The organism is Brachybacterium sp. AOP25-B2-12 (assembly GCF_052378625.1).
Classification (GTDB): domain Bacteria; phylum Actinomycetota; class Actinomycetes; order Actinomycetales; family Dermabacteraceae; genus Brachybacterium.
This window is the reverse complement of sequence record NZ_JBQSXW010000004.1, coordinates 167,596-225,266: the sequence shown is the minus strand read 5'-3', so window position 1 is coordinate 225,266 and position 57,671 is coordinate 167,596. Positions and strand designations below refer to the sequence as shown.

At 72.5% G+C, this 57,671-nt stretch carries 45 protein-coding genes and 3 tRNA genes (2 of these 48 only partly in view); 37 read left to right on the top strand and 11 right to left on the bottom strand.

Going from position 1 to position 57,671, the window contains the following annotated elements; translation table 11 throughout:
- From ACT3TZ_RS04960 to htpX, 15 genes are all read left to right on the top strand, one after another.
- Nucleotides 1–3,984, top strand: the 3' portion of a protein-coding gene (locus ACT3TZ_RS04960) for an Ig-like domain-containing protein (protein ID WP_444582281.1). The gene continues 2,169 nt to the left of window position 1, outside the view; only the last 3,984 of its 6,153 coding nucleotides appear in the window; its start codon lies off the left edge, out of view; it ends in the stop codon at nucleotides 3,982–3,984.
- Nucleotides 3,985–4,014: 30 nt separating this feature from the next.
- Nucleotides 4,015–4,989, top strand: a complete 975-nt coding sequence (locus tag ACT3TZ_RS04955; protein ID WP_444582280.1) for an AAA family ATPase — start codon at nucleotides 4,015–4,017, stop codon at nucleotides 4,987–4,989.
- Entirely contained in the window at nucleotides 4,986–6,275 is a 1,290-nt protein-coding gene (locus tag ACT3TZ_RS04950) for a DUF58 domain-containing protein (RefSeq protein ID WP_444582279.1), read from the top strand. The genes ACT3TZ_RS04955 and ACT3TZ_RS04950 overlap by 4 nt, the downstream gene beginning before the upstream one ends.
- Nucleotides 6,272–8,686: a transglutaminaseTgpA domain-containing protein gene (locus ACT3TZ_RS04945; RefSeq protein ID WP_444582278.1), complete on the top strand. Its 2,415-nt coding sequence runs from the start codon at nucleotides 6,272–6,274 to the stop codon at nucleotides 8,684–8,686. Before ACT3TZ_RS04950 ends, ACT3TZ_RS04945 begins: the two co-directional genes overlap by 4 nt.
- Complete coding sequence (locus ACT3TZ_RS04940) at nucleotides 8,683–10,836, top strand: RDD family protein (protein ID WP_444582277.1); 2,154 nt, start codon at nucleotides 8,683–8,685, stop codon at nucleotides 10,834–10,836. Before ACT3TZ_RS04945 ends, ACT3TZ_RS04940 begins: the two co-directional genes overlap by 4 nt.
- Nucleotides 10,833–11,699, top strand: a complete 867-nt coding sequence (locus ACT3TZ_RS04935) for a PP2C family protein-serine/threonine phosphatase (RefSeq protein ID WP_444582276.1) — start codon at nucleotides 10,833–10,835, stop codon at nucleotides 11,697–11,699. Before ACT3TZ_RS04940 ends, ACT3TZ_RS04935 begins: the two co-directional genes overlap by 4 nt.
- Nucleotides 11,696–14,407, top strand: coding sequence for an FHA domain-containing protein (locus ACT3TZ_RS04930; RefSeq protein ID WP_444582275.1), 2,712 nt, complete (start codon nucleotides 11,696–11,698; stop codon nucleotides 14,405–14,407). Before ACT3TZ_RS04935 ends, ACT3TZ_RS04930 begins: the two co-directional genes overlap by 4 nt.
- Entirely contained in the window at nucleotides 14,404–16,008 is a 1,605-nt protein-coding gene (locus ACT3TZ_RS04925) for a serine/threonine-protein kinase (RefSeq protein WP_444582274.1), read from the top strand. Before ACT3TZ_RS04930 ends, ACT3TZ_RS04925 begins: the two co-directional genes overlap by 4 nt.
- A 104-nt stretch (nucleotides 16,009–16,112) precedes the next feature.
- Entirely contained in the window at nucleotides 16,113–16,817 is a 705-nt protein-coding gene (locus tag ACT3TZ_RS04920) for a hypothetical protein (RefSeq protein ID WP_444582273.1), read from the top strand.
- An 81-nt stretch (nucleotides 16,818–16,898) separates the two neighbouring features.
- Nucleotides 16,899–21,362 carry an FtsK/SpoIIIE domain-containing protein gene (locus tag ACT3TZ_RS04915; RefSeq protein WP_444582272.1) on the top strand — a complete coding sequence of 1,488 codons (4,464 nt, stop codon included), beginning with the start codon at nucleotides 16,899–16,901 and terminating at the stop codon, nucleotides 21,360–21,362.
- A gap of 171 nt (nucleotides 21,363–21,533) precedes the next feature.
- Nucleotides 21,534–21,800 (top strand): WXG100 family type VII secretion target, encoded by a 267-nt coding sequence (locus tag ACT3TZ_RS04910; RefSeq protein ID WP_444582271.1) that lies wholly within the window; start codon nucleotides 21,534–21,536, stop codon nucleotides 21,798–21,800.
- A gap of 131 nt (nucleotides 21,801–21,931) precedes the next feature.
- A complete protein-coding gene (locus ACT3TZ_RS04905; RefSeq protein WP_444582270.1) occupies nucleotides 21,932–22,411 on the top strand; it encodes a hypothetical protein in 480 nt (159 codons plus the stop codon).
- Nucleotides 22,412–22,674: 263 nt separating this feature from the next.
- Nucleotides 22,675–22,935: a WXG100 family type VII secretion target gene (locus ACT3TZ_RS04900; protein WP_444582269.1), complete on the top strand. Its 261-nt coding sequence runs from the start codon at nucleotides 22,675–22,677 to the stop codon at nucleotides 22,933–22,935.
- A gap of 45 nt (nucleotides 22,936–22,980) precedes the next feature.
- Entirely contained in the window at nucleotides 22,981–23,250 is a 270-nt protein-coding gene (locus ACT3TZ_RS04895) for a WXG100 family type VII secretion target (RefSeq protein WP_444582268.1), read from the top strand.
- 266 nt (nucleotides 23,251–23,516) lie between these two features.
- Complete coding sequence (gene htpX, locus ACT3TZ_RS04890; RefSeq protein WP_444582267.1) at nucleotides 23,517–24,389, top strand: zinc metalloprotease HtpX; 873 nt, start codon at nucleotides 23,517–23,519, stop codon at nucleotides 24,387–24,389.
- 43 nt (nucleotides 24,390–24,432) lie between these two features.
- Here htpX and ACT3TZ_RS04885 read toward each other — a convergent pair whose 3' ends face one another.
- Together ACT3TZ_RS04885 and ACT3TZ_RS04880 are read right to left on the bottom strand one after the other, a co-directional pair.
- On the bottom strand, nucleotides 24,433–25,005 hold the full coding sequence (locus ACT3TZ_RS04885; RefSeq protein ID WP_444582266.1) for an HdeD family acid-resistance protein: 573 nt from the start codon (nucleotides 25,003–25,005) through the stop codon (nucleotides 24,433–24,435).
- 136 nt (nucleotides 25,006–25,141) lie between these two features.
- Complete coding sequence (locus ACT3TZ_RS04880; protein ID WP_444582265.1) at nucleotides 25,142–25,630, bottom strand: YajQ family cyclic di-GMP-binding protein; 489 nt, start codon at nucleotides 25,628–25,630, stop codon at nucleotides 25,142–25,144.
- 235 nt (nucleotides 25,631–25,865) lie between these two features.
- On the opposite strand from ACT3TZ_RS04880, the gene ACT3TZ_RS04875 reads away from it, so the two are divergent.
- The 11 genes from ACT3TZ_RS04875 to ACT3TZ_RS04825 all read left to right on the top strand — a co-directional run bounded on the left by ACT3TZ_RS04875 (nucleotide 25,866) and on the right by ACT3TZ_RS04825 (nucleotide 33,073).
- A tRNA-Tyr gene (locus ACT3TZ_RS04875) sits at nucleotides 25,866–25,947 on the top strand.
- A gap of 90 nt (nucleotides 25,948–26,037) precedes the next feature.
- A tRNA-Thr gene (locus ACT3TZ_RS04870) sits at nucleotides 26,038–26,110 on the top strand.
- A gap of 54 nt (nucleotides 26,111–26,164) precedes the next feature.
- A tRNA-Met gene (locus tag ACT3TZ_RS04865) sits at nucleotides 26,165–26,241 on the top strand.
- A 110-nt stretch (nucleotides 26,242–26,351) separates the two neighbouring features.
- Nucleotides 26,352–26,522, top strand: coding sequence for a 50S ribosomal protein L33 (gene rpmG / locus ACT3TZ_RS04860; protein ID WP_444582264.1), 171 nt, complete (start codon nucleotides 26,352–26,354; stop codon nucleotides 26,520–26,522).
- Between the two features lie 91 nt (nucleotides 26,523–26,613).
- A complete protein-coding gene (locus tag ACT3TZ_RS04855; RefSeq protein ID WP_444582263.1) occupies nucleotides 26,614–27,114 on the top strand; it encodes an FAS1-like dehydratase domain-containing protein in 501 nt (166 codons plus the stop codon).
- 29 nt (nucleotides 27,115–27,143) lie between these two features.
- Complete coding sequence (locus tag ACT3TZ_RS04850; protein WP_444582262.1) at nucleotides 27,144–27,632, top strand: MaoC/PaaZ C-terminal domain-containing protein; 489 nt, start codon at nucleotides 27,144–27,146, stop codon at nucleotides 27,630–27,632.
- A complete protein-coding gene (locus ACT3TZ_RS04845; protein ID WP_444582261.1) occupies nucleotides 27,629–28,741 on the top strand; it encodes a UDP-N-acetylmuramate dehydrogenase in 1,113 nt (370 codons plus the stop codon). Before ACT3TZ_RS04850 ends, ACT3TZ_RS04845 begins: the two co-directional genes overlap by 4 nt.
- Before the next feature lie 180 nt (nucleotides 28,742–28,921).
- Nucleotides 28,922–30,190 (top strand): serine hydroxymethyltransferase, encoded by a 1,269-nt coding sequence (gene glyA, locus ACT3TZ_RS04840; protein WP_444582260.1) that lies wholly within the window; start codon nucleotides 28,922–28,924, stop codon nucleotides 30,188–30,190.
- A gap of 66 nt (nucleotides 30,191–30,256) precedes the next feature.
- Nucleotides 30,257–31,147 (top strand): bifunctional methylenetetrahydrofolate dehydrogenase/methenyltetrahydrofolate cyclohydrolase, encoded by an 891-nt coding sequence (locus tag ACT3TZ_RS04835; protein ID WP_444582259.1) that lies wholly within the window; start codon nucleotides 30,257–30,259, stop codon nucleotides 31,145–31,147.
- A 134-nt stretch (nucleotides 31,148–31,281) separates the two neighbouring features.
- Nucleotides 31,282–32,199, top strand: a complete 918-nt coding sequence (locus ACT3TZ_RS04830; protein WP_444582258.1) for a hypothetical protein — start codon at nucleotides 31,282–31,284, stop codon at nucleotides 32,197–32,199.
- 61 nt (nucleotides 32,200–32,260) lie between these two features.
- Nucleotides 32,261–33,073: an exodeoxyribonuclease III gene (locus ACT3TZ_RS04825; RefSeq protein WP_444582257.1), complete on the top strand. Its 813-nt coding sequence runs from the start codon at nucleotides 32,261–32,263 to the stop codon at nucleotides 33,071–33,073.
- Between the two features lie 70 nt (nucleotides 33,074–33,143).
- Here ACT3TZ_RS04825 and ACT3TZ_RS04820 read toward each other — a convergent pair whose 3' ends face one another.
- The 4 genes from ACT3TZ_RS04820 to sdhC are packed head-to-tail and all read right to left on the bottom strand — an operon-like array spanning nucleotide 33,144 to nucleotide 36,554.
- On the bottom strand, nucleotides 33,144–33,923 hold the full coding sequence (locus ACT3TZ_RS04820; protein ID WP_444582256.1) for a succinate dehydrogenase iron-sulfur subunit: 780 nt from the start codon (nucleotides 33,921–33,923) through the stop codon (nucleotides 33,144–33,146).
- On the bottom strand, nucleotides 33,923–35,695 hold the full coding sequence (gene sdhA / locus ACT3TZ_RS04815) for a succinate dehydrogenase flavoprotein subunit (protein ID WP_444582255.1): 1,773 nt from the start codon (nucleotides 35,693–35,695) through the stop codon (nucleotides 33,923–33,925). The genes ACT3TZ_RS04820 and sdhA overlap by 1 nt, the downstream gene beginning before the upstream one ends.
- Nucleotides 35,696–35,715: 20 nt before the next feature.
- A complete protein-coding gene (locus ACT3TZ_RS04810) occupies nucleotides 35,716–36,174 on the bottom strand; it encodes a succinate dehydrogenase hydrophobic membrane anchor subunit (RefSeq protein WP_444582254.1) in 459 nt (152 codons plus the stop codon).
- Nucleotides 36,175–36,176: 2 nt separating this feature from the next.
- Nucleotides 36,177–36,554, bottom strand: a complete 378-nt coding sequence (gene sdhC / locus ACT3TZ_RS04805; RefSeq protein ID WP_444582253.1) for a succinate dehydrogenase, cytochrome b556 subunit — start codon at nucleotides 36,552–36,554, stop codon at nucleotides 36,177–36,179.
- Between the two features lie 200 nt (nucleotides 36,555–36,754).
- Between sdhC and ACT3TZ_RS04800 the strand changes: the two genes are divergently transcribed.
- From ACT3TZ_RS04800 to ACT3TZ_RS04765, 8 genes are all read left to right on the top strand, one after another.
- The gene (locus tag ACT3TZ_RS04800; protein ID WP_444582252.1) at nucleotides 36,755–37,960 is read left to right on the top strand and encodes a mannose-1-phosphate guanylyltransferase; all 1,206 of its coding nucleotides are present in this window, start codon (nucleotides 36,755–36,757) and stop codon (nucleotides 37,958–37,960) included.
- 43 nt (nucleotides 37,961–38,003) lie between these two features.
- A complete protein-coding gene (locus ACT3TZ_RS04795) occupies nucleotides 38,004–39,227 on the top strand; it encodes an amidohydrolase (protein ID WP_444582251.1) in 1,224 nt (407 codons plus the stop codon).
- Between the two features lie 222 nt (nucleotides 39,228–39,449).
- Complete coding sequence (locus tag ACT3TZ_RS04790; protein ID WP_444582250.1) at nucleotides 39,450–40,553, top strand: BMP family lipoprotein; 1,104 nt, start codon at nucleotides 39,450–39,452, stop codon at nucleotides 40,551–40,553.
- A 177-nt stretch (nucleotides 40,554–40,730) separates the two neighbouring features.
- Complete coding sequence (locus ACT3TZ_RS04785) at nucleotides 40,731–42,302, top strand: ABC transporter ATP-binding protein (protein ID WP_444582249.1); 1,572 nt, start codon at nucleotides 40,731–40,733, stop codon at nucleotides 42,300–42,302.
- Nucleotides 42,299–43,738: an ABC transporter permease gene (locus ACT3TZ_RS04780; RefSeq protein WP_444582248.1), complete on the top strand. Its 1,440-nt coding sequence runs from the start codon at nucleotides 42,299–42,301 to the stop codon at nucleotides 43,736–43,738. The genes ACT3TZ_RS04785 and ACT3TZ_RS04780 overlap by 4 nt, the downstream gene beginning before the upstream one ends.
- Nucleotides 43,735–45,078, top strand: a complete 1,344-nt coding sequence (locus ACT3TZ_RS04775; RefSeq protein ID WP_444582247.1) for an ABC transporter permease — start codon at nucleotides 43,735–43,737, stop codon at nucleotides 45,076–45,078. The genes ACT3TZ_RS04780 and ACT3TZ_RS04775 overlap by 4 nt, the downstream gene beginning before the upstream one ends.
- 13 nt (nucleotides 45,079–45,091) lie before the next feature.
- A complete protein-coding gene (locus ACT3TZ_RS04770) occupies nucleotides 45,092–45,538 on the top strand; it encodes a cytidine deaminase (protein WP_444582246.1) in 447 nt (148 codons plus the stop codon).
- 67 nt (nucleotides 45,539–45,605) lie between these two features.
- Entirely contained in the window at nucleotides 45,606–46,901 is a 1,296-nt protein-coding gene (locus ACT3TZ_RS04765; RefSeq protein WP_444582245.1) for a thymidine phosphorylase, read from the top strand.
- A gap of 67 nt (nucleotides 46,902–46,968) precedes the next feature.
- On the opposite strand, the gene ACT3TZ_RS04760 is transcribed toward ACT3TZ_RS04765, so the two are convergent.
- Entirely contained in the window at nucleotides 46,969–48,039 is a 1,071-nt protein-coding gene (locus ACT3TZ_RS04760) for an NUDIX domain-containing protein (protein ID WP_444582244.1), read from the bottom strand.
- 449 nt (nucleotides 48,040–48,488) lie between these two features.
- Here ACT3TZ_RS04760 and ACT3TZ_RS04755 point away from each other — a divergent pair, with 449 nt between their 5' ends.
- Nucleotides 48,489–50,519 carry a DUF222 domain-containing protein gene (locus ACT3TZ_RS04755; protein WP_444582243.1) on the top strand — a complete coding sequence of 677 codons (2,031 nt, stop codon included), beginning with the start codon at nucleotides 48,489–48,491 and terminating at the stop codon, nucleotides 50,517–50,519.
- A gap of 207 nt (nucleotides 50,520–50,726) precedes the next feature.
- Nucleotides 50,727–51,374 (top strand): deoxyribose-phosphate aldolase, encoded by a 648-nt coding sequence (gene deoC / locus ACT3TZ_RS04750; RefSeq protein ID WP_444582242.1) that lies wholly within the window; start codon nucleotides 50,727–50,729, stop codon nucleotides 51,372–51,374.
- A gap of 112 nt (nucleotides 51,375–51,486) precedes the next feature.
- Here the strand turns inward: deoC and ACT3TZ_RS04745 are convergent, their stop codons facing one another.
- Both ACT3TZ_RS04745 and ACT3TZ_RS04740 read right to left on the bottom strand, forming a co-directional pair.
- Nucleotides 51,487–53,244 (bottom strand): phospho-sugar mutase, encoded by a 1,758-nt coding sequence (locus tag ACT3TZ_RS04745; RefSeq protein WP_444582241.1) that lies wholly within the window; start codon nucleotides 53,242–53,244, stop codon nucleotides 51,487–51,489.
- Nucleotides 53,241–54,170 carry a purine-nucleoside phosphorylase gene (locus ACT3TZ_RS04740; protein WP_444582240.1) on the bottom strand — a complete coding sequence of 310 codons (930 nt, stop codon included), beginning with the start codon at nucleotides 54,168–54,170 and terminating at the stop codon, nucleotides 53,241–53,243. The genes ACT3TZ_RS04745 and ACT3TZ_RS04740 overlap by 4 nt, the downstream gene beginning before the upstream one ends.
- An 89-nt stretch (nucleotides 54,171–54,259) precedes the next feature.
- Between ACT3TZ_RS04740 and ACT3TZ_RS04735 the strand changes: the two genes are divergently transcribed.
- A complete protein-coding gene (locus ACT3TZ_RS04735) occupies nucleotides 54,260–55,717 on the top strand; it encodes an NAD(P)H-quinone dehydrogenase (RefSeq protein WP_444582239.1) in 1,458 nt (485 codons plus the stop codon).
- 64 nt (nucleotides 55,718–55,781) lie between these two features.
- Here the strand turns inward: ACT3TZ_RS04735 and ACT3TZ_RS04730 are convergent, their stop codons facing one another.
- Together ACT3TZ_RS04730 and ACT3TZ_RS04725 are read right to left on the bottom strand one after the other, a co-directional pair.
- A complete protein-coding gene (locus ACT3TZ_RS04730; RefSeq protein ID WP_444582238.1) occupies nucleotides 55,782–57,557 on the bottom strand; it encodes an acetyl/propionyl/methylcrotonyl-CoA carboxylase subunit alpha in 1,776 nt (591 codons plus the stop codon).
- A gap of 59 nt (nucleotides 57,558–57,616) precedes the next feature.
- Nucleotides 57,617–57,671: the 3' end of a Maf family protein gene (locus ACT3TZ_RS04725; RefSeq protein ID WP_444582237.1), read on the bottom strand. It continues 665 nt past the right edge of the window; only the last 55 of its 720 coding nucleotides appear in the window; its start codon lies off the right edge, out of view; the stop codon is at nucleotides 57,617–57,619.

Below are 57,671 nucleotides of genomic sequence, written 5' to 3'. Positions count from 1 at the left end.
CTCGTCGTGAACTCGGCGCAGGCGGACCCCGCCACCGGGCTGATCGTCACGGTGCTGGACCATCACCTGCTGCGGGTCGAGGCCGCCCCCGACGCCCCCATCGGGGATGCCCCGATCGTCGTCCCGTACCAGATCTCGAACGCGACGGGCACGGCGACGGGGACGTTGCGGGTGATGGTGGTGCCGCCGGATACGCAGTTCGCGAATCCGGTGGCGGTGCCGGATCGGTCGACGGTGCGGGCCGGTGATGTGGTGAAGATCCCCGTGCTGGACAACGACCGGTCTCCGAGTGCTTCGCAGCTGACCCTCACCTCGGTCGACCAGAGCGGCCTGGCGGGTCGTGGTGAGGTGGAGATCGTCGAGGACCAGGCGCGGTTCCGTGCCGCCCCCGGCACCTCGGGGGAGGTGACGTTCGGGTATGTCGCGACGGATGAGACCGGCCGGACGGGGTCCAGCACGGTGACGTTGCAGATCGTCCCGGAGAGCGACCCCAACGATGCGCCGGTCCCGGAGAACTCCGAGGCCCGCACCCTTGCCGGGACCACCGCACGGATCCCTGTGCGGACCTCCGGCATCGACCCCGACGGCGACTCGACGTTGCTGACGGGTCTCACCGGGGATCCGCCGACCCTGGGGCGCGTGGTCCGCGCGACCGGGGAGTACATCGAGTACCAGGCGTACGAGACCTCGAGCGGGACGGACACGATCACCTATCAGGTGATGGATTCCCAGGGGGCCGTGGGCACCGCCCAGATCACGGTCGGCATCGCGAAGCCGTCCGCGCAGAATCTGCCGCCGGTGACGCGGGCGGACACGATCATGGTGCGTCCGGGTCGTGCGTTGCAGATGCATTTGCTGGCCAACGACACGGATCCCGAGGGGGAGCCGTTGCAGATCGACCGGTCGCTGACGACGCCGGGACCGGGGATCGTGCTGGCGCCGCCGGTGGACGAGAAGCGGATCCCGTCGCTGGACACGACCGCGCCGATGGAGCCGGGCAGCTATTCGGTGCCCTACGGGGCCACGGACGGGCAGCTGTCGGCGCCGGGGGCGGCCACGGTGATCGTGGACGAGGACGCGGAGCTGCAGGCTCCGATCGCCCGGGACGATTACGTCGATGCCACGGAGGTCACCGATCAGTCCTCGGACACGGTGCCGGTGGACGTGCTGGCCAATGATCAGGATCCGGATGGGTCGGTGGAGGGTCTGGTCCCGGTGCTGGAGGATGGTGGCCCCGAGGGTGCCGAGGTCCTGCCGACGGGGATCGTGCATGTTCCCAAGGCCGATGAGCAGCAGCGGATCCGGTACACGATCACGGATCAGGACGGGAAGTCGTCCTCGGCGTTCATCTGGGTGCCGGGTCGTAACTCCCAGATCCCGCGGTGGGTCGGGGGTCCGGTGCAGGCCCGTGCGGGTCAGCCGGTGGACATCGACCTCCGCGACCCCGAGAACGTCCGCGTCCGCGCCGGGGCGGCAGGCACCACCATCACGGACCTCACCGCCGCCAAGGCCGCGCACAACGACGGCGGCGACCTGGTGGTCGATCCGCACACCCTCCGCTACACGGCGGCCGCGGACTACGCGGGCGAGGACACCATCACCGTCCCGGTCACCGACAGCGATGATCCGGCGGATCCCGCGGGCGCCCAGGGCACGCTGCAGGTGCCGATCGTCGTGACGTCGGAGCAGAATCTCCCGCCGACCGTGCGCGGTGCGGCGTTCGACGTCCCCAAGGGGGAGGCCGCCGTCGCGGTCGACCTGGCCGCCGGCGCCGAGGACCCCGAGGGTGATCCGCTGACGTTCACGATCGGCGAGCACGCGCAGCCGCCGGGGGTGACCGTCGCCCAGCAGGGAGGTTCGGTCATCACCGTCCAGGCCGCCCCCGACGCCGAGATCGGGACCGTGCTGGAGATCCCCTTCACCGCGTCCGACGGCACCAACGAGCCGCAGTCCGCGACCGCACGGATCACCGTCACGGGATCCGAGCGTCTGAAGCCGCAGACGGCCGCCGACACGGTCACCGTCGACGTCGGGACGGATGCGACCGTCCCGGTGATCGACAACGACTTCAACCCGTTCCCGGAGAAGGACCTCGAGGTGGTCGACGCGACCACCGTCGCCGGTGACGTGTCCGCCCACGTCCAGGACAACCAGGTCGTGCTGTCCGCCCAGCCCGGCTTCCACGGCGTCGCGACCGTGACCTACCGGGTCAAGGACGCGACGGGCGAAGAGGCGCGGATGGCCACGGGCACCATCACCGCGAACGTGCGGGACGTGCCGGAGGCGCCGTCGGCACCGCGGATCCTGCAGGAGGGTGATGGCACGGTCGAGCTGACGTTCGTGGCGGGCCGGGACAACGGCGCACCCATCACCGGATATATCGTGCGGCAGGCCTCGGGGCCCGCGGTCTCGGCGGAGTGCGGCTCGACGACGTGCGGCCTGACGGGGCTGACCAACGGTGCGGAGTACTCGTTCACCGTGGTCGCCGTGAACGCGGTGGGGGAGTCCCCGGCCTCGAGCGCCTCGGCCGTCGCGCGGCCGGACGTGCGTCCTGATCCGCCGGCGGCGCCGGCGACGGTCCGGCTCGACGGCGAGCTGGACGTGACGTGGTCGCCGCCGGCCAACCGGGGCAGCGCCCTGACGGGCTACGAGCTGCAGATCTCCGGACCCACCGGCGCCACTGAGACCCGGGAGTTCGGTCCCGGGACGCGGACGACCCGCTGGTCGGGCCTGACCAACGGCGTGGACTACCGGTTCCGGATCCGAGCCTCCAACGGCGCGAAGGAGCCCTCGGCGTGGTCGGCGTGGTCGGCGGCCCAGCACCCCGCAGGCCTGCCCAAGACCCCTGCGGGCACGCCGCGCGCATCGCGGGAGAACATCCGGGCCGGACGGGTCGTCACGGTCGAGTTCCCGGCCATGTCCCGGGACGAGGCCAACGGCGAACCCATCACCCAGTACGTCGTCCGGTCCTCCGGCGGTCAGGAGCGCACGGTGGACGCGGGCCAGACGTCGGTGACGTTCAACGAGCTCGATCCCAACACCAACTACACGTTCACCTACACCGGCGTGAATTCCGTGGGCCGCGGCCCCGGCGCCTCGAAGGCCTCCAACTCCGTGCTGCCCCACTCCGTGCCCGACGCGCCGCCGGCACCGACCGCGACGGTCCTCGACAGCGACCCCAGCGGCAAGGTGACCGTGAAGTGGCAAGAGGCCAACAGCAACGGCACCACGCTGAAGACCTACCGCATCACCTGGGCCGGCGGCTCACGGACGGTCGACGCGAACACGCGGGAAGTCGTCATCGACGGGCTCAGGAACGGCACCGACTACCGTTTCCGGGTCCAGGCCGACAACGGGAATCCCGATGGTCAGAGCCAGCTGTCCGCGGAATCAGCACCTGCGCGTCCCTACACCGACCCGGGCAGGCCCTCGGTCTCCGGGCAGGCAGGGCAGTGCTCGAGCCAGACCTCGTGCACCGTCGTGTTCACCGCATCGCTCAACGGCGACGGCGGGGCGCCCCCGGCCAAGCTGGAGTACAACATCGGTGGGGGGTGGCGGACCTACTCGGGACCCGTGACGGCGACCGGTGGCAGTGGCCAGGCACTGACCATGGAGGTCCGGGCGACCAACGGGAAGGAACGCACGGCCACCAACAGCGCGACCACGAATGCGCCGCGCTCCGAGCCCACGGTCCCCGGGGGGATCGTGTGGCAGGGCGGGACGGGCCCGCAGGAAGGGTGCGAGAAGGGCGGCTGCTACTACTTCACCTTCACGGTCGAGAACCTGCCGCCGGGAAGTCACACCATGACGTTCTCGCACAAGGGAGCGGAGAACTACACGACTGTGCAGATCTCGCCCGATGGAAGCGGAAAGTACACCCTTCCGGGCAATCGCTACTACTTCGGGAACCCGGCGAGTCTCAACGACCCGCTCATCGTCCGCATCGACGGGAAAGAGGTCGTTCGTGGATCCTCGCCCGGCTGACCCCTCGACACTCCGCAAAGGAATCCCCACATGTCCATGACCCCCGAACAGGCACGCTGGTTCGCCGACACCTTCGACAAGCTCGTCGCGGGTGTCGGCCGGGCCGTGATCGGCAAGAACGACGTCGTGCGCCTCGTGCTGACGTCGATGCTCGCGCCGGGCCACGTGCTGCTCGAGGACGCCCCGGGCACGGGCAAGACCTCGCTGGCCCGGGCGATCGCCGCGACCGTCAAGGGCACCAGCTCCCGCATCCAGTTCACCCCGGACCTGCTGCCCAGCGACGTCACCGGCGTGACCATCTACGACCAGGGTGCGAAGTCCTTCGACTTCCACAAGGGACCGGTGTTCGCGAACATCGTGCTGGCCGACGAGATCAACCGGGCGTCCCCGAAGACGCAGTCGGCGATGCTCGAGGTCATGGAGGAGTCCCGGGTCACGGTCGACGGCACCACGTACGACGTGCCCGCACCGTTCCTCGTCATCGCCACCCAGAACCCCATCGAGCAGGCGGGCACCTACCGCCTCCCCGAGGCGCAGCTGGACCGCTTCCTCATGAAGACGTCGCTGGGGTATCCCGATCACGCCTCGGCGGTGCAGATCCTCCAGGGCTCCTCGATCCGGGACCGCTCCGAGCAGATCACGCCGATGATCTCGCTGCAGGCCGTCGCCGACATGTCCGAGCTCGCCTCGACCGTCCACGTGGACGCCGCCGTCCTCGAGTACGTCTCGCGCCTCATGGAGGAGACCAGGCTGGCACCGGAGGTGCGCGTGGGCGTCTCGATCCGCGGGGCGCTGGCCCTCATGCGCGCGGTCAAGGTGTGGGCGGCGATGCACGGCCGCCACTACGTCGTGCCCGACGACATCAAGGAGATCGTCAAGCCCGTGTGGCTGCACCGCTTCGTGCTCGACGCCGAGGCGGAGTTCGCCGGGGCCAGCGCCGACACCGTCATGTCGAAGATCCTGAGCGAGGTGGCGCCGCCGCAGGCGCGGCAGCAGAGCGCATGACCGAGCCCCAGACCGCCCCCCGGCGCCGCCGTGCACGTCTGCGGCGACGTCCGCTCCCACGCGCCGCGAACCTTCGGGAGAAGGCCGCCCGGGTCCTGCGGCGCATCCGGATCCTGTACCGCCGCCGGATCGCCCCCGTCCTCGGCGTCGTCTCGCCGGTGGGGTGGGCCGTCGCCGGCGGGGCTCTCGTGTGCGCCATCGGCGGGGTCACGCTGAACGTCGCCGAGCTGACGATGATCGCCGTCGTGCTCGCGGTCCCGCTCCTGGTCGCCGCGGTGTTCGTCCTCGGACGGGCCTCGTACCGGGTGACGATGGACCTCTCCAGCCGCCGGGTCGTGGTGGGGGAGCGGGCGATCGGCCGCGTCGAGGTCGCCAACGCCTCGTCCCGCATGATGCTGCCCTCGCGCATCGAGCTCGCCGTGGGGACCGCGACCGCACAGTTCCTCGTGCCCCGGCTCGGACCCGATCACAGCCACGAGGAGCTGTTCGCGATCCCGACCCGGCGCCGCACCGTGCTGAAGGTCGGCCCCGTGCGCTCGGTCCGCGACGATCCGCTGGGCCTGATGCGCCGCCAGGTGACGTGGGCGCGCTCCCAGGAGGTCTTCGTGCACCCCCGCACCGTGCGCCTCGAAGGATTCGACACCGGGTACCTCCGCGACCTCGAGGGCACCCCGTCCTCCGCGCTCTCCTCCTCCGACATCGCCTTCCACGCCCTGCGCGCCTACCAGAGCGGTGACGACCTGCGCCACGTCCACTGGAAGACGACCGCCCGCACCGGCAGCCTGATGGTCCGTCAGTTCGAGGAGACCCGCCGTTCCCACATCGTGGTGGCCCTGGCCAACGACGCCACCCACTACGCCCACGAGGAGGAGTTCGAGCTCGCGGTGTCCGTCGCGGCATCCCTGTCCTCCCAGACCCTCCGCGAGGAGAAGGACCTCACCCCGCTGTCGATCGGCAACCACCTGCACGTCGACACGTACCGGCGCCTCATGGACGACTACACGGTGGTCGAGGTGGTCCGCGGTCGCGCCACCCTCCGCGACCTGGGCCGCAGCGCCGCCGACACGGCTCCGAGCGCGTCCGCCGTGATCTTCGTGGTGGGGTCCGGAGCGACGCCCGCCGAGCTGATGGCCGCCGGCACCCAGATCCCGCCGGGGGTCGGCACCGTGGCGATCCGCTGCGCCGATCAGGAGAGCGTGCGCCGCTCGGCGATCGGCACCCTGGACCTCGTGACCGTCGGACAGCTCGACCAGCTCTCCCGCGCCCTGCGGACGGTGTCCCGATGAGCACCTCGACGACGCTGCCCAGCGCCCCGGCGCCGGCCGCTCTGCCCGGGCGCCGCCCGTCGCGCGCCGTCGACCTCGTGGCGCTGTCCGTGCTGCTGGGCATCGCCCTGTTCGGCTTCCAGACGGCCTACGGCGGCATCCAGTACCTCGTCACCGGGTTCGCCGCGCTCGGATTCGCGCTGATCATCGCCCTGATCGGCGCCCGCTGGTCCTGGGGACTGCTGCGCACCTCCCTCCTCGTGATCGGGGTGCACCTGCTGCTGGGGACAGCGTTCGCGGCGCCCTCCCACGCGATCCTCGGCGTGATCCCGTCCCTCGGCTCCCTGCTCGAGCTGCTCACCGCCCCGGCCCTGGCCTGGCGGGTCATCGTCACGATGGCTCCGCCCGTGGGCGTCGCCCAGGGCGTGCTCATGGTGATCTGGCTCGCGATGCTCCTGCTGGCCCTGGGCGCCTTCACCATCGTGCTGCGCACCCGGCGCTACCTGGTGGCGTGGCTGTTCCCCCTGGCGCTGCTGGGGCTGTCCATCGTCTTCGGCACCACCGAGGCCACGGCCCCGGTGCTGCGCGGCGTGCTGTTCGCGGCCGTCTCCGTGGCCTGGGTGTGCTGGCGGTACGAGAGCGACCGCCTCGTGTCCGCGCACTCCACGATCATCTCGGACACCGTCCGCCCCGGATCGTGGAAGAACCCCGTGCTGCGACGCCGCGTCATCGGCGGGGCGCTGATCCTCGCGCTGGCCGCCGGGGTGGGCATCGGGCTGCAGCGTCAGCTGGCCCCACCGGAGGGCCAGGCCCGCTACGCGCTGCGCGACACCATCAAGCCCCCGCTGGACCTGTACGACTACACCTCGCCGCTGGCACAGTTCCGCGGCTACCTCAAGAACCAGCGCGACATCGAGCTGTTCTCCGTGACGGGAGCCCAGCGCGGGGAGCGCGTCACGCTCGCGGTCATGGACGACTACGACGGCGAAGTGTTCAACGTCGCCGGCACCGACGACAAGGACAGTGCCAGCGGGGCGTTCCTGCGCACCGCCACGGGCGTCGAGTACGAGACGCCGGGTGCGTCCACACGCACCGCGACGTTCCGGATCGGTGCGTACGACCGGGTGTGGATGCCCTCGCTCGGCAGCTCCTCGAGCCGCCTGGACCCCGTCGGGGACGGCTCCGCCGACATCGCCGAGAACTTCTACGTCAACCGTTCGACCTCGACGCTCGTGGATCGCGAGGGCCTCCGCACCGGCGACGCGTACGCGGTGCAGTACACCCCGTACGTCGAACCCACTCCTCAGCAGAAGCAGGAGCTGCGCTTCGCCCGCGTGGACCTGCCCGAGGTGCCGGACCTGGATCCCAAGGTCGCCGCCAAGGCCAGGGAGTACATGGCCGATCAGCCCAATGACTACCTGAGGATGCAGACCCTCACCCAGGCCATCAAGGACCAGGCGGCCTACACCCATGGGCTCGAGGGGGAGACGCCGTCGATGCCCGGGCACGGCGAGGCGCGCCTGCTGTCGATGCTGGAGAACATGGGGATGAACGCCGATGACCCGGCGGCGACCCCGACCGGCCTGATCGGTGACGAGGAGCAGCTCGCGGCGCTCACCGCTCTGCTCGCCCGGTCGGACGGGATCCCCGCGCGGGTGGTCATGGGCTTCACCGTGCCCGACACCGAGGAGGAGACGCGCGCGGTGACCGGCAACGCCGTCACCGCCTGGGTCGAGGTGAAGTTCGAGGGCGTCGGCTGGGTGCGTTTCGACCCCAAGCCCGACGACATCCGGACGCCGACGGAGCCCGAGAAGCAGATCGTCGACCAGCCCAAGCCCCAGGTGGCCCAGCCGCCGCCCCCGCCGATCGAGCCGCCGCGCCTGCCGCCCGTCCTGGTCGGGGACTCCGGGCCGCGCGCCGAGCCCGAGGAGGAGCCGACGCCGGGATGGGTGATCGGCCTGATCATCGCCGGGAGCGTCGTCCTGGCCGTCGTGCTGTTCCTCGCGGCGATCGTCGTCACCAAGGCGGTGCGTCGGCGACGTCGGCACTCCACGGGGCCGCCCTCGACGCGCATCCAGGGCGGGTGGCTCGAGATCCTGGACTGGTCCCGTGACCTGGGCCGACCACCGCCTCCGCGCTCGACCCGGCGCGAGGTCGCCGCGGCGCTGTCCGTGCAGTTCCCCCGCGCGGACCTCGGACGGCTCGGAGCCCTCGCGGACCTCGGCGTCTTCGGGCCCGGGCAGGCACCCGACGGGGCCGTGGAGGAATACTGGACGCAGGTCCGCAGCGCCCGCCGCACGATGGGCGCCGAGCGCGGTCCGGTCCGGCGTCTGCTGGGCCACCTCTCGCTGCGGTCCTTCCGGCCGTGGCGCAGCGAAGCCCGACGGCCGCGTCGCCCCCGGGCCGGCTCCCGGACGAGGAGGACGACATGACCCCGAGCCCACCGCGGTACTGCAGCACCTGCGGCGCGCTGCTGACCGCCGAGGCCGCGCTCTGCGGGGAGTGCGGGACGCGCCTGACGGCATCCCCGTTCGAGAAGCGGCCGACGGAGGCGCCCCAGGCGTGGTCGTCCGGACCGCCCCCGCGCCGCGCGCCGGCGAGCACCGAGAGCCCTCGCGTCGACGACGAGGACCGCATCGAGCTCGTCTCCCGCGAGTCCCTGCGGCCCCCCAGACCGGGCGCGACGACGGTGCGTCCCACGGACGACCAGTACGATCGACGGATGTCCACCACCAGCGCCTCGCCCACCCCGTCCTGGTCGGCGCCCCCCGCCTCGAACCCGGCGCCGAGCGGCCAGCTCGATCCGCCCCTCGACGGATGCGAGCCGGCCGGTCTCCTGCAGCGCCTCGGCGCCGCCCTGATCGACGGCGTCATCTCGAGCCTGCTCGCGGTCCCGCTGCTGGTGGGACTCGTCCTCATCGGCGTCAATGCCCAGGCGGACCTCCTGGCGCAGATCCTCACCGGGATCGGTGCCGCGCTCGTCCTCGCCGTCTGGCTGGTGTTCGCGTGGCTCCAGGGCCAGCGCGGATTCACGCCCGGCAAGGCGATCCTGGGGCTGCGCGCCGTCCGGATGAGCTCGGGGCGGACCATCGGCTTCCTGCGCGCGCTGGGACGGGCGATCCTCCTGGGGATCCCCGTGGTCCAGCTCGTGGCGATCGTGATGATCCTGGTCGACGCCCGGACCCGTCGCGGGCTCCATGACCGAGCCGTCGATTCGATCGTGCTCGGGATCCGCACCGGCCGCAATCCGCTGCTCGCACGGCCCGACGACTACGCCCGCCACGCCGATGCCCACTACATCCCGCAGGGCCCCTCTGCCGTCGCGGCGCACGACAACCTCATGTCGCAGCCCGGGACGCCGTGGGGGATCGGCTCCTCCGAGGCACCGGTATACGCGACGGGCTGGGAGACCTCGGGTCCCGAGGCGGTGTCCGACGGCGTGATCGAGCGCTCGCCGTGGGCGCCCTCGACCGGGGAGTCCCGCGCGGATGCCCGGCACGTCGAGGACCCCGCCGCATCCTGGCCCGCCCCTGCGGCCCAGCACCCTGGCCAGCGCCATGGTCAGGCCCAGGGACAGGGTCAGACCCGGGGGCAAGGACAGGGGCAGGGTCCTTCGGAGGTGCACGGACAGCACGCCCCGGCGGCGCCCGTTCCCGCGTCGGAGCCCGGTGCATACGGCACCCCATGGGGTTCGCCGTCGCAGCACGGTCACGAGCCCCGGCCCTCGTCGCAGCCCCCGTATCCGCCCCAGGCCCCCCAGCAGCCGCAGGCGTCCCCGCCGAGCGCGTGGGGCTCTCCGGAACCGGCGTCCGCGGATCCCGTCCCGCCGCCGTCACCCTGGGGGACCCCTGCCGCGGCCGCGGCGCCCCAGAGCTCGGCCTGGGGCTCACCGGACCCCGGTCCGGGGCAGCCGGCCTGGTCCGGATCCGCCCACGAGGAGGCGCGTCCTGCGGAGTCTGCACCGGCCGTCCCGCAGCAGCAGCTCCCGCAGGACGATGTCCCCCAGTCCCCGTTCGCCCAGTCCCCGTTCGCCGAGGATCGCTACCCGGCGGACGGCTACGTGGACCCGATCCGATCCCAGGCGCCGGAGCAGTCCGAGCCCGCACGGGACCCGTGGTCCGCCGTGCCGCCCTCCGCACCGGAGGATCTCGGCGCGGTCTCCTCGCAGGCCCACGGGCTCGACGCGACCCGCGCCGTGGAGGACCTCGAGGACCTCGAACGCACGCGGATCTCCCGTCCTCTCGTGAACCGGACACCACGGTTGCGGGTCGGCATTGACGGCGAGGATTCCCAAGAGCTGACCGCACCGGTGGTCGTCGGGCGCAATCCCACCGGTGAGTATCCCGCGACCTCGGTGCTCGCCGTCGCCGACTCGACCCGCTCGGTCTCCAAGGTGCATCTGCTGCTCGAGGTCTCCGACGATGCGATCCTCGTCAGCGATCTGGGGTCCACCAACGGCACCTCGTTGCGCCGCCCCGACGGCTCCACGGTCACCATCGAGCCCGGGAGCCCCACGCGCATCGAAACCGGCGCCGAGCTCGCGCTCGGGGACCGCACGCTCGTCGTGGAGCTCCTGCGGTGAGCGACGGACACCGCGCCGGCACGGCGGTGTCCGGGCGGATCACCGTGGAGTGGGGTTCTGCGACGCACCTGGGTCTGGTCCGCTCGATCAACGAGGACAGCTTCCTGACCACCCCGCCGCTGTTCCTCGTGGCCGACGGGATGGGTGGGCACGACGCCGGGGAGGTCGCGAGCGCGATCGCCGTCGAGGAGTTCGGTCGCCTGGTCGATGGCTCCACCCTGACGATCGAGGACCTCGGGTCCGCCCTGCACACCGCGGCTGGCCGCATCGACGACCTCAGCGATGGCGGACCGCTGTCCGCCGGGACCACGGTCGCGCTGGTCGCCACGATGGAGATCGACGAGGTGGGCTACTGGGTCGTGCTGAACCTCGGCGATTCGAGGGTCTATCGGGACTCCGAGGGGATCTTCGAGCAGATCAGCGTGGACCACAGCGTGGTCCAGGAGCTGATGGACCGCGGCGAGATCACCGAGGACGAGGCCAAGGTCCACCCCTATCGGCACATGATCACCCGCGCGCTCGGCGCCGGGCCCGAGAGCGACCCGGACTACTGGCTGATCCCCGCCGAGCCGGGCGATCGCCTGCTCGTGTGCTCGGACGGCCTGAGCGGCGAGGTCCCGGACCCCTCGATCCAGCGGGTGCTGGAGAGCGACGTCTCGCCGCAGGACGCCTGCGACGCTCTGGTCGACCTGGCCCTGGCGGGCGGCGGGCACGACAACATCACGGTCGTGGTCGTCGAGGCCCTCGCGATCGGCGACGAGGACACGGTGCCGGGCTCGGGCCCGACCGGGGCGCGACGGCACGCGGACTCCGAGGACACCTGGCCGCGCTCCCCGGCGACCCCCGAGGACGACCGGCCGTGACCGAGACGGCGCCCCTGCTGGGCCCCGGCACCCACTACCAGCCCGGTCCGGCCACGCTGGTGCGCCGTGAGCAGGGCTTCGTCGTGCTCGTGCCGGGAGTGCGCAAGACGCTCATCGACGCCGCCTGGGCCGAGCTCGCGAGCCCGCCCACGGGCGACGACTTCCTCGACCGTCTCGCGCAGGGCTGCGGGCTCGAGTCACGCGACGAGCTGCCGAGCGTCATCTGGGGCCATCTGGCGGAGGACACCACCTTCGTGGGCGTCCGGGGCACCTCGCCGATCGCCGTCTACTCCGGCGGCGCGGCCGATCTCGTGGCGGCCAAGGAGGCGGGCCAGGTCGAGACGCGCACCGCCCCCGGCGCCCTGCGGGTCGCCTTCGGCGATCTCCCGGCGGAGGAGGGACCAGGAGGGCTGCACGTCGAGACGGGGATCGTCCGGATCCGAGGATTCGTGCACATGACCGCGGCATCGGCAGACCTCGACGACGGGGCGTCGGCGGCGCTGGCGGCGGTCGTCGCCGAGGACGGGCGCTCGATCGCGGACCCCGAGACGAAGAAGCGCGAGGCGCAGAAGCCTCCGCCCGAGCGCCGACCGCGCCGGGCACCGACCCCTGCCAGGGCCGCACCGTCCGCCGGCCCGAGCACGGCCGCCGCTGCCGCACCCGCCGCACCGCGCCCTGCGGCGGCTGCGCCGGCTCCCGCGCCCGAGGCGCCCAACGTCTTCGCCGACCTCTTCGCGAGCGAGTCCGAGCCCCCCGCGCCCGCCCCGACCATCGAGTCGCCCGCCCCGACTGCCGCGCCCGCCCCGGCCCCTGAACCCGAGCGAGCCGACGTCCCAGAGCCGGCACGGGTGCCTGCCCCAGAACCCGGGCGGACCCCCGCCCCAGCGCCGGAGCGGGCCCCTGTCCCTGCCCTCGAACCCGAGAGGACCCCCGCCCCGGATTCGGAGCGGGCCCCTGCCGTCGAGCTCGCCGCGCCCGCTGCATCCGATCCTCCCGCTGCACCCGAGAACCTGCCCGGTATGGCACCTGACGTCGCGTCGGCCACCGCCGTCCCGACGACGCCCCCGCCCCCTGCCGCGGCGCCCGCCGCACCGTCACCGTCGACTGCTCCGGTCCCGTCCCCGTCGCCTGGGCCGACCCCATCTCCTGTGCCGTCCCCGGCCCCTGCTCCCTCCCCGGCGCCCCCCGCGCCGGCGAGGCATGCGGCACGGGACACCGGCCGTCGCCGTCTCGTGGCCACCTCGCTGTTCGACCGAGCGGCCTCCCCGCGAGCGGCCGAACGGCCCGCAGCTCCGTCCGAGCCTCCTCGCCCCTCGGCCCCGACACAGGACCCGGCCGACCGGCTCCGGGACCTCGACGTCACGCAGGATCCCGCGGCGCGCGCGTCCCTCGGATCCGAGCCGACCCGGGAGTTCCTCGCCGCGGAGTCCGAGGCCGAGCCTGCTCCTGCTCCTGCTCCTGTTTTGTCTCGGCCCCCGGTGCCCGTCCCGGCGGCGTCCGCCGGAGTCCCGTCCCCGGCGCAGCCGGAGCACGCCCCGACGCGTGGCGCCGCCGTGCGCCCCGCCGCGTATCGTCACGGAGAGGCGGAGGCACCCTCCGCACGGCCGGCGCTCGACGAGCCCGCGGCATCGCCCTACGACATCCTGTTCGGGGAGACCGTCCATCGCACGATCGAGGATGCCGCCGTCCGCGCCGGGGCCCCGCCCGAGGAGACCACGGAGCCTCCTGCGCCCGGGGGGCTCGTGCATCCGGCCGCGGCCGTCGCCGAGAGCCCGCCCGATATCGGTGCTGCGGACGCGGCCGGGGGGGACCCCCTCGACGAGCCCGCGCCCGAGTTCATCGACTGGGTGCCGGGAGTCGGCAGGCCCGTGACCCCCACCCCCGCCCCGCGCGCGGTGGGCGGGGGCCCTGTGCCACCGGCGTCCGCGGCGCGGCCCCCGCAGGCACCCGCTCCCTCGGCGGCGCCCCGGGCCCCCGGCCCCTCGGCGACCTCCCGGGCGCCCGGCGCCCCGGCGACGACCCCGGCCCCGCCCCGCCCCGCGGCGGTCCCGCCGCCCGCGGCCCCGCCGCGCCGACCCGTCGGGGCCGCCGCCACACCGTCGCGTGCCCGGAGCACCCCGGCGACCCCCGGCACGCCCGGCCGCAGCTGGCCGGGACACGGCGGTCCGGGCTCCGGCGGCACGGCGGCGCCCGCGGACGCAGGAGCCGGTCGAGGACCGACCAGCCAGCCCATGACCGCCTCCCGCGGCCCGGCCACGATCTCCGCCCTCATCTGCCCCCAGGGGCATCCGAGTCCGCCGGATCGTGCGCAGTGCCGCGTGTGCGGCGCGCCGCTGTCCGGGCCCGTCCGGGCCACGCCGCGTCCCCCGCTCGGCCGCCTGGACCTCTCCTCCGGGGGCACGATCCGTCTGGACCGTGCCGTGGTCATCGGCCGGCGGCCCCGGGCGACGCGGGTCAGCGGCGACGGGGTGCCGCAGCTCGTGACGGTCGCGAGCCCGCAGCAGGACATCTCCCGGTCCCACCTCGAGATCCGTCTCGAGGGCTGGCACGTCCTGGCGGTGGACCTCGCCACGACCAACGGCAGCCGGCTCATGCGCGCCCAGCAGGACCCCGTGCGCCTGCGCGCCCAGGAGGGCGTCGTGCTCGTGGACGGGGACGTGATCGACCTCGGCGACGGGGTCGCCGTGCGCTTCTCGGAGCTCCCATGAGCCGACGACCGCCCTCGCCGCCCCCCGCGCTGCCGGGCCACGAGTACGTCTCGCTCCTGGGCAGCGGCGGGTTCGCCGACGTGTTCCTCTATCGCCAGGAGATGCCGCAGCGCGAGGTGGCCGTCAAGGTGCTCCTCGCGGGTTTCGGGGAGCCCAGCGTCCGGCGTCAGTTCGAGACCGAGTCCAACGTCATGGCGGCGCTGTCGACGCACCCGTCGATCGTCACGATCCACCACGCGGACGTCTCGGCCGATGGCCGTCCGTACATCGTCATGGAGTACTGCCCGCGCCCCAACTACGGCGTGCGCTTCCGGGCGGACCGGATCGCCGTCGCCGAGGCCCTGCGCGTCGGCGTGCAGGTGGCGGGCGCCGTCGAGACCGCCCATCGCGCCGGGATCCTGCACCGCGACATCAAGCCCGCCAACATCCTCGTCACCGAGTACAACCGGCCGGCGCTGACCGACTTCGGCATCTCCATCGCGGGCGGCGAGAGCGGTGATCTCGAGGACAGCGCCGGCATGTCGATCCCGTGGTCGCCGCCCGAGGTGTTCGCGGACGTGCCGCGCGCCGACGTCCGCAGCGACATCTTCGCCCTCGCGGCGAGCGTGTACTCGCTCCTGGCGGGGCGTTCCCCCTTCGAGAGCCAGCAGCGGCGCAACACGGCCGACGAGCTCATCTCCCGGATCACCCATGCCCCGCTGCCGCCGCTGACCCGCCCCGACATCCCGGCGTCGCTGAACCGCGTGCTCTCGGTCGCGATGGCCAAGGACCCGGCGGCGCGGTACGACAGCGCCCTCGCGCTGGGCCGGGCGCTCCAGCAGATCGAGATCGAGCTCGCGCTGCCGGTCACGGCCATGGACGTGCTCGACGAGCGCGGCGGCGCGCCGAGCCGTGACGTCGAGGAGGACGATCTCGACGCCCACACCCGGATCCGGGCGATCCGCACGGTGGATCCCGAGGGCGGCGCCGCGGCGGCCCCGCGCTCCCTGGATCCCTTCGCGGGCATCGCCCCCGCCCGTGGGCAGGGCGCCCTTTCCGCGAGGTCCACGGGCGCCTCCGTGCTCCCGGACACGACCAACCCCACGATCCAGCGGCCGCTCCCGCCTCCGGGCACGGGACCTGCGGCGCCGCTCCCGGAGGCGGACCCGGGGCCGCGGGTCCCGGCCTGGCTCGGGGTGTCGATCGCGGCGGTCGCCGTGATCGCGCTGGGCCTCGGCGCCGTGTTCGCCGTCCGGATATGGTTCCCCTCCGCCGTGGAGGAGGTCCCGACGGCGTCGCCGAGTCCGGTCGCGATCGACGAGGGGCCGCCGGTCCCGCCGACGGACGTGCGCATCGAGATGATCGCGCTGCCCGAGGGCACCGCGGAGCAGAAGGCCCGCATCACGTGGACGCCTCCGGAGGGGCTGACCGCGACGGACTACTACACGGTCCAGTGGCAGGTCTCCGGCCAGCAGTACGCCCAGTTCACGGGCTCGCACACGGTCAAGGGCCGCCAGGCGATCGTGCTCAACGTGCCGCCCGGTCAGGAGCGGCTGTGCGCCACGGTGGCGGTCGCCAAGCCCTCGGGCCGTGTGAGCGAACCTGCGCAGGGCTGCCTGTGAGCCCCGGGCCCGGCAGGTCCCGGACGACGACGGCCGCGCGGCGCGCGCGGCCGAGCACTCCGCGGCGCACGGCGCACGCGGGCGAGAGGACAAGGTGAGGGCCGATGGCCACGATCTCGGTCGAGTTCTGCGGTGAGTGGTTCCGCATCCCCGATGGCGGCGAGCTGACGATCGGCCGCGACGCCGATCTCCGGATCGATGAGGACAACCCCTTCCTGCACCGGCAGTTCCTCTCTGTCGTCCAGGTCGACTCGCTGTGGTGGCTCGTGAACATCGGCTCGAGGCTGTCGGCGACCATCGCCGACACCACGGGCACGATGCAGGCGTGGCTGGCACCCGGGGCCCGCCTGCCGATCGTCTTCGACGTCACCAAGGTGGTGTTCACGGCGGGGCCCACGACCTACGAGCTCGCGGTCCACGCCGAGCAGCCCGAGTTCGAACGCTCGCCGAGCGCCTCGGATCCCGTCGGCGACACGACCGTGGGGCCCGTCGCCCTCACCCTGTCCCAGAAGCAGCTCATCCTCGCGCTGTCCGAGCCGATGCTGACCCGGGAGGGCAGCGGGATCAGCACCGTGCCCACCTCCGCCGCCGCCGCCGAGCGCCTGGGCTGGCCGTCGACGAAGTTCAACCGCAAGCTCGACAACGTCTGCGACAAGCTCGACCGGCTCGGCGTGCGGGGCCTGCGCGGCGGTCCCGGTCGGCTCGCGAGCAACCGTCGGGCACGCCTGGTCGAGCACGCGGTCTCCTCGCGGCTGGTCACCATCGACGACCTGCCCCTGCTCGACCAGTCCACCGACGACGAGGACTGACGGGGCATCCTCCCCGCCCCGCCGCGCGCGACCGTTCGTCCGCGCTGATCCCCGCCCCTGCCCAGGAGAATCCCGCCCACCATGCGCATCAAGCTCACGCTGCGACGGCCCGAGGACCGACTGACCGATATCGAGGTCACGGCCGACGCCACGGCCTCGGTCGCCGACGTCGCCAACGCCCTGTATCTCGCCGATCCGATGCGTGCGGGGATGCGCGCCCCCGAAGGTCTGACCCTGCAGGTCCAGGACCCGGGGGCGGGCCCCGGCGCGAGCGGTGTGCGGTCCCTGGACCGCGACGCCGACCTCATCCAGGCGGGGCTGCGCTCCGGCGGCGTCGTCTCGATCGCACGCTCGAGCACCGAGTACCGCACGCGCGGCGAGGAGCGGGGCGCGGCGGTGGCGCTCATGCGGATCCTCTCGGGACCCGAGGCGGGCCGCGAGTACCCGCTGCCCGCCGGTGCCAGCGTCATCGGCCGCGAGGGCGACCTGGACATCCGCATCGCCGATCCGATGCTCTCCAAGCGCCATTGCCGCATCAACGTCGGCGACGACGTCGAGATCGTGGATCTGCAGTCCTCCAACGGGGTGCTGCTGTCGGGGGAGAGGGTCCAGCGCACCGCGATCGGTCCCGCCGACACGGTCCTGATCGGTGACACGTCCTTCGCGGTGGTCATGCTCCACCGTCCCGGCGGCGTCGCCCCGACCTCGCCCGTCGTCGAGTTCAACCGCTCGCCGCGCGTCGTGCCGCGCTTCCCGTACCGGCCCGTCAAGGCGCCGCAGCCGCCGCGCGAGGCGGACCCGCCCGCCTTCCCCATCTTCATGCTCTTCGCGCCGCTGTTCATGGGGGCGTTCATGTTCCTGCTGACCGGCAGCCCGCGCTCGATCATGTTCGTCGTCATGATGCCGATGATGGCCAGCGCCGGGTACCTCAACCGCCGCTTCCAGCAGAAGAAGACCCTCGAGCGGCAGATCGAGAAGTTCACCGAGGGGATGGCCTCGCTCAAGCGACGGGTCAGCGCCGCCCAGGAGCTCGAGCGCGCGGTGCGCCTGGTCGAGACGCCGTCGGCCGCCGACACGGTGGACTCGTCCTTCCGGCTGGGCCGTCTGCTGTGGACGCACCGTCCCGAGCACGACGACTTCGCGACGGTCCGCCTGGGCATCGGGGTCGCCGAATCCCGGGTGGACATCGAGTCCCCGCGCGAGAACGACACGATCCCGGAGTTCTGGGATGAGCTCGAGGACATGATCGAGGAGTACCGCTACATCGCCGGTGTCCCGATCGTCGGCGATCTGCGGACCTGTGGGAGCATCGGCGTCGCGGGCGCCACCGCGACCTCGCGCGGCGCCGCTCGGGCCCTCGTGACGCAGGTCGTGGGCCTGCACTCGCCGGCGGACGTGGCGCTCGCCGCGATCACCTCGACCCGTTCGCGTCCGGACTGGGAGTGGCTCAAGTGGCTCCCGCACACCTCGAGCGCGCACTCGCCGCTGCCCGGCGATCATCTCGCCGACACCCGTCGCTCCGGGATATCCCTGCTCTCGCGCCTCGAGGAGCTCATCGAGCAGCGAGGCGGCGGCGCTCCCGCGTCCCTGCGCGGTCCCATCCACCAGGAGATCCAGGACGGCCCGGTCACGCCGCCGCCGCCCGTGACGCCCTCCCTCGTGGTGATCGTGGAGGACGACGCCCCGGTGGACCGGGCGCGCCTCGTGCGGCTGGCCGAGCGCGGCCCCGACGTGGGCGTGCACCTCATCTGGTGCGCCGCGAACATCGCCGCCCTGCCGTCGGCCTGCCGGACCTTCCTGTCGGTCGACGACACGGTGGACGGGGCCACCGGCGGGCAGGTGCGGCTGGGGGAGCGGTCCTACCCGGTCGCCATCGAGACGGTCTCCGTCGAGGTCGCCACGGGCGTGGCGCGGCACCTGTCACCGGTCGTCGACGCCGGCGTCCCCGTCGAGGACGACTCCGACCTCCCGCGCTCGATCAACTGGCTCAAGCTCGCCGGGACCGGGCTGGCCGTGGACCCCGGGGTCGTCGTCGAGCGCTGGAAGGAGAACGGATCGCTCACCGTCCGGGACGGCTCGGCCCCCGTGCGTCGCAGCCACGACGGCGACCTCCGGGGCCTGATCGGCCACAACGGCAGCGACCACCTGTACCTCGACCTGCGCACCCAGGGGCCCCACGCCCTGGTGGGCGGCACCACCGGCGCCGGCAAGTCGGAGTTCCTGCAGGCCTGGGTGATGGGCATGGCGACCGCGCACAGCCCCGACCGGGTGACGTTCCTGTTCGTCGACTACAAGGGCGGCGCCGCCTTCGCCGACGCGGTGACCCTGCCGCACGCGGTGGGTCTGGTCACCGACCTCTCCCAGCACCTCGTCCGTCGTGCGCTGCGGTCCCTGCGGGCCGAGCTGCACCATCGCGAGCACCTGCTCAACCGCAAGAAGGCCAAGGACCTCGTGTCCCTCGAGCGCACCGGAGATCCGGAGTGCCCGCCGAGCCTCATCATCATCGTCGACGAGTTCGCGGCGCTGGCCAAGGAGATCCCCGAGTTCGTCGACGGCGTCGTCGACGTCGCCGCGCGTGGCCGGTCCCTGGGCCTGCACCTCATCCTGGCCACCCAGCGTCCTGCGGGCGTCATCAAGGACAACCTGCGGGCCAACACCAACCTGCGGATCGCCCTGCGGATGGCCGACGAGGCCGACTCCAAGGACATCCTGGGCGATGTGATGGCCGCACACTTCGACCCGGGGATCCCGGGGCGCGCCGCTGCGAAGACGGGACCCGGGCGGATCGCGACGTTCCAGACCGGGTACGCGGGCGGGTGGACCACCGACGCCCCCGAGCGCGCCCGCATCGACATCGTCGAGAGGGCCTTCGGGGCCGGGGACGTGTGGGACATCCCGACGCCCGTGGTCAAGGAGGTCCGCGACCCGGGCCCCAACGACATCTCCCGGATGGTGCGCACGATCTCCCGCGCCGCGGACGCCGCCGGCGTCCCGGTCCCGCGCAAGCCGTGGCTCGCCGAGCTCGCCCCCGCCTACGACCTGTCCCGCCTTCCCAGCCGGCGGACCGACGAGGAGCTCCTGCTCGGGGTGATGGACGTCCCCGAGGACCAGGCGCAGCCGACGATCACCTATCGGCCCGACCGCGACGGCAACATGGCGGTGTACGGGACGGGTGGCTCGGGCAAGTCGACGACGCTGCGGACCATCGCGATCTCCGCCGCGAGCACGGTGCGCGGCGGTCCCGTCCAGGTCTACGGCCTCGACTTCGGCTCCTCGGGGCTCACGATGCTCGAGGAGCTCCCGCACGTCGGCTCGATCGTGGCCGGCGAGGACGAGGAGCGGGTGATCCGGCTGCTGCGGACCCTGCGCCAGCTCGTCGACGACCGCGCCAAGGAGTTCGCCCGGGTCCGGGCGGGCACGATCGCCGAGTACCGGACCCTGGCCGACGCTCCCCGGACGCCGCGCATCCTGCTGCTCGTGGACGGCATGGCGGCCTTCCGCGAGGCCTACGACTACTCCAACCTCACCAAGTGGTTCACGACCTTCGTGCAGATCGCGACCGACGGCCGCCCCGTCGGGGTCCATGTCGTCGTCACGGGCGACCGTCCCAATGCGGTCCCGGCCTCGCTCGGCTCCTCGATCCAGCGCCGGCTGATCCATCGCATGGCCGCCGCCGACGACTACGCGGTCTTCGGCCAGGCCAAGGACGTCCTGGACTCCTCCTCGCCGCCCGGGCGCGCGATCCTCGAGGGCCATGAGATGCAGGTGGCGGTGCACGGCGGCGACGCCAATGTCGCCATCCAGTCGCGCGAGGTCGCCGAGCTGGCCCAGGCCATGCGCCGGGCAGGGGTTCCGGAGGCGTCCCCGGTGGCTCGGCTCCCTGAGCGCATCGAGCTGTCGACGTTGCGTCCCGTCGTCGAGGGGCGTCCTGTCATCGGCATGGCCGACGAGACGATGCGGGAGATCACCATCGAGCCGCGGGGCGCGTTCATGGTCTCGGGTCCGATGTCCTCGGGCCGAACCACCACCCTCATCACGATCGCGACGGGCCTGCGGGCGCTCCCGAACCCGATGCGCCTGGTGCGCTTCTCGGCCCGCAAGTCCCCGCTGACGGGGCAGGGCATCTGGGACGTCGAGGCCTCGGACCCGGATCAGGTCCGGGCGCTCGCCCAGCAGCTGCTGGCGACCGTCGAATCGGGGACGGTCCCCGAGGGGCGGCTGGCGCTGTTCCTGGACGGCGTCGCGGATTTCACGGGCACGAGCGCCGAGAACGATCTGGACAAGCTGGTCCGCGCGGCCGCGCGGGAGGGGCAGTTCGTGGTCGGGGAGAACGAGTCGTCCTCGTGGTCCCAGGCGTACCAGTTGGCCAAGCCGTTCAAGACCGGTCGCCGTGGGATCCTCCTGCAGCCGGCCGACGGCGACGGGGATCTGCTCCTGGGGACGCCGCTGGGGCGGGTGCGGCGCACCGACTTCCCGGCCGGGCGCGGCTTCCTGGTGCACAGCGGCCGGGCCCTGAAGCTCCAGGTGGCCCAGGCCGACGGATGATCCGGGCCGCCTCGGCACGGTCGTCCACATGGGGAGTCCTCCCCATGTGCCCCAGCCCGCGGGCGTCCTACAGTGAGGAGCATCCAGGGGGTCCCGCCGGTGGGCGGGCGCCTGCCGCACACGGTGCGGACACATCAGCCGCACGCGGCGCCGACAGAGGGGAGCAGGACCGTGAATCTCATCAAGGGCATGGACGTCGAGGAGGTCCGTCGGCTCGCCAAGGACCTCGACTCGGCGGCGGAGGAGATCCTCCGCATCGAGAAGGAGCTCACGAGCGGACTCGACGGCGTCGACTGGACCGGCCCCGACGCCGACCGGTTCCGCTCGCAGTGGGAGTCCGAGACCGTCCCCGCGCTCCAGCAGATCTCCGAGGCGATCACCGGTCTCAGCACGACCGCGGACGCCAACGCCTCGGAGCAGCAGTCCACCTCCGCCTGAGCGCCCCGACGCGCACGGCCTCCCGACGGGGCCCCGTCGTCATGCCCGGGCGGATCCGTCCGGTGTGCCCGTTTCCGACGAGGTGCCCGCTGGTAGATTGTCGCCAGCCCATCCGAGGAGACCACCGCGCCATGACCAGGACGATCCAGTTCCCGAGCTCCGACCTCCCGGCGAAGCCCCGTCTGGCTCTCGAGGTCCCGGACGACTGGGAGCTCGTCGTCGTGCCGGGCGTCGAGATCGCCGTCGCCGAGCCGCGACCCCGCGACCGCTTCCGCACCAACCTCGTCGTCTCCGTGCAACGGATGCCCCCGGGGTACGACCTCGAGCGTGCGCGCACCGATCTCGAGCGCCGCAAGGCGGCCCTCCCCGAGCTCGAGGAGATCGGCACAGGCCCCCTCGAGTCCGCCGGGCGGACCTGGCTCGCGAGCGAGTACGGCTACACCCAGGCCGGCGGCACCACGGTCGTCCAGGCGGTGCGCTACGCGATCCTGGATCGAGGCCCGGTGGTCGACGTCGTCGAGGTCGTCGGCAGCTGCGGCGCGGATGTCGCCGATGAGCACATCGAGGAGATCCGGACCGCGCAGGATTCCGTGCGGGCCGACGCCGCCTGACGCGCTCGAACGGCGCCCCGCACCGCCACCTGGCCATCAACGCCGCTGGTCAGTGCGTGGTGCGCTCCAGTCCTCCCGCGGTGGAGGGGACCTGGGACGCCCGCCGATCCACATGGGGAGTTGTCCCCATGGTCACCTCGCAGGACCGGCCATAGAGTTGAGTCATCGCCACGGAGAACGGATCGAGGAAGCGGCCAGGGGCCGCGGAGACCGGGACCGAGCGGAGCACGAAGGACACCGACACACCAACGAGGGGAATCGTCATGAAGAAGGGTATGAACCCGGAGGCCGTCGACCAGCTGGCCGCCCAGGAGATCTCGACCGGTGAGGACATCACCAAGATCTACGACAACACCGCCGATCAGCTCAACGGGCTCGACTGGACCGGCGAGGACCGTGACCGTTTCGTGAGCGAGTTCGAGAGCGAGATCGGCGACCAGACGACCCGCGTCGTCCAGCGCCTCACCGAGCTCGCCGAGCGGGCCAAGAGCAACGCCACCGCGCAGCGCAGCGCCTCGGCCTGAGCTCGACCACCACCACGTCGCACCGTCACCACAGGGGAGAATCAGATGTCTTTCAAGGGAATGAACCCGGATCAGGGCCGCGAGGTCGCTGCCGCCATCAAGACCGCCGGCGAGAACCTGCAGTCCGCGATCGATGACGTGTACTCGATCGTCAGCTCGGTCGAGTGGGTCGGCCCGGACTACGACGCCTACGTCGCCGACTTCTCGGCCTTCGTGGGCAGCGATGTCGCCAACCTGCAGCAGGCGTACTACGACCGCAGCAACGACCTGGAGAACCAGGCCGACGAGCAGGACGACACCTCGAACCAGAACTGACCTCGGGCACTGCCCAGGTCCGGGCCCGGTCGCCATCACGGCGGCCGGGCCCGTTCGCGTGCCGGGGCAGTTCGCGCGCAGGAGGTGTTCGCGTCCCGGGCCCGTGCGGGACGCCGGGCCGTTCGCGTCGTCGGCTGTTCGCGCCCCCGGCGGGAACCGGCTCACAGCCCGCACCGAGACGGCTCCCAAGGTCGACGGGGTCAGGGCACCTAGACTTCCCGGAGGTCAGCAGAGGGCCGATGGGATCGGCAGGAGGAGAGCGGACGATGGGACGTTCGGCAGTCAACACGGTCAAGACGGCCGCACTCTTCGGGATCCTGTGGGGCGTGCTCCTCGCCGTCGGCTGGGCCGTCGGAGGGGCGCGACTGATCTGGCTCTTCGCGCTGATCGGACTGGTCGGCACCTTCATCAGCTACTGGAACAGCGACAAGATCGCCCTGCGGTCCATGCGCGCCGTGCCCGTGACCCCGGAGCAGGCGCCACGGCTCTACGCGATCGTCGAGGAGCTCTCCCGGCAGGCGAACGCGCCGATGCCGCGCCTGTACATCTCCCCGACCGATCAGCCCAACGCCTTCGCGACCGGACGCAACCCCAAGCACGCCGCGGTGTGCGCCACGCAGGGGATCCTGCGGATCCTCGATGACCGCGAGCTGCGGGGAGTGCTGGGCCACGAGCTCATGCACGTCTACAACCGCGACATCCTCACCAGCTCGATCGCCGCCGGCGTCGCCGGGATCATCACGTCCCTGGCCCAGCTCGCCCTGTGGTTCGGCGGGGACCGCGACCGTGGGGGCAACATCATCGCCGCGCTCGCCGCGATGATCTGTGCGCCGATCGCCGCGACGCTCATCCAGCTGGCCATCTCCCGCACCCGCGAGTACGACGCCGACGAGGACGGGGCCCGGCTGACGGGCGATCCCCTCGCCCTCGCCTCGGCGCTGCGCAAGATCTCCGCGGGTGTGCAGGCCAAGCCCCTGCGCCCCGAGCAGGACGTCGTGGACTCCGCGCACATGATGATCGCCAACCCCTTCAAGGCGGGGGAGGGCCTGGCCGGCCTGTTCTCGACGCACCCGCCGATGGACAAGCGGATCGCACGCCTCGAGGAGATGGCGCACGCCGCCCAGCAACGGCCATTCTGAGCTCCGTTCGCCCGGCGCCCGACGTGACGGACCGCGGGATCGGTCAGTCGCGGCTGAAGGCGAGCGCGCGGACCGTCTGCACGATGCCCATCACCAGGAGGCTCACGCCGAGGAACACCCACAGCAGCGCGGCGGACGTGAGGGGGGAGACGATCAGCACGACGCCGGCCACGACGCTCAGGATGGCGTACGCGACCGTCCACACCTTCGTGCCCGACAGGCGCAGAGTGGTCAGGGCGACGATGCCCTCGAAGATCCACGTGGCGCCCAGGATGATGGCCGCGAACGTGGCGAGGCCGATGATCGTCTCGCTGAGGTTCGAGAAGGCGAAGATCCCGGCGATGATGAACACGATGCCGAGGACCACGTGCCAGATGCGGCTGCCCGCGCCGAGGGACGAGCCCGTCGCTGCGGTGGCGAGGTAGGAGATCCCGACGACGATCGCGTAGATGGCCACGATGCCGGCCAGGACGGCGGCGGTCTTCTGGGGTGCGACGAGGATCAGCAGACCCGCGACGGCGGCGATCACACCGCTCAGAGCGAGACCGGAGCGGATCCACGCGAGGGAACGCCCTGCGATGCGCTCGACGGGGGATGGGGGGACGGCCTGGGACATGACGACTCCTGACGTGGACGCGTCCCGTTCACGGGAGGGACGATGCGTCCAGCGTATTCCCGAAATGCGCTCTGGCAGGTGACCAAGGTCCGCGCCTGGACGGTCCCTCACACCTGGGACCGGACGTCCGGGTGGGTCACCGATAGTTGATGAACTGCAGCGCCACGTCGAGGTCCTTGCCCTTGAGCAGCGCGATGACGGCCTGGAGGTCGTCGCGGTTCTTGGAGCTCACGCGCAGCTCGTCGCCCTGGATCTGCGACTTGACGCCCTTGGGGCCCTCGTCGCGGATGATCTTGGAGATCTTCTTCGCCTCGTCCGAGGCGATGCCCTCCTGGAGCCCCGCGACGAGCCGGACCTCCTTGCCCGACTGCTTGGGCTCACCCACGTCGAGGGCCTTCAGGGAGATGCCGCGGCGCAGCAGCTTCGTCTGCAGGACGTCGAGGACGGCCAGCACGCGCTCGTCGGCGTTGGCGACCAAGACGATCTCGTCACCGCTCAGGGTGACGCTCGCGCCCGTGCCGCGGAAGTCGTAGCGCTGGGAGATCTCCTTGGCGGCCTGGTTGACGGCGTTGTCGACCTCCTGGCGATCGAGCTTGGAGACGATGTCGAACGAGGAGTCGGCCATGTCGGTCCCTTCCGGTGCGGGGCTGGCGGATGCAGGTCTGGCGTGTGCGGCTCCGGTCGGCTCGGCACCGTCCGGAGCAGGCGCTCACCGCCCCACTGTAGACGGGCGGGCGGGGCTGTGATCAGCCTCATGCGGCCCGGAGCGCCCCTCGGTTCGCGCCCCGACGGCGCCGTGAGTATGATCGTCAGGTCGGTTTCACGGCCCGCTCCGGCGGGCACGGGGACGGGCACGGCCAGGCAGGTTACCCGAGTGGCCAAAGGGGGCTGACTGTAAATCAGCTGGCATCGCCTACGGGGGTTCGAATCCCTCACCTGCCACCGCCCAGGATCACCCCGTGTGATCCCAGGCACCGAAGGACGCGGGCGCGTTGTCCGCAGGTCAGAGCGCATGTAGTGTTCTTCGGGCTTGCCCTGATAGCTCAGTCGGCAGAGCATCTCCATGGTAAGGAGAAGGTCAAGGGTTCGATTCCCTTTCAGGGCTCCGATGGGTGCGTCGGCCCGGTCTCGCCAGAGATCGGGCCGATGTGTCGATCATGCCGGGGTAGCTCAGACGGTTAGAGCGCACGACTCATAATCGTGAGGTCGCGGGTTCGATCCCCGCCCTCGGTACCACATCGCTCCGCCACCCGGTGGGACGATGTGCACGAACCAGCAGTCCCCGCATCGCGGGGGCACCACCGGCGCGCGGGCCCGAGCGCGCCCCCGACGGAAAGAGGCGAGTCATGGCGAGCAAGAGCTCTGACGTGCGTCCCAAGATCACGATGGCCTGCATCGAGTGCAAGTCACGCAACTACATCACCAAGAAGAACCGTCGCAACACCCCGGATCGGCTCGAGCTCTCGAAGTTCTGCCCGACCTGCGGCAAGCAGACGGTGCACCGCGAGACCCGCTGACCCGGGCCGAGCACACCACCACCTGGACCACCCGGAGGCATCGCCCCGGGTGGTCCTCGTGCATCCAGCACCGGCGCATCGAGGAGCACCCATGAGCAGCTCTGCCCAGCCCAGCACCGACGACACCGCGGACGGCGGGCCGCGTCCCGACGTCCCGGACGCCTCCTTCGTCGGACGCACCTACCCTCCTGGGTCACCGGTGACCGTCTCGGCCGCCAAGGTCGTCGAGTTCGCCGACGCGACCTCGGCCCCCAGCCCGCTGCACCGCGATGCCACGGCCGCGCGCGCCGCCGGGTACGCGGACGTCGTCGCGCCTCCCACCTTCCTCGTGTCCCTCGCCCAGAAGGCCGAGGCGCAGTACGTCCAGGACCCCGCCGCGGGCATCGACTTCTCGCGCGTCGTCCACGGCGAGGAGGGGTTCGAGCTGCGCCGTCCGGTCGTCGCCGGGGATGTCCTGGTGCCGCTCCTGAGCGTCGAGTCCGTGCGCCTGGTGGGCGGCAACGCCATGATCACCACCCGCGTCGACTTCACCGACGAGCATGACGCCCCCGTGGCCACCGTCCGCAGCAGCCTCGTCGTCCGCGGCGCATGAGCCCGCGCACCCCGCCCCAGGAGGACGCCATGACCATCGCAGCAGACGCCCCGGATGCCGGAGCCCCGGCGACGGTCGACCTCGCGCGCCTCGGCCTCGGCGACGTGATCGCCGAGCAGACCCTCGAGATCGACCGCGACACCCTCGTCCGCTACGCGGGTGCCTCGGGGGACTTCAACCCCATCCACTACAACGACGCGTTCGCGACCTCCGTGGGCCTGGACGGCGTGATCGCCCACGGGATGCTCACGATGGGCACCGCGATCTCCGTCGTGCTCGCCGCGATCGGCGACCCCGCGGCGGTCCTGGCCTACTCGACGCGCTTCACCCGGCCCGTCCCGGTGCCGGCGCTGGGGAGCACGGCGCTGCACGTGACCGCCACGGTCGCGGCAATCGACGAGGAGGCACGCACCGCGCGCGTCGACCTCGTCGCCGAGGCCGCCGGCGCCAAGGTCCTCGGACGCGCCCGCGTGACGCTCGCGCTGCCGCCGATCCCGGGCGAGGGCGCTGCCGCGTGAGGCTCTCCGAGCTGACGACCCTGCACATCGGCGGTCCGATCCGTCGCTACGTGCCGGTGCACGACGAGACCGCGCTCGTCGCCGAGGTCCGCCGTGCCGACGAGGCCGACGAACCGCTGCTGGTGCTGGGCGGCGGCAGCAACCTCGTGGCCTCCGACGCCCCCTTCGAGGGCACCGTCGTGCACGTGCTGGATCCCGTCCCGGCACCCGCCCTCGATGCGAGCTGCGAGATCGGCTCCGGCGCCGCCGTGGATCCCTCGCGCGCCGCACCGGTCGAAGCGACCTGCGGCGGGGTGACCGTCGAGCACTTCGCCGGGACGAGCTGGGACCGTGCCGTGCAGTACGCGGTCGATCGCGAGCTGATCGGCACCGAGGCGCTCTCCGGGATCCCCGGCAGCGTCGGCGCCACCCCCGTGCAGAACGTCGGGGCCTACGGCCAGGAGGTCGCCCAGACCATCACCACGGTGCGCACCTGGGACCGGCACGACCGTGCGATCCGCACCGTCTTCGCCTCGGACTGCGGCTTCGGGTACCGTGACTCGCTGTTCAAGCGCACCCCCTACGAGGGCGCCGCGCCCTCGGCGACGGGGAGATACGTCGTGCTGTCCGTGACCTTCCAGCACCGCCAGGGGGACCGCTCGGCCCCCGTGCGGTACGCCGAGCTCGCCCGGCGCCTCGGGGTCGAGGTGGGGGAGAGGGCACCGCTGCGGCAGGTCCGCGAGACCGTGCTCGCGCTGCGCGCCGCCAAGGGGATGGTGCTCCTCGAGGGCGATCACGACACGTGGAGCGCCGGGTCCTTCTTCACCAACCCGATCCTCCCGGATGGCGTCGCCGCCGCGCTGCCGGCCGACGCCCCGCGCTTCGCGGCGGGCGAGGGGCTCACCAAGACGAGTGCCGCCTGGCTGATCTCCCACGCGGGTTTCGACCGCGGCTTCGCCGTGGGTCCCCACGCCTCGCTCTCGACCCGGCATTCCCTGGCCCTGACCAACCGCGGCGGGGCCAGCAGCGCGGACCTCGTCGAGCTCGCACGGGCCGTGCAGGCCGGCGTCGAGGACCGCTTCGGCGTGCGCCTCGAGCCCGAGCCGGTCCGCCTGGGCGTGGACCTCTGAGCCCTGCGGATCGCGAGCACCCGGGCATCGCTCCGAGGCGACCGCCTCTGCCTGCGGCGGTCGATCGCCGAGGGAGTGTCCGCTCCGTGCCGCGCGCGGCAGAGGCGACGCCCCGCGCCTAGGATGGTGCGGTCGCCCGAACTCGGGCGCCGTCCCGTGAATCCCGCAGCTGGAGGCTCAGTGAGCGTCAACGACCAGTCCGTCGCCGATCTCGACCCGGAGATCGCGCGTGTCCTCGACCGGGAGCTCGCCCGGCAGCAGAACACGCTCGAGATGATCGCGAGCGAGAACTTCGTGCCGCGCGCCGTGCTCCAGGCCCAGGGCTCGGTGCTCACCAACAAGTACGCCGAGGGCTACCCCGGCCGCCGGTACTACGGCGGCTGCGAGGAGGTCGATGTCGCCGAGTCCATCGCCATCGACCGCGCCACGTCCCTCTTCGGCGCCGAGCACGCCAACGTCCAGCCCCACTCCGGCGCGACCGCCAACGCCGCCGTCCTCCACGCGCTCGCCCGCCCGGGCGACACCCTGATGGGCCTGTCGCTGGCCCACGGCGGGCACCTCACGCACGGCATGAAGATCAACTTCTCGGGACGCCTGTACGACATCGCCGCCTACGAGGTGGACCCGACCACCGGCCGTGTCGACATGGATGCCGTGCGCGAGCTCGCGCTGCAGGCGCGCCCCAAGGTGATCGTCGCCGGCTGGTCGGCCTACCCGCGCCACCTCGACTTCGCGGCGTTCCGCTCCATCGCCGACGAGATCGGCGCGACCCTGTGGGTCGACATGGCCCATTTCGCGGGCCTCGTGGCCGCCGGGCTGCACCCGAGCCCCGTGCCCCACGCCCAGGTCGTCTCCACGACCGTCCACAAGACCCTCGCGGGTCCCCGATCGGGACTCATCCTCTCGACCCAGGAGTGGGCCAAGAAGATCGACTCCGCCGTCTTCCCGGGCCAGCAGGGCGGACCGCTCATGCACGTGATCGCCGCCAAGGCCATCGCGCTCAAGGTCGCCGCGACCGAGGAGTTCCGCGACCGCCAGCAGCGCACCCTCGACGGCGCCCGCCTGCTCGCCGAGCGCCTGCAGGGCGCCGACGCCAAGGCGGCGGGCGTCAAGGTCGTCTCCGGCGGCACCGACGTGCACCTCGTGCTGGTGGACCTGGTGGACTCCGCGCTCGACGGCCAGCAGGCCGAGGACCTCCTCCACCAGGTGGGCATCACCGTCAACCGCAACGCCGTCCCCAACGACCCGCGCCCGCCCCGCGTGACCTCGGGGCTGCGGATCGGCACCCCGGCGCTCGCGACCCGTGGCTTCGGCGCCGACGAGTTCACCGAGATCGCCGACGTCATCGCGCTCGCGCTCCAGCACGGCGCGGACCTCCCGGCCCTGCGTCGTCGCACCCAGGCGCTCGCGGACTCCCAGCCGCTGTACGCCGACCTGCGCCAGTACTGAGCGGGGCGCCGCGGGCCCGTGCCCGCAGCGCCCCGCGCCTCCGTCCCGCCCCTCGAAGGAGACCCCATGACCGCACAGATCCTCGACGGCCGCGCGACCGCGAAGGCCATCACCCAGGAGCTCCGCGCCCGCGTCGAGGCGCTCGTGGCCCGCGGCATCACCCCGGGCATCGCGACCGTCCTGGTGGGGGACGACCCGGGGTCCCATCTCTACGTCGGCATGAAGCACCGCCGCTCGCAGGAGATCGGGATGGAGTCCATCCAGGTGGAGCTGCCCGGGGACGTCACCCAGACCGAGCTCGAGGCGACGATCGATCGCCTCAACGCCGATCCGGCGTGCCACGGGTACATCGTGCAGCTGCCGTTGCCGGCCCACCTCGACACCGACGTCGTGCTCGCGCGGATCGATCCGGCCAAGGACGCCGACGGCCTGCACCCGATGAACCTCGGCCGCCTCGTGCTCAACGTCAACGACCCGATCACCACCTCGCTGCCCTGCACGCCGCGCGCCGCCATCGAGCTCCTCGAGCGCTCCGGGTACGACCTCGCGGGCAAGGACGTCGTGGTGGTGGGACGCGGCGTGACCATCGGCCGCTCGATCGGGCTCCTGCTGACCCGCCGCCAGATCAACGCGACCGTCACCCTCACCCACACGGGCACCACCGATCTGGCCGCCCACCTGCGTCGGGCCGACGTGATCGTCGCCGCCGCGGGCGTCAAGCACCTCGTGCGGCCCGAGGACGTGCGGCCGGGGGCCGCGGTGCTCGACGTGGGCGTGACCCGCGGCGAGAAGATCCCCGGGACGGGCAAGTACCGGGTCCACGGCGACGTGGACCCCGCGGTCGCCGAGGTGGCCGGATTCCTGTCCCCGAATCCCGGCGGCGTGGGGCCCATGACCGTGGCACTGCTGCTGACCAATGTGGTCGAGGCCGCGGAGAGGGCCGCCGATGCCCGGTGACCATTCCCAGGCGACACACCGGAATCTGTGCCGATGTGAAGATCGTGACCGTTCGGGCATGACTCCCGTCATGCCCGGTCGGCATCTCGGACATTCTGCGTCGAGATGACTGAGCGCCGTCGTAGTCTGCCCTGATGATGCGCTTCCACGACCCCAAGCCGCCCTCGTTGCGCGGCGGTGACCCGGTGCCCACCCGGCACGCGGGCATCGCGCCGTGGGGCTCGGAGTGGGGTTTCACCCCGGCGCACCGCGCGGGGGACTCGGGATTCCCGGCGCTGGCGGCGGCTCGTCTGCTGCTGAGGATCAGCTACGGCCACGAGGGCATCACCGAGTCCACGACCATCGCGCTCGAGGACGAGCGCGCGGTCGCCGCCCGCACGTCCTGGGCCGCGGACGCCGACGTCCCCTCGACGTGGCTCGAGGAGTCCGGGCCCCAGGGGGTCCTGCCCCTCATCCTGGACAGCTTCCCCGAGGACAGCCTGTTCCGGATGCCGCCCCACCCGCCCGCGACGGCCCCGGTCGCGCACACCCTCCCGGGATGGCTGCGCTCCCTCGCCTTCGACGAGACGCAATCGATCTCGGATCGTGCCGCCCGGATGGAGGCCGAGGGGATCTCCCCCGAGGTGGTCGACGCCGTGTGCTCCGGGGGCGTGACGGCCGTGGTCGCGCTCGAGCTGCGGGACGACCCCGCCCGCGAGGATCCCGACGACCAGTGGATCGCGATGTGGACCCGGGGCGAGCGAGGCCTCTACGCCATCAGCTTCGAGCCTGCCGCCGAGCCCGACCCGCAGCACGGCACCTCCGAGGACGCGGGTCCGCTCGGCGCCGATCCCGAGGTCGCGGCACCGGTGGATCCCTCCGAGGACGCCGTGATCGAGGAGCTGATCACGGTGGTCCGCCGGGTGCCCGCCGGGGACGTCGCCCAGCAGATCACCACCCGGATCGCCCTGGCGCTCGATCACCTCGCCGAGCTCGACGCGCTCGAGGCGCTGCGCCGCCGCGCCTCCGGAGCCGCGTCCTTCTCCCGCGACCAGGGGCACCCTGAGTCCTGAGCTCGCGCCGGTCCTGCCCCGGCGACGCCCGCTGTGCCGGATGTCCGGGATACTGGGGAGCATGAGCTTCACCATCGCGACCGTCAACGTCAACGGCCTGCGGGCCGCGCACCGCAAGGGCTTCGTGCCCTGGCTCGGCGCGACCACCGCGGACCTCGTCACCCTGCAGGAGGTCCGGGCCCCCGAATCCCTCGTCCCCGAGCTCGTGGGCCCGGGGTGGTCCGTGACCGCCACGGAGGCCGTGGCCAAGGGCCGTGCCGGCGTGGCCGTCGCGGTGCGCGGGGACGTGGATCTGAGCGGTGCCCGCGCGGGCCTGCCCGCCCTCGCCGACGACGCCCACACCGGGCGCTGGCTCGAGGTGGACGTCCCCGATCCGCTCGGAGACGGCCGCACCCTCACGGCGATCTCCGCGTACGTGCACTCCGGCAACGTCACCCGCCCGCAGTCGATGACCGACAAGTACGCCTTCCTCGATGCGATGCAGGAGCGCCTCGCGGCGCTGCGTGCCGACGGGCGCCATGTGGTGCTCACCGGCGACCTCAACATCGCCCACACCGAGTGGGACATCAAGAACTGGAAGGGAAACCTGAAGTCCGCCGGGTTCCTGCCCGAGGAGCGCGCCCACCTCGACCGCCTGCTGGCCGACGGCACCTGGGTGGACGTCCAGCGCGCGCTGTACGGTGACGGCCCCGGCCCCTACACCTGGTGGTCACAGCGCGGTCAGGCCTTCGACAACGACTCCGGCTGGCGGATCGACTACCAGCTCGCGACGGCGGACCTCGCGGCGCACGCGACGTCCGCCCGGGTGGACAGGGCACCCAGCTACGACACGCGCTGGTCCGACCACGCCCCGCTGGTCATCCGGTACGACTGAGGCACCCCGCACACGGACGGAGGCCGTCGCACCCGAGGGTGCGACGGCCTCCGTCGTCGTCGATCCGCCGTCAGATCCGGCCGCTGATGACCGCCTGCTTGACCTCGGCGATCGCCTTGGTGACCTGGATGCCGCGGGGGCAGGCCTCGGAGCAGTTGAAGGTGGTGCGGCAGCGCCACACGCCCTGCTTGGAGTTGAGGATCTGCAGCCGCTGCTCGGCGGCGTCGTCGCGCGAGTCGAAGATGAAGCGGTGCGCGTTGACGATCGCGGCGGGGCCGAAGTACTGCCCGTCGGTCCAGAACACGGGGCAGCTCGAGGTGCACGCCGCGCACAGGATGCACTTGGTGGTGTCGTCGAAGCGCTCGCGCTGCTCGGCGCTCTGCAGACGCTCCTTGGAGGGCTCCTGGCCGTGGGCGACGAGGAAGGGCATGACCTCCTTGTAGGAGTCGAAGAACGGCTCCATGTCCACGATGAGGTCCTTCTCGACGGGCAGGCCCTTGATGGGCTCGACCGTGATCGGCTTCTTGAGGTTCAGGTCCTTCAGGAGCGTCTTGCACGCCAGACGGTTGCGGCCGTTGATCCGCATCGCATCCGAGCCGCACACGCCGTGGGCGCACGAGCGGCGGAAGGTCAGCGAGCCGTCGTGGTGCCACTTGATCTCGTGGAGGGCGTCCAGCACGCGGTCGGTGCCGTGCATCGTGACGGTGAAGTCCTCCCAGCGGGTCTTGGCGTCCCCGTCGGGATCGAAGCGCGCGATGCGCAGCGTCACCTCGAAGGAGGGGATCGCCGCGGCCGCGGTCTGGGTCTGGTCCTCGGAGGTCTTCTCGGCGAGAGCTGTCGGGGTCCCCATCAGAACGTGCGCTCCTTCGGCTCGTAGCGGGTGATGATCACGGGCTTGGTGCCCAGACGGATGTCGGTCCCGTCCTGCCCCTGACCGTCCAGCGTCTTGTAGGCCATCGTGTGCCACAGGAAGTTCTTGTCGTCGCGCTTGTCGTAGTCCTCGCGGAAGTGCCCGCCGCGGGACTCCTTGCGCTCGAGGGCTCCGAGCGCCACGACCTCGGCGAGGTCGAGCAGGAAGCCCAGCTCGACGGCCTCGAGGAGGTCGAGGTTGTAGCGCCGGCCCTTGTCCTGCACGGCGACGGTCGCGTACCGCTCCTTGAGGGCCGTGATGTCGGTGAGGGCCTGGCGGCAGGTGTCCTCGGTGCGGAAGACCTGGACGTTGAGGTCCATCGTCTCCTGGAGGGCGCTGCGGATGTCGGCGATGCGGTCCGTCGTCGCGGGGCGATCGCGCAGACGCTGCAGCAGCTCGACGGTGGGGATCTCGACGCCCTCGGGCACCTCGGCCTGCTCGACCTCGTGGGCGTGGTCGGCGGCGGCGATGCCCGCGCGGCGCCCGAACACGTTGATGTCCAGCAGGGAGTTGGTGCCCAGGCGGTTGCCCCCGTGCACGGAGACGCACGCGACCTCGCCGGCGGCGTAGAGCCCCGGGATCACGTCCTTCTCGTTGCGCAGGACCTCGCCCTTGATGTTCGTGGGGATGCCGCCCATGCCGTAGTGGGCCGTGGGGTACACGGGCACCGGCTCGGTGTAGGGCTCGACGCCCAGGTACGTGCGGGCGAACTCCGTGATGTCCGGGAGCTTGGCGTCGATGTGCGCGGGCTCGAGGTGGGTGAGGTCCAGCAGGACGTAGTCCTTCTTGGGGCCGCAGCCGCGTCCCTCGCGCACCTCGTTGGCCATCGCCCGGGCCACGACGTCACGCGGGGCGAGGTCCTTGAGCGTCGGGGCGTAGCGCTCCATGAAGCGCTCCATCTCGCTGTTGCGGAGGATCGCGCCCTCGCCGCGCGCCGCCTCGGACAGCAGGATACCGAGACCGGCCAGACCCGTCGGGTGGAACTGGAAGAACTCCATGTCCTCCAGCGGGATGCCGCGACGCAGCGCCATGGCGGGCCCGTCGCCGGTGAGGGTGTGGGCGTTCGACGTCGTCTTGAACATCTTGCCGAAGCCGCCGGAGGCGAAGACGACGGACTTGGCGCGGAAGACGTGCACCTCGCCGGTGGCGAGCTCGTAGGCCACGACGCCGGAGGCGCGGACGCCCTCGTCGGTGCGGGGATCCCCGGTCATGAGCACGTCGAGCACGTAGAACTCGTTGAAGAACTCCACGCCCTGCTTGACGCAGTTCTGGTAGAGCGTCTGGAGGATCATGTGGCCGGTGCGGTCGGCGGCGTAGCAGGAGCGGCGCACGGGCGCCTCGCCGTGGTCGCGGGTGTGCCCGCCGAAGCGGCGCTGGTCGATCCGGCCCTCGGGCGTGCGGTTGAACGGCAGGCCCATCTTCTCGAGGTCCAGCACCGCGTCGATGGCCTCCTTGGCCATGACCTCGGCGGCGTCCTGGTCGACCAGGTAGTCGCCGCCCTTGACGGTGTCGTAGGTGTGCCACTCCCAGTTGTCCTCCTCGACGTTGGCCAGCGCGGCGCACATGCCGCCCTGGGCCGCGCCGGTGTGGGAGCGGGTGGGGTAGAGCTTGGTGAGCACGGCGGTGCGGGCACGACCGGTGGACTCGAGCGCGGCGCGCATCCCGGCGCCGCCGGCACCGACGATCACGACGTCATACGTATGGGTCTGCACGGAAGATCAGAACTCCTGGGTCACTTGCAGATGCTGGGGAGGAGGCTCGGATCGGCGCCGGCGGGGCACGGATCGAACGTGAAGATGACAAGGGTGCCGAGCACCGCGGTGAGGATCACCGCGAGGTACAGCAGGCCCTTGAGGACCAGGCGCAGGCGGTTGCCGTGGGCGTAGTCGCCGATGATCGTGCGCACGCCGTTGCCGCCGTGCAGCAGACCGAGCCACAGCATGAGCAGGTCCCAGGTCTGCCAGAACGGGGAGGACCACTTGCCGGCCACGAAGGCGAAGTCGATGCGCTTGACGCCCTGGTCCAGCCACAGGTTCACGAAGAGGTGGCCGAAGACGAGGATCACGAGCAGCGCGCCGGAGGCGCGCATGAACAGCCACGAGAGCATCTCGGTGTTCACGCCGCGCATGCCCGTGCGCGAGTACCGGGTCTGCGGGTCCGGGATGGTGCTGGCGGGGGTGGAGTTGTTCATGGTCACGCTCCGAACATGTGCATGAGCTGGCGCGGGACGAACCCGAGCATCAGGACGGCCCAGGCGACGACGACGCCCCAGAAGAGCATCCGCTGGCGCTTGGCGCCCTGGGACCAGAAGTCGACGAGGATGATCCGCAGCCCGTTCAGCGCATGGAAGACGATCGCGCCGACGAGGCCGATCTCGCCGAAGCCGAACACGAGCAGCTTGTAATGGCCGATGACCTCGTTGTACGCCTCCGGGGAGACGCGCACGAGCGCCGTGTCCAGGACGTGCACGAGCAGGAACAGGAAGATGAGCATTCCCGAGACGCGGTGCGCGACCCAGGACCACATGCCCTCGCGGCCGCGATAGAGCGTCCCGGACTGGGCTGATGCCACGTGGGGCCTCCCGATGAGACAGGTGTGCGAAGAACGGTTGACGTGCCCGAGGTCCATCGCCGGCGATCTCCGATGACCGTGGGTCGGCAGGTGTACGGGTCCCGGGCGAGGGAGAGGTCCAGCGGGGCGGCCGGACCGGTGATGGGGCGCTGTCACCTTAACATCGTGGGGACCTCGGTCCCGGCCGATACCCTGCGGGCATGTCTTCTGCGTCGCCCGGATCACCCCCGTTCGTGCCCGTCGTCCCCGCGGGCGGCGCCGGGACCCGGCTGTGGCCGCTGTCGCGCCGGGATCGCCCCAAGTTCCTGCTGGACCTCACCGGCGGCGGACGCTCCCTGCTGCAGGAGACGCTGGCGCGCGTGGCCCCGCTCGCGGACCGCATGCCGATCGTCGTCACGGGGGCCGCCCACGAGGCGGACGTCGCGCACCAGGTGGGTGATGGAGCCCGCGTCCTGGCAGAGCCCTCCCCGCGGGGATCGATGCCGGCGATCGCCCTCGCCGCGGCGATCGCGCTGGGAGAGGACGAGGACGCCGTCATCGGCTCGTTCGCCGCGGACCACCTGGTGGGGGACGAGGAGGCGTTCGTCCGCGCGGTCGACGCGGCCCGTCGCGCCGCCGCGCTCGGGCTGCTGGTGACCATCGGGATCGAGCCCGACCGTCCCGCGACCGGCTTCGGGTACATCCAGGAGCAGAGGACGGGTCCGGAGGAGGACGCCGGGCGGGGAGCGGGCCACGGCGTGGACGATGCACCCACGCGGGCCGCCGACGAGCCCCTCGCCGCGACCGGCGCCGTCCCAGTCGCCCGCTTCGTGGAGAAGCCCTCCCGTGAGGTCGCCGAGCAGTTCCTGGCCGACGGGGACTTCCGATGGAACGCCGGCATGTTCGTGGTCGGCGCTCGGGTGCTGCTGGACGCCCTCGCCCGGCAGATCCCCTCGCTCGCCGAGGGCGTGCTCCGCATCGCCGGTGCCCACGGCACCCCGGAGGGCCCCCGCGTGCTCGCGGAGCTCTGGCCGACGCTGACCAACATCGCGATCGACCATGCCCTCGCGGAGCCGCTCGCGGCGCGCGGCGAGGTCGCGATGGTCCCGGCCGCCTTCGGCTGGGACGACGTGGGGGACTTCGGGGCGCTCGCCCGGCAGCTCCGTGCGCCCGGAGCCGGCGGGGCCGCGGTGCGGTCCGTCGCCGACGGCGACGTCCTCGTGCTCGGGGACGTCGAGACGGTCGGCCTCGACGCGCGGGCGACGGTGTACGGTTCCTCGGATCGTCTCGTGGCGCTCGTGGGCGTCTCCGGGGTGAGCGTGGTCGCCGCCGAGGACGCGCTGCTCGTCGTGGCCGACGACAGCGCGCAGGAGGTGGGGGCCCTGGGCACCCTGCTCGACGAGCTCGGCCGGGGCGACCTGCGCTGACCGAGGCGCGCACAGCGGAACCGAACCAGGAAGGCCCCGTCCCATGACCGCCACCACCGAGGTGCTCGACGCCCGCCGTCGGGTCGACGGCATCATCGAGCGCGCGATCAGCTCGCGCGAGGACGAGCTGGTGGAGATCCGACGGCACCTGCACCGCCACCCCGAGCTCAGCCACGCCGAGCACGCGACGACCGACTACGTCGTCGAGCACCTCGAGGCCCTGGGGCTGCGCCCCATCCGCCTGCCGCGGACCGGCGCCTACTGCGACATCGCCGGGCAGGACCCCTCCCTGCCCGCGATCGCCCTGCGGGCCGACATGGACGCCCTCGGGATCCCGGACATGTCCGGGGTGGACTTCGTCTCCGAGGTCGACAGGGTCTCCCACGCCTGCGGGCACGACGTGCACATGAGCGCCGTCCTCGGGGCCGCGATGGCGCTCGTCGAGATCGCCCGCGCGGGCCTGCTCACGCGGACGGTGCGCCTGGTGTTCCAGCCCTCCGAGGAGCGCCACCCCTGCGGGGCGCTCGAGATGATCGCCGAGGGCGTCGCCGACGGCCTCGACTCCATCTACACGCTGCACTGCGATCCGGGGGTGGATGTGGGCCGGGTGGGCCTGAAGGCCGGGCCCATCACCTCGGCGACCGATCCCGTGCGGATCGAGCTCTCCGGCAGCGGCGGCCACACCTCCCGCCCCCACCTCACCCAGGACCTCGTCTACGCGTGCGGGCAGATCATCACCCAGCTCCCGGCGGCGCTGACCCGACGGATGGATCCCCGCAGCGGCGTGAACCTCACCTGGGGCTCAGTCCACGCGGGCTGCGCCTTCAACGCCATCCCCTCCTCCGGGGTCCTCGAGGGCACCCTGCGCTGCCTCGACCACGAGGCCTGGGACCAGGCCGAGGAGCTGCTCGAGGTGATCACCGCCGACATCGCCCACGCCTGGGGCGTCTCGGCCACCGTCCAGCACGACCGCGGCGTCCCCCCGGTCTCCAACGACCCCCTCAGCGTGCGCCTGTTCGAGGACGCCGTGACGAGCGCCTTCGGCCGCGACCACGTCGACTCCGCGCGGCAGTCCCTGGGCGGCGAGGACTTCGCCTGGTACCTCGAGAAGCTGCCCGGCGCGCTCGCGCGGCTGGGCACGCGCACGCCCGGCGGACGCACCTACGACCTCCACATGGGCGACTTCCGGGTCGACGAGCGGGCGATCGCCATCGGGGCGCGCGTGCTCGCGACGGTGTGCGTGCACCGGGACCTCCCGCAAGCCTGAGCCCTGCCGCGGGCCCGGGCGGTCGCACCGGCAGGAGCCGGATCCGGGCCCGAACATCTCGACTCGGTCTCTAACGCATAACGGTTCGGACACCGTGGCCGCGAGGGCCGCATCGGGCCGTGGCCTGCGGGCTAGGGTGATCGGGATTCCTGGACGGACGGGGCGCCGCGACGACGTGGGCCCGACCGTCCGCCGTCGCACCACCACCTCCTGGAGGATCCCGTGAAGCAGTTCCCGCGCGCCGCAGCCCTCGTCGGCATCGGCGCTCTCGCCCTGGCAGCCTGCGGCTCCGCCCCCGAGGAGCCCGCGTCCGGCGGCTCGGACGGCGGCGGCTCCTCCGACTTCAAGGCCTGCATGGTCTCGGACTCGGGCGGCTTCGACGACCACTCCTTCAACGAGTCCGGCAAGACGGGCCTGGACAAGGCCAAGTCGGAGCTCGACATCGCGACCCAGACGGCGGAGTCCAAGGGCGACGCCGACTTCGTGCCCAACATCAACAACCTCGTCTCCTCGGACTGCAGCCTGATCTTCACGGTCGGGTTCCTCCTGGGCCCGGCCACCGGCACCAGCGCCAAGGCCCACCCGGACACGAAGTTCGCGATCATCGACTCGACCGCCCAGGACGAGAACGGCGGCGCGATCACCGTCGACAACGTCAAGCCGGTCTCCTTCGACACCGCCCAGGCCTCCTACCTCGCCGGCTACGTCGCGGCGGGCACCTCGAAGACCGGGAAGGTCGCCACCTACGGCGGCATGAACATCCCCACCGTCACGATCTTCATGGACGGCTTCGCCGACGGCGTCGCGAAGTACAACGAGGTGCACGGCACCGACGTGCAGGTGCTGGGCTGGAACAAGGCCACCCAGGACGGCTCGTTCACCGGCGACTTCGAGGACCAGTCCAAGGGCAAGGCCCTCACGGACACCTTCTACGGCCAGGGCGCCGACATCGTGATGCCGGTGGCCGGTCCCGTGGGCGCGGGCTCGCTGGCCAGCGCCAAGGAGCACGACGGCACCTCGGTGATCTGGGTCGACTCCGACGGCTACGAGTCCGTCGACGACAAGGCCTCCAAGCCGCTGATCCTCACCTCGGTCATGAAGGGCATCGCCCCGGCCGTCGAGGACGTCACCAAGGCTGCGGTCGACGACAAGTTCGACAACACGCCCTACGTCGGCACGCTCGCCAACGCAGGCGTCGACCTCGCGCCGTACCACGACCAGGAGGCCAACGTGCCCCAGAACGTGCAGGACGAGGTCACCCAGCTCAAGCAGGACATCATCGACGGCAAGATCACCGTCGAGTCGGCGGCCTCGCCGAAGTCCTGATCCGACCCCGCGTCGATCCCGGCGCTCCCGCCGTCCGCCCCGCTGCGGACCGGGAGCGCCGATCGCGCACCGCGCCGTGACCCCCGGGCCCAGCTCCCGGGCGTCGCGGCGCCTCCGCATCTCCCGCGCGCATAGGATCGTGCGCGCCCCCGCCCCGCACCACGGAAGCGAGCACACGTGAAGCTCGAGCTCAGAGGCATCACCAAGGTCTTCGGTGACTTCGTCGCGAACGACGCCATCGACCTGACCGTCGAGCCGGGCGAGATCCACAGCCTCCTCGGCGAGAACGGGGCCGGCAAGTCCACCCTCATGAACGTCCTGTACGGCCTCTACCGGCCCGACGGCGGCGAGATCCTCGTGGACGACCGTCCCGTCCGCTTCGCCGGACCCGGTGACGCGATGGCCGCGGGGATCGGCATGGTCCACCAGCACTTCATGCTCGTGCCCGTCTTCACCGTGGCCGAGAACGTCGTGCTGGGCCACGAGCCCACCTCCCGCGGTCTGCTCGATCTCGCCAGCGCCCGCCGCACCGTGCGGGAGATCTCCGAGCGCTTCGGCTTCGAGCTGGACCCCGATGCCCGCGTCGAGGACCTCTCCGTCGGCGCCCAGCAGCGCGTCGAGATCATCAAGGCGCTCTCGCGGCGCGCGGAGGTGCTCGTGCTCGACGAGCCCACCGCCGTGCTGACCCCGCACGAGACCGACGAGCTCATGGGGATCATGCGCCAGCTCAAGGCCGAGGGCACCTCGATCGTTTTCATCACCCACAAGCTCCGCGAGGTCAAGGCGGTCGCCGACCGCATCACCGTGATCCGTCGCGGGCGGATCGTGGGTACCGCCGATCCCTCTGCCGACCAGACCGAGCTGGCCTCCCTCATGGTCGGGCGCCAGGTGGCCCTCGATCTCGACAAGGCCCCCGCCGAGCCCGGGGACGTCGCCCTGACGGTCAAGGGCCTGACCGTCGCCGATGCCGCCGGGATCCAGATGCTCGACGACGTCTCCTTCGAGGTGCGCCGCGGCGAGGTCCTCGGCATCGCGGGCGTCCAGGGCAACGGCCAGACCGAGCTGTCCGAGGCCCTGCTGGGCCTGCAGCCGACTGTCCGCGGCTCCATCCGCCTCGACGGGCGTGAGCTCGTGGGCCGCAGCACCAAGCAGGTCCTCGACGCCGGTGTCGGCTTCGTCCCCGAGGACCGCACCCATGACGCCCTCGTCCCGGACTTCACCGTCGCCGAGAACCTCGTGCTCGACCAGCACGACCGCGCGCCCTACGGCTCCTGGCTGTCGCTGCACCTCCGGTCGATCCGCGAGTCCGCGGTGCGGGCCGTCGAGACCTTCGACATCCGCACGCCCTCGGTCGACCAGCCCGTCTCCTCCCTCTCGGGCGGCAACCAGCAGAAGGTGGTCATGGCGCGGGCGCTGGACCGGGACCTGTCGCTTTTCATCGCCTCCCAGCCCACCCGCGGCGTCGACGTCGGCTCGATCGAGTTCCTGCACCGCCGGATCATCACCGAGCGCGACAAGGGCACGCCGGTCATCATCGTCTCGACCGAGCTCGACGAGGTCTCCCAGCTCTCGGACCGGATCGCCGTCATGTACCGGGGGAGGATCCTCGGGGTCGTCCCCGGCAACGAGGACCGCGACGTGCTGGGCCTGATGATGGCCGGGTACACCGCCGAGGCCGCCCGCGAGGCCGTTGCGGCCGGGGCGCGCACCACCGACTCGCAGCTCGCGGACGAAGGAGAGTTCGCATGAGCGCGTCCCCCGACAGCACCGGCGCGACCGCCGGCGGCACGGCCGGCCCCGGCGCGACGGACCTCACCACCCCGGCGCCCGCCGCCGGGACGCGGTCCGGCGGAGCGGGCGGATCCGGCGGATCCGACCCCAAGGGCACCTCGGTCGACGCGGTCCAGGCCTCGCTCGCCCGGAGGATCGCCCGCTCCAACGTCCTGGTGGTCGTCCTCGCCTTCGTCGTCGCCTTCGTGATCGGCTCGGTCCTGATCCTGGTGTCCGACGAGGACGTCCGCACGGCCGCTGGCTACTTCTTCGCGCGGCCGGCCGACACCTTCTCGACGGCCTGGACGACGATCACCGAGGCCTACGCCGCGATGTTCCGCGGGGCCGTCTTCGACGACCGCGGGTTCGCACGGGTCTCCGAGAGCCTCCGCGAGCGCGGGGGATCGGGCACCTACGTGCTGCTCCCGGCGCTCGCGGCGGGCCTGACCCCGCTGACGGAGACCCTCACGGTCGCGACGCCGCTGATCATCGCCTCGGTGGGCATGGCCGTCGCCTTCCGGGCGGGCCTGTTCAACATCGGCGGCACCGGCCAGCTGATCGTCGGCGCGGCGGCCGCGGGCTACGTCGGCTTCGCCATCGAGCTCCCGCCCGGCATCCACCTTCTCGCCTGCCTCCTCGCGGGCATCGCGGGCGGCGCCTTCTGGGGCGGGATCGCGGGCTTCCTCAAGGCACGGTTCGGGGCCAACGAGGTCATCACGACCATCATGCTGAACTGGATCGCGACCTACGGCCTCGCCTTCGCGCTGACCACGCAGGCGTTCACGGGCGCCAACAAGAACCAGCCCACCTCGCCCGCGACCCATGACAGCGCCGAGCTGCCGCTTCTGCTCGGGAGCGGCTTCCGGCTGCACGCGGGTCTCCTCATCGCCCTCGCGGCGATCGTGTTCCTGTGGTGGCTGATGTCGCGCTCGACGCTCGGCTTCCGCTTCCGCGCCGTCGGGTCCAACCCCCGGGCCTCCGAGGTCGCGGGTGTCGACGTGGGCCGCAGCGCCGTGGGCGTCATGCTCGTCGCCGGCGCCCTCGTGGGCCTGGCCGGGGCCGTGCACGTGCTGGGCACCGAGCACCGCCTGACCGGCGGCGTCGCGGGCTCGATCGGCTTCGACGCCATCACCGTCGCGCTGCTGGGCCGTTCCGGACCGGTGGGGATCCTCCTCGCGGGCCTCCTGTTCGCGGGCCTGGGCACCGGCGGGCGGTTCATGGAGACCACCCAGGGCATCCCGCTGGACCTCGTGCAGGTCATCCAGGCGCTCGTGGTCCTGTTCATCGCCGCCCCGGCGCTCGTGCGCTCCCTCGTGGGGCTGCGCGGGGTCGACGCGCCGAAGGGGCCCCGCCGCCGACGGGGCCGACGTCCTCCGAGCTCCTCTGCCGCACGCACCGAGGGAGAGACCGCATGAGCACCGTGACCCGGCAGATCCCCATCGACGACGCCCCCATCGAGCGCGTCGTCCTGGCCGAGCGCTCCCGCTCCTGGTGGCAGCTCCCGACCTCGCTCAGCGTGCTGGCGCTGCTCGCACTCGTCGTCTTCGGGATCCGCGCCCCGGGCGATGCGACGACGGCCTACCAGATCGCGCGCGAGGGCAACCTCAACCCCGGCGGGATCATCCCCGAGCTCGTGACCGTGCCCACCGGCGCCACCGCGATCGTGCTGGCGGTCCTGTGCCTGGCGATCGCCGGCTTCTTCTGGTGGGTGCAGGCGACCGTGCGGGTCCTGCCGCGCGGCGTGCGTCCCGCGGCGCTCGTGGCCTTCGGGCTCCTGTGGGTCCTGGCGTTCCTCACCTGGTCGATCGGACGCAGCACCGTCGACATCGGCGCCCTCCTGCAGACGACGCTCGTGCTCTCGGTGCCCCTGGCCTTCGGCGCCATGTCGGGCGTGCTGTCCGAGCGCGCCGGGGTCGTCAACATCGCCATCGAGGGACAGCTGCTGTTCGGCGCCTTCGGCGGCGCGCTCGTCGCGAGCATCACCGGAAGCCCCTGGATCGGTCTGCTCGCCGCGCCGATCGTCGCCCTCGGGATCGGCGCCCTGCTCGCGCTGTTCGCCGTGGGGCATCACGTCCAGCAGATCATCGTCGGCGTCGTCCTGAACGTCTTCGCGATCGGGCTCACGAGCTTCCTCTTCGGCACCGTCATGAAGCAGGACCCGGGGCGCTTCAACACCGCCCACCGCCTGCCCAACCTGCGGATCCCCGTCCTCGCGGACATCCCCGTCCTGGGGCGGGTGCTGTTCGACCAGAACATCCTCGTCTACCTCATGTGGATCATCTCCATCGGCCTGACCATCGCGCTCTTCCGCACCCGCTGGGGACTGCGGGTCCGTGCCGTCGGCGAGCACCCCCGGGCCGCGGACACCGTCGGCATCGACGTCAACCGCACCCGCTGGTCCAACGTGCTGATCGGCTCCGCGGTCGCCGGTCTGGGCGGCGCGACGCTGACGCTGGGCACCAATGTCGCCTTCGGCGAGGAGATGTCCTCGGGCAAGGGGTACATCGCGCTGGCCGCGATGATCCTGGGCCGGTACCACCCGCTCGGAGCGGTGGCCGCGGCACTCATGTTCGCCTTCGCGGAGGCGCTGCAGCTGCGCCTGGGATCGCTGTCCTCGAGCGCCGACGCCGTCGTGAGCATCCCCAGCCAGTTCCTGCTCATGCTGCCGTACATCGTGACGCTGTTCGCGGTCGCGGGGGTGGTCGGTCGTGTGAGGGTCCCTGCCGCCGACGGCGTGCCGTACATCAAGCAGTGACGGGGGACGCGCGATGACGACCGGCCACGGCGAACCCGACCACGTCGCCGGGCTCGATGCCGACCGCGGACCGGACGCCGGGACGTTCACCCACCTCCTGGACGTCGCGACCTCCTTCGCGGCCCGCGCCTACGCGCCGTACTCCCGCTACCGGGTGGGTGCCGCGGCCCTCGTCGACGACGGGCGCGTGGTGGGCGGGTGCAACGTCGAGAACGCGGGATACGGCGTGACGCTCTGCGCCGAGTGCGGACTCGTCTCGGACCTCGTGGCAGGCGGCGGCGGGCGCCTGACCCACTTCGTGTGCGTCGACGGCGACGGCGGCGTGATCATGCCGTGCGGGCGCTGCCGGCAGCTCCTGTCCGAGCACGCCGCCCCGGAGCTGGTGGTGCTCACCCCGCGCGGACCTGCGAGGATGGACGAGGTGCTGCCGCAGGCCTTCGGCCCCGCGGACCTCGCCTGAACCCGGGTGCCCGGCGCCGCGAGGCGAGGGGCACGACCTGCACCCCCGCCCGCTCCCGAGGAGGACGATGATGACCACCGAGAGCTTCGACGCCGTCGACGTGATCCGGACCAAGCGCGACGGGCACCGCCTGTCGCCCGAGCAGATCGACTGGGTGGTCGACGCGTACACCCGCGGCGTCGTCGCCGAGGAGCAGATGGCCGCGCTCGCGATGGCGATCCTCCTCAACGGCATGGACCGCGAGGAGATCGTCCGCTGGACCCACGCGATGATCGACTCCGGCGAGCGGCTCGACTTCTCCGCGGCACTCTCGCTCCCCACGAGCGACAAGCACTCCACCGGCGGCGTGGGCGACAAGATCACCTTGCCGCTGGCCCCGCTCGTCGCGAGCTTCGGGGTGGCCGTGCCCCAGCTCTCGGGTCGCGGGCTCGGCCACACGGGCGGGACCCTCGACAAGCTCGAGGCGATCCCCGGCTGGCGGGCCGCGCTCAGCACCGAGGAGATGATCGCCCAGCTCGAGAGCGTCGGCGCCGTGATCTGCGCCGCCGGATCGGGCCTGGCCCCCGCCGACAAGAAGCTCTACGCCCTGCGCGACGTCACCGGGACCGTCGAGGCGATCCCGCTCATCGCCAGCTCGATCATGTCCAAGAAGATCGCCGAGGGCACCGCCTCGCTGGTCCTGGACGTCAAGACCGGCGCGGGAGCGTTCATGCGCGACGAGGCCGATGCGCGCGAGCTCGCCCGCACGATGGTCGACCTGGGCACCGACGCCGGGGTGCGGACGGTCGCGCTGCTGACCGACATGTCGGCCCCGCTCGGCCTGACGGCGGGCAACGCGCTCGAGGTGCGCGAGAGCCTCGAGGTGCTCGCGGGCGGAGGCCCGGCGGATGTCGTCGAGCTGACGGTGGCGCTGGCCCGCGAGATGCTCACCGCGGCGGGCCGCACCGACGTCGACGTCGAGGCGGCGCTCGCCGACGGCCGTGCGATGGACACCTGGCGCGCGATGATCTCCGCACAGGGCGGGGACGTCGATGCCCTGCTGCCGATCGCCACGGACACGACCGAGGTGCGTGCGGACGCCGACGGCGTCGTCACCGGGCTCGATGCGATGCAGGTGGGCGTGTCCGCCTGGCGGCTCGGCGCAGGCCGCTCGCGTCCCGGGGAGCCCGTCCAGGCCGGCGCCGGGGTCGAGTTGCATCGGACGATCGGCGACACCGTGCGGGCCGGAGACGTGCTCGCGACCCTGCACACCGACACCCCCGAGCGGTTCGGGCGCTCGGTCGAGGCCATCACGGGGGCATGGACCATCGAGGCCGATGCGACCGTGCCCGAGCGCCGGATCGTGATCGACCGGATCGCGTGATGCTCGCGGCGTGACGGCGTGACGGTGTAACGACGGGGTCGCGCGAGGGACCCCGGTGGCACCGAGGTCAGAGCGTCAGGGTGCGCAGCGCCGGCAGGATGTGCTCGGTCATCAGCGGTGCGAGGCGCAGTCCCCGGGGCGGCCGGTCGACGGGGCACCACAGCGCCTCGGCGATCTCCGCCCGGACCTCGACGTCGCGCGGCAGCCAGTCCGCCGCCGCGAGGAACACGCTCGCGTGCACCTGTGTCGCGGGCTCGTTGGCCGCGCGCGCCGTGAACTCCCCGAGCGGCTCGAAGGCATCGGCCTCCACGATCACGCCGAGCTCCTCGGCGATCTCCCGCTCGGCGCACTCGCGCGCGGACTCGCCGGGCTCGAGCTTCCCGCCGGGCTGCATGTAGGAGCCGGTGCCGCTCTTGCGCACCGCGAGCACCTCGAGACCCTCGGTGCCGATGCGGACGAAGCACACGGCGGCGATCCGCAGGATCTGCGGCGCGGCGGCGTGCTCGCGATGGTGGGACTCGGCCTCGGCGATCGTCGCGGCGGCGCGAAGGAGCGCCGTGCCCTCGCGCAGCCCCACGCTGCGCATGCCGGCGGCGCGCCATCGTGCGAGGTCCTCGGGCTGGTCCTGGGCCAGCGCCCAGCCGCGACGCACGAGCGTGAGCGGGGGCTTGCGCGCCTCGCGCAGATCCCGGGCCAGCCGCAGCCCGAAGACGAGGGGTGCCGGGCGGGACAGCACGAGGGCATCGGCCAGCAGGCCGACGGCGCGCAGCGGCGCGATCAGCTCGGAGGCGAAGATGCCCTCGGCGACGATGAGGGGTGCGTCCGTCGCATCGAGCGAGCGCGTGCCCGTGCGGCGGCTGCGGGAGATGGAGTACTCGGGGATCTCCGTGCGCCCGTCGTGGGCGAGCGCGGTGAGCGCGGACAGCGCGCGGTCCACGTCCCACGAGCGGGGGTCATCCCAGTCGACGATCCCGAAGCGCCGGGGGAGCTCGGCGTCGTCGTGGTCGCGGTAGAACTCGTCGAGCGGCACGAGGGGGAGCCCGAGGTCGCGGGTCATCAGTCCCTTCCCGCTCCCGGACGGGCCCGCGACCAGGACGATGCGGCGGGGGGCGTCGGAGGAGGGAGCGGGGACGGTCATGGTGCTCGATCCTAGACGGGGTGGGGGGAGGGGGTGAGCGGGTGGTGGATCGGCGGGCTGGGGAGTCCCCGACGACGGGGGTGCGGAGTCGGTGTTTCGGGGCCCGTGGTTCGGGCTGTGGACGACGGGCAGCGGGCGTTGGGGTCTGTGCCTTGGGGCGTGCGCCTCGGACAGCGGGCCTTGGGGCTTGTGCCTCGGGCCGCGGGAGGCGAGATCCTGCGTCCCGAGGTGCCGGATGCCGAGCGGAGGATGGTGACGTGGCCGGCTGGACGTGTGGGACGTCGGGTGGCGGATGGCGAGGCCCGGGGCCGGGTATTCACGTCGCCGAGCACCGTGTGCCGACCTGATCGGCCCGACGCGATGGACGCGGATCGCGCGACGTCCGGACGGTCCCCGATCACGGACGCGGGGATGCTTCGTCTGTCACACCCCTCCGGAAGGATCGGGTCATGGCGGTACAGGGGCAGGAGACGGCGGGCGGTGGAGGCGACCGTGCGCGCGGTGCCGTCAACAGCCACGGCCACGACCTCGTCTCGCGCGACGCCCGTCCCCGGATCCACCGCGACGACGCGGGAGGGTTCCTCGCCGGCGGGGCCGACCTGGCCCGCACCCGCGCCGCACTCGCCGAGATCGGCGCCGCGGGTTCCGTCGATCTCGTGGATCGGGGACCAGTCCTCGCGTCGTCGCGCGGCGTCGTTGCCTCGCGGGGTGAACGATCGGGACCGACGCCGCTCGACGCGCCCGCGCTCATCGACCTCCTGAGCGATCTCGACGGGCTGTGCGCCGCGATCGCCGCAGTTCAGGCGCGAGCGGTCGTCGCGCTCGAGGTCGCGGTGCGTGCGGATCAGGCCGAGAACGATGCGGCCGACGTCCCGCCCGCCTCGCCCGATGGTGCGGCGCGGCCCGACATCGCCTCGCGCATCGCCGCTCGTGAGGCGTCCATCGCTCTCCGGCGCTCTCCCGCCGGCGCCACCCGGCTCCTCGGGACGTCCCGGCGTCTGGTCCGCGACCTCCCCCGGATGCTCGCCCATCTGGCGCACGGGGATGTGGGCACCGAGGTCGCCCACGCCGTGTCCCGAGCCGCAGGTCCCGTCGACGCGGGGCTGCGTGGTGCCATCGATGCGGCGCTGTCCGCAGCCCTGCCCCACCTCGACGGTGCCGGCATCCGCCAATGGCAGGGCGAGGTCGACCTCCTCGCGCACCAGCTCCACCCCGAGGGTGCCCGCGATCGGCACGAGCGGGCCCGGCGCGAACGCGGTGTGACGTTGCGTCGGCGCGCGCACGGCATGGCGACGATCTCGATCACGACCTCCGGGATCGATGCCGCGCTCGTGCGCAAGCGGCTCTCGCTCGAGGCCGAGCGTCTCACCGTGCTGGGTGATCGTCGCGGGCATCAGCAGATCATGGCCGACCGGCTCGTCGACACCGTGATCGGTCGCAGCGAGGAGTTGGACCCGGTCACCCTCGACATCGGCATCATCGTGACCGACCGGTCCCTGCTGGGGCCGGAGGACGGCGATGCCGCGACCGTCGAAGGCTACGGTGTCGTCCCCTTCTCGGCCGTGCGCACGTGCCTCCAGGATGCTCTCCGCGCCCCGGAACCCGGCACCGAGGACCCTCTCGGTGCGGACGGGCCGGCCGTCAGGGCGGTCTATCGGCGCCTGTGGACCCATCCGACGACGGCGGAGCTCGTCGCCGTCGAATCGAAGGCCCGTGCGTTCCCGGCCGCCCTGCGACGGGCCGTGCTGTGGCGTGACGGGACCTGTCGCGGCCCCTACTGCGATGCCGATATCCGGCAGGTCGATCACGTCCGGGCGCACGCGGCCGGGGGAGCGACCTCGTGGGACAACGCCAACGGGCTGTGTGCGGCATGCAACCAGAAGGAGACCTTCACGCGCGGGGTCGTCGTCGAGCGGCGCGTCCGATGGATGACGCGCTACGGGCAGGAGGCGGGTCGCGGCGCGATGAGCCTGGTGGTGCGCCGATCGGCGATGGGCCGTGGCGTCGATCCGGGCGAGGTCGAGCAGGTGCACGGCGGGATGTCCCAGGACGTGGAGGACCTGGACGAGGTGTTGCAGGACGAGATTCCCCTCGCTGGTCGCACCTCGGCCGCGCTCGATCCGGAACATGGGCTCGCGCCGTCGGACACGGGGCCGATCGGTCGAAGAACTCATGTCGCTGAGGTCACGGCGGGCATCTCGGAGGTCGCGGACAGGATTGCCGCTCCGGCTGCTGCCGCAGGGGGTGGCGGCGTGCCGCCGAGCGGACGACAGGAGGTGACGTATCCCGGGCGTCCTGGAGGGTTCGGGCGCGTGGATCTCGTGTGGCCTGCACGCCCGGACGTCACGGCCCTGTGGTGCGGCCCGCTCGATCCGGGCGAGATGGCACGGCGGCCCGCACGGATCCGGCGTGGCGATCGACCCGGTCGCCGCGCGCGACATCGGTCACGACGGCGCGGGCCGGGGAAACGAAACGACTGAGAGCCGGGACGTCGGCCGGACCGTGGGGACAGACCCCTCGGCCCGGCCCAGAGCACGAGCTCTCCCACCAGACCGAGAATCGGCCTCGCCGACCCGACCGGGGGACGTGCGCTCCGACCGGGCCGGGACATCTGCCCCGCGCCGAGCTCGGCTCACCGGGTCCCGGCCGGCCCGGGAGGACGCTCCCTCCGTGCCACAATCGACCCCATGACGCACCTGGACACCGCTGACCTCGCCCGCCTCGTCGACCACACGCTGCTCAAGCCCGAGGCGACCCGCGCCGACGTCGACGCCCTCATCGCCGAGGCCGAGGACCTGGGCGTCTACTCCGTCTGCGTCTCGCCGTCGATGCTGCCCGTGACCACCTCGGTCAAGGTCGCCACGGTGTGCGGCTTCCCCTCGGGACAGCACGCGAGCGCCATCAAGGCCGCCGAGGCCGCGGATTCCGTCGCCCAGGGCGCCGATGAGGTCGACATGGTCATCAACATCGGCCTCGCGCGGAGCGGAGACGTCCAGGGACTCCAGGACGACATCCGCGCCGTCCGTGACGCAGCTCCTTCGCCGACGGTCCTCAAGGTCATCATCGAGTCCGCCGCCCTCACCGACGAGCAGATCGTCGCCGCATGCGAGGCCGCCGAGGCCGCCGGGGCCGACTTCGTCAAGACCTCCACCGGCTTCCACCCCGCCGGAGGCGCCAGCGAGCACGCCGTCGCCCTCATGCGCCGCACCGTCGGGGACCGGCTCGGCGTCAAGGCGTCCGGCGGGATCCGCACCCGGGAGGCCGCCGAGGCGATGGTCGCCGCGGGTGCAAGCCGGCTCGGCCTGTCCGGGACCCGCGCGGTGCTCGAGGGCTGAGCATCCGCGGGCGATGGCCGAGTCCGCCGCGCAGCGCTCGCCCGCCGATCCGATCCATTGAGCCCAGCCGTGCCGACCGGGTACGGGGCGGTCGATCGCGCGCTTCTCCGTCTCAGTCGACCCCGAGCGCCGTCCGCATGTCCTCGGTGATCCGCGTGAGGTGCGTCGCCGCCGCCACTCGCGCGAGCGTCATCGCGGCCTCGTCCGCACCCGCGGCGACGGGCTCGACGACCTCGAGGTAGCTCTTGAGCTTGGGCTCGGTGCCCGACGGGCGGACGATCACCCGGGAGTCGTCGGCGCACCGCAGCAGCAGTCCGTCCGTGGGCGGCAGACCCGTGGTCTCCACCGAACCCTCGGCGAGGTCCAGCACCTCGGTGACCTCGCTGCCCGCGAGCTCGGCCGGGGGGCGCTCGCGCAGCCGCGCCATCATCGTGCCGATCAGGGACAGGTCCTCGACGCGCACCGACAGCTGATCGCTCGCGTACAGCCCGTGCTCCCGCGCGAGGTCGTCGAGCACCCCGACCAGCGTCAGGCCCTCGGCCCGCGCGATCGCCGCCATCTCCGCGACGACGAGCGCCGTGGACAGCCCGTCCTTGTCGCGCACGACGTCCGGCAGCACGCAGTACCCGATCGCCTCCTCGTAGCCGAAGGCGATCCCCGGCGTGCGCGCGATCCACTTGAACCCGGTGAGCGTCGTCGCCGCCGGCCGACCGGCCGCCCGTGCGAGGGCGCCCAACCAGCGCGAGGACACGATCGAGTTGGCGAAGGTCCCCTGGTAGTCGTGGACGGCGATGAGGTGCGCCCCGAGGAGCACCCCCAGCTCGTCGCCGCGCAGCATCCGCCAGTCCCCGAGATGCGGGTCCAGGACGGCGGCGGCGCAACGGTCCGCATCGGGGTCGTTGGCGATCACGACGTCGGCCTCGACGGTCCGGGCCAGCTCGAGCGCGAGGTCGATCGCGCCCTTCTCCTCCGGATTGGGGAACGCGACGGTGGGGAAGTCCGGATCGGGGTCTGCCTGCTTGGCGACGGGGTGGATCTCCGAGAACCCCGTCCGGGACAGCGCCGCGACCGCGAGCTCGCCGCCCACGCCATGCATGGCGGTGTGCACGATCCGCACCTCACGCGGCCCGTCGGGCACCGGCAGAGCGCAGATGGCATCGAGGTAGGCCTCGCGGACGTCGGCGCCGAGAAGGCCCCAGCCGCTCGGGGCGACGGGGATCGACAGCACCGGACCGACGGCGGCGATGGCCGCGGCGATCCCGGCGTCCGAGGGAGGGACGATCTGCACCCCGCGGCCGTCGGGCTCGCTCGCCCGGCCTCCGAGGTAGACCTTGTAGCCGTTGTCGGCGGCGGGATTGTGGGAGGCGGTGACGACGACACCCGCATCGGCGTCGAGATGGCGCGTCGCGAAGGCGACCAGCGGGGTCGGGCAGTGCCCCTCGCTGAGGCGGACGCGCAGACCTGCGGCCGTCATGATCGCCGCCGATCGCTCGGCGAACGCCCGCGAGTTGTGCCGTGCGTCGTGGCCGATGACGACGAGCGGGGCGAGGTCGGTGCCGGCCCCGCCGAGCTCGGCCACGAGGAAGTCGGCCAGGCCCCGGGCGGCGCGCGAGACCACCGCGAGGTTCATGCGGCGCGACCCCGGGGCCATCCGGCCGCGCAGCCCGGCCGTGCCGAACTCGAGCGGCCCGTCGAAGGCGTCGGTGAGGTCGGCGATCACCTCGGCGTCGCCGGACTCCGCCCGGCCGATGAGGGCGTCCAGCTCCGTGGCGGTGCGGGGATCGGGGTCGTCCAGCACCCAGGCGCGGGCCCTGTCGAGGAGATCGCGCAGCGCTGCGGGCTCGGGTGCGTCGGTCGCGGGAGCGGTCATCGGGGGTCTCCGTCGGTCGCGGTGGGGGCGGCGCCTGCCACCGTGGGGCTCGCAGTGGGGTCGATGTCTGTGGCACCGGGATCTGAGCCGTCCGCGCGTTCCTCCGCGATGCGGCGCACGATCTCGGACAGCAGGCGCGAGATCCGCGGACCGGCCTCGCGCCCGGCCTCGAGGACCTCCTCGTGGCTCAGCGGAGTGGGACTGATGCCCGCCGCGAGGTTCGTGACGAGCGAGATGCCGAGGACGTCGAGGCCCTCGGCGCGCGCCGCGATGGCCTCGAGCGCCGTGGACATGCCCACGAGGCTCGCGCCGACGGCTCCGGCCATGCGGACCTCGGCGGGCGTCTCGTAGCTGGGCCCGCTGAACTGCATGTAGACGCCCTCGGCGAGCGTGGGGTCCACGGCCCGGGCGATCGCCCGCAGGCGGGGCGTGTACACGTCGGTCATGTCCACGAAGTGCGCGCCGCGCAGAGGGGTGGTGCCCGTGAAGTTGATCTGGTCGGCGATGAGCACGGGCGTCCCGGGCGTCCACGACCGGTCCAGGCCCCCGCAGCCGTTGGTGAGCACGAGGGTGCGGCATCCCGCCGCGGCGGCGGTGCGGACGCCGTGGACCACGGGATCCACACCCGCGCCCTCGTACAGATGGGTCCGGGCACCGAGCACCAGGGCGTGGGCTCCGCTGCCCGTGATCCGCACGGAGCGCAGCGTGCCCACGTGCCCCGCGAGTGCCGGGGCGCGGAACCCCGGGACCTCGGTCGCGGGTGTCTCCCAGACCGTCTCCCCGAGCAGGTCGGCGGCCGCGGACCAGCCGGAGCCGAGGACGAGGGCGATCTCGTGGTGGTCGACGCCGCTGGCGGCGGAGATCGCCGCGGCGGCCCGGGCGGCGAGCTCGTCGGGGGACGGGGCCGGGGGAGGGGTCGTGGTCATGGGGTCAAAACTACCGGGCGGGCGGCGGGGCCCGCGCGGCCTCGACCGTTCCCGCCCGGGCCGGAGGTGGGATCGGCCACAATGGTCCGGTGACCGATCCGAACCTCTCCCTGCCCGCCGACCCCGAGCGCCGACGCGGAGGTGACGGGACGCCGCGGGTGGTCGTGATCGGGGGCGGCCCCGGCGGCTACGAGGCGGCGCTCGTGGCGGCGCGCCACGGCGCCGAGGTCCACGTCGTCGAGTCCCGCGGGATCGGCGGCGCCGCCGTCCTGACCGACGTCGTGCCATCCAAGACCCTCATCGCGACCGCCGAGCTGCTGGACCAGGTGCAGGGCTCCGGAGACCTCGGGATCCGCACCGAGGCCGGCGAGGACCCCGCCGCCGGGGCCTCCCTGCGCGTAGACCTCGCCGCCGTCAACGCCCGCGTTCGGGCGCTCGCCGCCGCGCAGTCCGCGGATATCTCCCGCTCCCTGGCCGAGGCCGGCGTGCACGTCCACGACGGCCGCGGGCGCCTGACGGACCCGCACACCGTCGAGATCCTCGTCGACGGCGAGGTCGCAGGGTCCCTGGAGGCCGATGTCGTCATGCTCGCCACCGGCGCCGTCCCCCGCGAGCTGCCGTCGGCCCCCGTCGACGGCGAGCGGGTGCTCACCTGGACCCAGCTCTACGCGCTCGACGCCCTGCCCGAGCACCTCGTGGTGGTCGGCTCCGGGGTCACGGGCGCCGAGTTCGCGAGCGCCTATCGGGCCCTCGGCGCCGAGGTCACCCTCGTCTCCTCCCGGGACATGGTCCTGCCGGGCACCGACGAGGAGGCCGCCGAGGTGCTGCAGCGCGCCTTCGAGCGCCGCGGCGTCACCATCCGCTCCCGCAGCCGCGCCGGCTCGGTGATCCGCGAGGGCCAGAGGGTCCGCGTCGTCCTCGAGGACGGCGACGAGATCCTCGCCAGCCACGTGCTCATGGCCGTCGGCGCCGTTCCCAGCACCCGGGACCTGGGGCTCCAGGAGGTGGGGATCCGCACCCGCGACAGCGGGCACGTCGTCGTCGACCGGGTCTCGCGCACGAACGTCCCCGGCGTCTACGCCGCGGGCGACTGCACGGGCGTGCTGCCGCTGGCCTCGGTCGCGGCGATGCAGGGGCGGATCGCGATGCACCATGCTCTCGGGGACGCCGTCAGCCCGCTGCTGGTGCGCCAGGTCGCCCAGGCCGTGTTCACGGCGCCGGAGATCGCGAGCGTCGGCGTCACCTGGGCCGAGGTCGAGGTGGGAGAGGTCAGCGGCCGCATGCGCCTCCTGCCGCTCGTGAGCAACCCGCGCGCCAAGATGCAGGGGATCGACGAGGGGTTCGTGCGCCTGATCGTCTCGCCCGCCACCGGCACGGTCCTGGGCGGCACGATCGTCTCCCCGCGGGCGAGCGAGCTCATCCATCCGCTCGCGCTTGCCGTGACCCACCGGCTCTCGGCCGACGACCTCGCGGCAGCGTTCACGGTCTACCCCTCGGTCTCCGGCTCGATCGCCGAGGTCGCGCGACGGGCGCCGCAGATCACCTGAGCGGCGCTCGCGCGGGCGGAGGACGCCGGGAGCGGGGCTCTGAGAAGCGCGAGCTCCGGACCGCTCAGTCCGCGATCTGGCAGAGCACGGCACCGGCGGAGACGGTCGCCCCGACCTCGGCCTCGAGGCCCTGGACGACGCCCGAGCGGTGCGCGGTGATGGGCTGCTCCATCTTCATCGCCTCGAGCACCAGCAGCAGGTCGCCGTCGGCGACCGTCTGACCCTCCTCGACGAGCACCTTGACGATCGTGCCCTGCATCGGTGCGGTGACGGCGTCGCCGCCGGCGGCCTGGACGGCCTGCTTGTGCGAGCGCTTGCGGCGCTGACGCACCTCGGGCTGCGGGGCCCGCAGCGAGGCCGGCAGGCTCACCTCGACCCGGCGCCCGTCGACCTCGAGGACCACGCTCTCGCGGTCCTCGGCGTCCTCGGGGGCCGGTGCCAGCGGTGCCGCCGGGATGTCCCCGCCGAACTCGGTCTCGATCCAGCGGGTGTGGATCGTGAACGGCTCGGTCGGATCCGCGGGTGCGAAGGCCGGGTCCTCGACGACGAGGCGATGGAAGGGCAGCACCGTGGGCAGGCCCTCGATGCGGAACTCCGCCAGGGCGCGGCGGGAGCGCTCGAGCGCCTCCTCGCGGGTCGCCCCGGTGACGATGAGCTTGGCGAGCATCGAGTCGAAGGCACCGGAGACCTCGTCGCCGCTGCGGACGCCGGAGTCCACGCGCACGCCCGGGCCCATCGGCGGATCGAAGCGGCGCACGGGACCGGGGGAGGGCAGGAAGCCGCGGCCCGCGTCCTCGCCGTTGATCCGGAACTCGAAGGAGTGGCCGCGGGCGATCGGGTCCTCGGCGCTGATGCGCTCGCCGGCCGCGATGCGGAACTGCTCGCGCACCAGGTCCACGCCCGTGACCTCCTCGGACACGGGGTGCTCGACCTGCAGGCGGGTGTTGACCTCGAGGAAGGAGATGCGCCCGTCCTGGCCCACGAGGAACTCGCAGGTCCCGGCGCCGACGTACCCGGCCTCGGAGAGGATCGCCTTGGAGGCGGCCACGAGCTGGTCGTGCTGGGCGTCGGTGAGGAACGGCGCGGGGGCCTCCTCGACGAGCTTCTGGTGGCGGCGCTGCAGGGAGCAGTCGCGGGTGGAGACCACCTGGACGTTGCCGTGGGCGTCGGCCAGGCACTGCGTCTCGACGTGGCGCGGGGAGTCGAGGTACTGCTCGACGAAGCACTCGCCGCGGCCGAAGGCGGCGACGGCCTCGCGCACGGCGGAGTCGAAGAGCTCGCGGACCTCGGATTCGTGGCGGGCGACCTTCAGGCCGCGGCCGCCGCCGCCGAAGGCGGCCTTGATGGCGATGGGCAGGCCGTGCTCGCGGGCGAAGGCGACGACCTCGTCGCTGCCCTCGACCGGGTCCTGGGTGCCCTCGACGAGCGGGGCGCCGACCTTCTGGGCCAGATGGCGCGCGGACACCTTGTCGCCGAGCTGCTCGATCGCGTGCGGGGGAGGGCCGATCCACACGAGCCCGGCGTCGATGACGGCCTGGGCGAAGTCGGCGCGCTCGGAGAGGAAGCCGTAGCCGGGGTGGACGGCGTCGGCGCCGGAGCGGCGTGCGATGTCCAGCAGCTTGTCGACCACGAGGTAGGAGTTGGCGGCGGTGGCGCCGCCGAGCGCGTACGCCTCGTCGGCGATCGTGGTGTGCAGGGCGTCGCGGTCGGGGTCGGCGTAGACGGCCACCGAGCGCAGGCCCGCATCCGTGCAGGCCCGGGCGATCCGCACCGCGATCTCGCCGCGGTTGGCGATGAGGACCGTGGTGAACGGACGCTGCGGGGAGGGGCGTGCAGCCATGGAGGGGATGTCCTTTCGGGGGCGCCGATCAGTCGACGAGCATATACCGGTGGTGGGATTCAGCCGGCCGTCACGTCGGCGCGCCAGAGGACGTGCAGGGGCACGTCGATCTCG

Bases quoted from the DNA above. Each gene is read 5' to 3' on its own strand.
- ACT3TZ_RS04955 (WP_444582280.1), top strand. From the start codon at position 4,015: ATGTCCATGACCCCCGAACAGGCACGCTGGTTCGCCGACACCTTCGAC.
- ACT3TZ_RS04950 (WP_444582279.1), top strand. From the start codon at position 4,986: ATGACCGAGCCCCAGACCGCCCCCCGGCGCCGCCGTGCACGTCTGCGG.
- ACT3TZ_RS04945 (WP_444582278.1), top strand. From the start codon at position 6,272: ATGAGCACCTCGACGACGCTGCCCAGCGCCCCGGCGCCGGCCGCTCTG.
- ACT3TZ_RS04940 (WP_444582277.1), top strand. From the start codon at position 8,683: ATGACCCCGAGCCCACCGCGGTACTGCAGCACCTGCGGCGCGCTGCTG.
- ACT3TZ_RS04925 (WP_444582274.1), top strand. From the start codon at position 14,404: ATGAGCCGACGACCGCCCTCGCCGCCCCCCGCGCTGCCGGGCCACGAG.
- ACT3TZ_RS04920 (WP_444582273.1), top strand. From the start codon at position 16,113: ATGGCCACGATCTCGGTCGAGTTCTGCGGTGAGTGGTTCCGCATCCCC.
- ACT3TZ_RS04915 (WP_444582272.1), top strand. From the start codon at position 16,899: ATGCGCATCAAGCTCACGCTGCGACGGCCCGAGGACCGACTGACCGAT.
- ACT3TZ_RS04905 (WP_444582270.1), top strand. From the start codon at position 21,932: ATGACCAGGACGATCCAGTTCCCGAGCTCCGACCTCCCGGCGAAGCCC.
- ACT3TZ_RS04900 (WP_444582269.1), top strand. From the start codon at position 22,675: ATGAAGAAGGGTATGAACCCGGAGGCCGTCGACCAGCTGGCCGCCCAG.
- ACT3TZ_RS04895 (WP_444582268.1), top strand. From the start codon at position 22,981: ATGTCTTTCAAGGGAATGAACCCGGATCAGGGCCGCGAGGTCGCTGCC.
- htpX (WP_444582267.1), top strand. From the start codon at position 23,517: ATGGGACGTTCGGCAGTCAACACGGTCAAGACGGCCGCACTCTTCGGG.
- ACT3TZ_RS04885 (WP_444582266.1), bottom strand. From the start codon at position 25,005: ATGTCCCAGGCCGTCCCCCCATCCCCCGTCGAGCGCATCGCAGGGCGT.
- ACT3TZ_RS04880 (WP_444582265.1), bottom strand. From the start codon at position 25,630: ATGGCCGACTCCTCGTTCGACATCGTCTCCAAGCTCGATCGCCAGGAG.
- rpmG (WP_444582264.1), top strand. From the start codon at position 26,352: ATGGCGAGCAAGAGCTCTGACGTGCGTCCCAAGATCACGATGGCCTGC.
- ACT3TZ_RS04855 (WP_444582263.1), top strand. From the start codon at position 26,614: ATGAGCAGCTCTGCCCAGCCCAGCACCGACGACACCGCGGACGGCGGG.
- ACT3TZ_RS04850 (WP_444582262.1), top strand. From the start codon at position 27,144: ATGACCATCGCAGCAGACGCCCCGGATGCCGGAGCCCCGGCGACGGTC.
- ACT3TZ_RS04835 (WP_444582259.1), top strand. From the start codon at position 30,257: ATGACCGCACAGATCCTCGACGGCCGCGCGACCGCGAAGGCCATCACC.
- ACT3TZ_RS04830 (WP_444582258.1), top strand. From the start codon at position 31,282: ATGATGCGCTTCCACGACCCCAAGCCGCCCTCGTTGCGCGGCGGTGAC.
- ACT3TZ_RS04825 (WP_444582257.1), top strand. From the start codon at position 32,261: ATGAGCTTCACCATCGCGACCGTCAACGTCAACGGCCTGCGGGCCGCG.
- ACT3TZ_RS04820 (WP_444582256.1), bottom strand. From the start codon at position 33,923: ATGGGGACCCCGACAGCTCTCGCCGAGAAGACCTCCGAGGACCAGACC.
- ACT3TZ_RS04810 (WP_444582254.1), bottom strand. From the start codon at position 36,174: ATGAACAACTCCACCCCCGCCAGCACCATCCCGGACCCGCAGACCCGG.
- ACT3TZ_RS04800 (WP_444582252.1), top strand. From the start codon at position 36,755: ATGTCTTCTGCGTCGCCCGGATCACCCCCGTTCGTGCCCGTCGTCCCC.
- ACT3TZ_RS04795 (WP_444582251.1), top strand. From the start codon at position 38,004: ATGACCGCCACCACCGAGGTGCTCGACGCCCGCCGTCGGGTCGACGGC.
- ACT3TZ_RS04780 (WP_444582248.1), top strand. From the start codon at position 42,299: ATGAGCGCGTCCCCCGACAGCACCGGCGCGACCGCCGGCGGCACGGCC.
- ACT3TZ_RS04775 (WP_444582247.1), top strand. From the start codon at position 43,735: ATGAGCACCGTGACCCGGCAGATCCCCATCGACGACGCCCCCATCGAG.
- ACT3TZ_RS04770 (WP_444582246.1), top strand. From the start codon at position 45,092: ATGACGACCGGCCACGGCGAACCCGACCACGTCGCCGGGCTCGATGCC.
- ACT3TZ_RS04765 (WP_444582245.1), top strand. From the start codon at position 45,606: ATGATGACCACCGAGAGCTTCGACGCCGTCGACGTGATCCGGACCAAG.
- ACT3TZ_RS04760 (WP_444582244.1), bottom strand. From the start codon at position 48,039: ATGACCGTCCCCGCTCCCTCCTCCGACGCCCCCCGCCGCATCGTCCTG.
- ACT3TZ_RS04755 (WP_444582243.1), top strand. From the start codon at position 48,489: ATGGCGGTACAGGGGCAGGAGACGGCGGGCGGTGGAGGCGACCGTGCG.
- deoC (WP_444582242.1), top strand. From the start codon at position 50,727: ATGACGCACCTGGACACCGCTGACCTCGCCCGCCTCGTCGACCACACG.
- ACT3TZ_RS04745 (WP_444582241.1), bottom strand. From the start codon at position 53,244: ATGACCGCTCCCGCGACCGACGCACCCGAGCCCGCAGCGCTGCGCGAT.
- ACT3TZ_RS04740 (WP_444582240.1), bottom strand. From the start codon at position 54,170: ATGACCACGACCCCTCCCCCGGCCCCGTCCCCCGACGAGCTCGCCGCC.
- ACT3TZ_RS04730 (WP_444582238.1), bottom strand. From the start codon at position 57,557: ATGGCTGCACGCCCCTCCCCGCAGCGTCCGTTCACCACGGTCCTCATC.